This is a genomic window from Pseudomonas sp. PSE1(2024) (assembly GCF_050990555.1).
GTDB classification, from domain to species: Bacteria; Pseudomonadota; Gammaproteobacteria; order Pseudomonadales; family Pseudomonadaceae; genus Aquipseudomonas; species Aquipseudomonas aphyarum.
This window is the reverse complement of sequence record NZ_CP158967.1, coordinates 5,437,501-5,493,467: the sequence shown is the minus strand read 5'-3', so window position 1 is coordinate 5,493,467 and position 55,967 is coordinate 5,437,501. Positions and strand designations below refer to the sequence as shown.

Genomic DNA, 55,967 nt, shown 5'->3' with positions numbered 1-55,967 from the left:
ACTCCAGAGCCTTCAGCTTGGCTGTGGCGCTGGTGTAGCTGTTGTTGTCCAGGTCCTGTTGAGCCTGCTGGTACAGCTCGGCTTCACTCAGGTTTTCGTCTACGACTTCCTTCGATGAGCAAGCAGCGGTCAATGCGAGGATGGCGATCAGCAGCAGGTGTTTCACTTGCATGGCGGCTTGCGTCCCTATGACGGCCGCTGTCTTGGGCGGGGCCGTCCTGTTATGATGAGCGCCCCGTTGAAAAGCCCCGGGGCAAAAGACGCCGTATTTAACCACAAGCGCGCAGCCGAAACCAAAGGCTGTAGCCGACGCCCAGTCCGAGCATGTCCGATAAAATTGAACTTCGCGCAGAGGTGCCGTCCGAATTGGGCGGCCAACGCCTCGATCAAGTCGCCGCCCAACTCTTCGCCGAGCACTCGCGCTCGCGCCTTTCCGCCTGGATCAAAGAAGGTCGCCTGACTGTGGACGGGGCGGTCATCCGCCCGCGCGACATCGTTCATGGCGGTGCCATCCTTGAGCTCACTGCCGAGCAGGAGGCCCAGGGTGAATGGGTCGCTCAGGACATCGAACTCGACATCGTCTATGAAGATGACGACATTCTGGTGATCAACAAGCCTGCGGGCCTGGTGGTGCACCCGGCTGCCGGTCACGCTGATGGCACCTTACTCAACGCCTTGCTGCACCACGTGCCGGACATCATCAATGTCCCGCGCGCCGGTATCGTGCATCGTCTGGACAAGGACACCACCGGTCTGATGGTGGTGGCCAAGACCATTCAGGCGCAGACCAAGCTGGTCGCCCAGCTGCAAAGCCGCAGCGTCAGCCGGATCTACGAGTGCATCGTGATCGGCGTAGTGACCGCCGGTGGCAAGATCAATGCCCCGATCGGCCGCCACGGCCAGCAGCGTCAGCGCATGGCGGTGATGGAAGGCGGCAAGCCGGCCGTCAGCCACTACCGCGTGCTGGAGCGCTTCCGCTCCCACACCCACGTGCGGGTGAAGCTGGAAACCGGTCGTACCCACCAGATTCGCGTGCACATGTCGCACATCAACTTCCCGTTGGTCGGCGACCCGGCATACGGCGGTCGTTTCCGCATTCCGCCGGCCGCGAGCCAGACCATGGTCGAATCCCTCAAGCACTTCCCGCGTCAGGCCCTGCACGCGCGGTTCCTTGAGCTGGATCACCCGACCACCGGTGAGCGCATGAGCTGGGAGTCGCCGCTGCCGGAAGATCTGGTGTGGCTGCTGACTCTGCTCAAGCAGGATCGCGAGGCATTCATCGGATGAACTGGCTGACGCCGGACTGGCCCGCGCCGGCCAGCGTCAGGGCCTGTGTCACCACCCGCGAGGGCGGCGTCAGCGAGGCGCCGTTCGACAGCCTCAACCTGGGCGATCATGTCGATGACCGCCCGGAGGCCGTCGCCGAAAACCGTCGGCGCCTGACCGAACACTTCTCTATAAAGCCTGCCTGGTTGCAGCAAGTGCACGGGATTGCCGTGGCGCATGCTGATCCGTCCGTGGTGGCCACGGCGGATGCCAGCTGGACGGCAACACCCGGTATCGCGTGTGCGGCGATGACCGCCGATTGCCTGCCGGCGCTGTTCTGCGACCGTGCCGGTACTCGCGTGGCAGCGGCGCACGCCGGTTGGCGTGGGCTGGCGGCCGGCGTGCTGGAAGCCACACTCGACAGTCTGGACGTGCTCGCCGAAGACGTACTGGTCTGGCTCGGCCCGGCCATCGGCCCGCAAGCCTTTGAAGTCGGCCCGGAAGTCCGGGAAGTCTTCATCAATCAATTGCCCGAAGCCGAGACAGCCTTTGTCCCGAGCCACAATGACGGCAAGTTCATGGCCGACATCTATAAGCTGGCGCGACTGCGTTTGGCGGTTCGTGGTGTCACCGCTGTTTATGGTGGCGGTTTCTGTACCGTGACCGATCCGCGCTTCTTCTCCTATCGCCGTGCATCGCGCACTGGTCGCTTCGCCTCCCTAGTCTGGCTTGAGGCGCCCAGCCTCACAAATACTGTTTCTTTTTGACGGCGTCTGTTTACGTCATGCTGCGTTGCCGCTCCTCGCCATAGCGGGCTATGACTCGTCGCGGCGCCTTGCCTGACGAAAACAGCCACTCGCCAAAAGAGAAACGTATTTGCGAGGCTGGGCGCCCGCTAAGCTTGTCTGACCTGCATCAACTCCCTGACGCTTGAATCTTCCAGAATCGACCGCATCTATAGCGGTATCTGGCAGGTTTCTTTATTCAGGATGGTTTTTAGGTCCGGCCTGCTCAAAAGGAAGGTGACCCATGCGTATAGACCGTTTAACCAGCAAATTGCAGTTGGCGTTGTCCGATGCCCAATCCCTGGCTGTCGGCCACGATCATCCGGCCATCGAGCCGGCGCATTTGATGCAAGCCATGCTTGAACAGCAGGGTGGTTCGATCAAACCCCTGTTGATGCAGGTGGGCTTCGACGTCAACAGCTTGCGTAAAGAGCTGACCAAAGAGCTCGATCAATTACCGAAAATCCAGAACCCGACCGGCGACGTGAATATGTCGCAGGATCTGGCTCGTCTGCTCAACCAGGCCGACCGTCTGGCCCAGCAGAAGGGCGACCAGTTCATTTCCAGCGAGCTGGTGCTGCTTGCCGCGATGGACGAGAACAGCAAGCTCGGCAAGTTGCTGCTCGGCCAGGGTGTGAGCAAAAAGGCGCTGGAGAATGCGATCAACAACCTGCGCGGTGGCGAAGCCGTTAACGACGCCAACCACGAAGAGTCGCGTCAGGCACTGGATAAGTACACCGTCGACCTGACCAAGCGCGCCGAAGAAGGCAAGCTTGACCCGGTGATCGGCCGTGACGATGAAATCCGTCGCACCATTCAGGTTCTGCAACGCCGCACCAAGAACAACCCGGTGCTGATCGGCGAGCCAGGCGTGGGTAAAACCGCGATTGCCGAAGGTCTGGCCCAGCGCATCATCAACGGCGAAGTGCCGGATGGCCTGCGCGGCAAGCGTCTGCTGTCCCTCGATATGGGTGCGCTGATTGCCGGCGCCAAATATCGCGGCGAGTTCGAAGAGCGCCTGAAAGCGCTGCTCAACGAGCTGTCGAAGCAGGAAGGGCAGATCATTCTGTTCATCGACGAACTGCACACCATGGTCGGCGCCGGCAAGGGCGAGGGCTCGATGGACGCCGGCAACATGCTCAAACCGGCCCTGGCCCGTGGTGAACTGCATTGCGTCGGCGCCACCACGCTCAACGAGTACCGCCAATATATAGAGAAGGACGCGGCCCTCGAGCGGCGCTTCCAGAAAGTGCTGGTGGACGAACCGAGCGAAGAAGACACCATCGCGATCCTGCGTGGCCTCAAAGAGCGTTACGAGGTTCACCACAAGGTGGCGATCACTGACGGCGCGATCATCGCGGCGGCCAAGCTCAGCCATCGCTACATCACTGACCGGCAACTGCCGGACAAGGCGATCGACCTGATCGACGAAGCGGCCAGCCGCATCCGCATGGAGATCGACTCCAAGCCGGAAGTGCTGGATCGTCTGGAGCGGCGCCTGATTCAACTGAAAGTCGAATCCCAGGCGCTGAAGAAAGAAAGCGACGAAGCGGCGATCAAGCGCCTGGAAAAACTCCAGGAAGAAATCGTCCGTCACGAGCGTGAGTATTCGGATCTGGAAGAAATCTGGAACTCGGAAAAAGCCGAGGTGCAGGGTTCTGCGCAGATTCAGCAAAAGATCGAACAGTCCCGTCAGGAACTGGAAGCCGCGCGTCGTAAAGGCGACCTGAACCGCATGGCCGAGTTGCAGTACGGGGTGATCCCGGATCTGGAGCGCAGCCTGCAAATGGTCGACCAGCACGGCAAGAGCGAAAACCAGCTGCTGCGCAGCAAGGTGACTGAAGAGGAAATCGCCGAAGTCGTTTCGAAGTGGACCGGTATTCCGGTGTCGAAAATGCTCGAAGGCGAGCGCGACAAGCTGATGAAGATGGAAAGCCTGTTGCATCAACGCGTGATCGGCCAGGACGAAGCGGTGGTTGCAGTGGCCAACGCGGTGCGGCGTTCCCGTGCCGGGTTGTCCGACCCGAATCGCCCGAGCGGCTCGTTCATGTTCCTCGGCCCGACCGGTGTCGGTAAAACCGAGCTGTGCAAGGCGCTGGCCGAATTCCTCTTCGATACGGAAGAGGCGATGGTGCGGATCGACATGTCCGAGTTCATGGAGAAACATTCCGTGGCACGGCTGATCGGTGCGCCACCGGGCTACGTCGGCTATGAAGAGGGCGGTTATCTGACCGAAGCGGTACGGCGCAAGCCTTACTCGGTAATCCTGCTGGACGAAGTCGAGAAGGCGCACCCGGATGTGTTCAACATCCTGCTGCAGGTGCTGGAGGATGGACGCTTGACCGACAGCCACGGCCGTACGGTGGATTTCCGCAATACCGTGATCGTCATGACCTCCAACCTGGGTTCGATGCAGATCCAGGAACTGGTAGGCGATCGTGAAGCGCAACGGGCAGCGGTGATGGATGCGATTTCCACCCACTTCCGTCCGGAGTTCATCAACCGGGTCGACGAAGTGGTGATCTTCGAGCCATTGGCGCGGGATCAGATCGCGGGCATTACCGAGATCCAGCTGGGCCGTCTGCGCAGCCGTCTGGCCGAGCGCGAGCTGAAGCTGGAGCTGAGCCCGGAAGCGATGGACAAGCTGATTGCCGTCGGCTACGACCCGGTCTATGGCGCACGGCCGCTGAAGCGGGCGATCCAGCGCTGGATTGAGAACCCGTTGGCGCAGTTGATCCTGTCGGGACGTTTCCTGCCGGGCGAGACCGCGACCGGCGTCGTGGAGAACGACGAGATCACGTTCAACTGACGCTCGACGGTGATGAAGTAATGAAGGCCTCGCACTGCGAGGCCTTTTTTTTCGCCAGGCTGTTGAACTCAAAGGAAAAGGCTTGTAAAGTGCGCCCCGCAGTCAGTCACCAACACGGTTTCAGCTTACTGGGCAGAAATCTGAAATAAGTTGCAAATCATTAACTTGAAAGCAATTTAGGGGGTTGACAGAGGTGTTCTAGGTTGTAGAATAGCGCGCCTCAGGCACACGAACGCAGCGATGCGAAAACGATGTCGAGAAGCTGCAAGTTTCACCGTTGTAAATTGAAATATGTAGTTCCGTGATAGCTCAGTCGGTAGAGCAAATGACTGTTAATCATTGGGTCCCAGGTTCGAGTCCTGGTCACGGAGCCAATTTCAAACCGGGGTATAGCGCAGTCCGGTAGCGCGCCTGCTTTGGGAGCAGGATGTCAGGAGTTCGAATCCCCTTACCCCGACCATTTTTGGGTCGTTAGCTCAGTTGGTAGAGCAGTTGGCTTTTAACCAATTGGTCGTAGGTTCGAATCCCACACGACCCACCATTTTTGAAACCAGGTAACACTGGGATCGAATCTTAAGATCAGAGGCCAAAAGCGCTGATCGAAGAAGGCGATCTTTGAAAGATCGCCTTTTTTTTACCGGGGTATAGCGCAGTCCGGTAGCGCGCCTGCTTTGGGAGCAGGATGTCAGGAGTTCGAATCCCCTTACCCCGACCATATTAAAAATCCTCGTATCGAAAGATACGGGGATTTTTTTTGCCCTCCGGAAATGTTTCATTCAAGTCGTCATACAACTTGCCGATAGCCCGCTAACTAAAGGGGCCTGCCATCGATCGCCCCTTGCATCCGGCCAATACAAGAAAAAGGGCGTTCGTCATGTTGCTTCGTCAGTTGAATATTGCTCCCCGTGCCGCCCTGGGCTTTGCCCTGATCGCGGTGCTGGTGGCGTTGCTCGGGGTGTTTGCGCTGGGGCAGATGTCGAGCATCCGCGACAGTGAAGTGGCGGTGGAGACACAGTGGCTGCCGAGCATTCGCGGCGGCGACGAGATTCGCGAGATCATGTTGCGCATCCGCACCATTTCCCTGCGCATGGCGCTGGATCAGGATCCGGCCAACATCGCCACGTACCGCAGCCAGATGGACACCCGCGACAAGGAGCTGAGCGAAAAAATCGCCGCCTACGACCGGCTGGTAACAACCCCGGAAGGGCAGCAGTTGTACGATCAGTTCAAGAAAACCTTTGCTGCCTACCGCACCGGCATCGCCCAGTCGTTCACCCTCGCCGAACAAGGCAAGCGCGATGAGCTGACCAAGCTGCTGCTGGTCGACATGAAAACCGTGGTCGACGGCTCCGGCAAACAACTCAATGACCTGGCCGACCTGTTCGCCCGCCAGGTCGCCGCCGAAAGCCAGAACTCTGCCGCCCACTACGAAACCTCGCGCACCATCGTGACCCTGTTCATCGCGCTGGCGGCGCTGGCCACTGTGGCTTTGGCCATGTTGCTGACCCGCAGCATCGTTCGCCCCTTGAGCGCCGCCGTCGACGCTGCTGAACACGTTGCCAGAGGCGATCTGACCCGTCCGATCGAAACCCACGGCAACGATGAAGTCAGCCGCTTGCTCAAGGCGTTGGCGACCATGCAGCAGAACCTGCGCGAAACCCTGCAGGGCATCAGCGGCTCGGCCACGCAACTGGCGACCGCTTCCGACGAACTCAGCGCGGTCACCCACGACAGCACGCAAGGGCTGCAACAGCAGAACAACGAAATCGAACAGGCCGCCACCGCCGTCAACGAGATGACCACGGCGGTCGAAGAAGTCGCCCGCAACGCGGTGTCGACGTCCGACGCCACCCGCCAGTCCAGCGAGTCGGCACAGTTGGGCCAAGAGCGGGTCAGCGAAACCGCCGGCGCCATCAACGCTCTGGCCAGCGAAGTCGAACACACCGGCGAGCTGGTGCAATCACTGGCCAATCAGTCGCAGGACATCGGCAAAGTGCTGGACGTGATCCGGGCGATTGCCGAACAGACCAACCTGCTGGCGCTCAACGCTGCCATCGAAGCGGCCCGGGCCGGGGAGAGTGGACGCGGGTTTGCCGTGGTCGCCGACGAAGTCCGGGCACTGGCTTATCGCACGCAGCAATCGACCCAGGAAATCGAGCAGATGGTGCAGGGCATGCGCAGCGGGTCGAGCCTGGCGCTGGAGTCGATGCAGGCCAGTGCCTCGCGGGCGGCCACCACGTTGGTGCTGGCCGAGCGGGCCGGTGAAGCGTTGCAGACGATCACGGCCTCGGTCCACGAAATCCACGAACGCAATCTGGTGATCGCCAGCGCCGCCGAAGAACAGGCGCAGGTGGCGCGGGAAGTGGACCGCAATTTGGTGAACATTCGCGATCTGTCGGTGCGCTCGGCGGCGGGTGCCGATCAAACCAACGCGTCGAGCCATGAGCTGTCGCAACTGGCCAACGCCCTGCAAGGCATGGTGCGGCGCTTCCAGCTGTAATCATGCAGGCGTGAAAAAGCCGCGCTTCTCATCAGGGAAAGCGCGGCTTTGTTTTGTCGGGCGTCTGAAAAATCAGGCACCGTCCTGGTCTTTCAGGTGTTCGAACAGGCCTTTCGGCATTTTCTTGCCATTGGCTTCGAAGTTGGCTTTGACGTTGTTGTACGCCTCTTGCTCGTCGATGAAGCCGTCGTGGTTGGTGTCGATCTTGTCGAAGTCGGACTTCGGCGCGACCTTCAGAAATTCGGCGCGCGAGACCTTGCCGTCGCCATCGGTGTCGGTCTTGGCCATCGACGCATCGCCGCATTTGCCTTCACCGCATTTGCCTTCCGGGGTTTTCACCGAGGTCTCGGCCGAAGCGACCATATAACCCTGGGCCAGCGGTTGTGCGGCGAACACCGAGCCGGACAGCATCAGGCCGCCGGCCAGTACGGCACCGACCAGGCCAAGGGAGTTTTTGCCGATTTTCGAAGTACGGGACATTGCATTCTCCTTCGGTTGCACAGCGCAACCACACGTTAAGGGCGATCAAGCCGGAGCAGGTGTGCTCGGGTGTGGCCATTAAGCGGTGGCGGTGTATCGCGTCTGTGTCGAGGAGCGGGGCGTTTGTAAGCGAAGGTGGGGAAAGCGGGGGGCAGATACAGTAGGAAACAGATCTTTCGATAAACACAAAACATTGTGGGAGCGAGCTTGCTCGCGAATGAGGCGGGTCAGCCGATGCATTTATCGACTGATCCACCGTCTTCGTGAGCAAGCTCACTCCCACAGGGTGTTACATCAGTGCAGCTTCAGGCGCGGCTCGGTGCCGCGTCCGATCTTGCTGCCCAGCATCAGCATCGCCGTGCGGAACGGCCCGTACAGCGCCATCTGGTGCATGCGGTACAGCGACACGTAAAACATCCGCGCCAGCCAGCCTTCGAGCATCACGCTGCCGGTCAGGTTGCCCATCAGGTTACCCACCGCCGAAAAACGCGACAGCGAAATCAGCGAGCCGTAGTCGGTGTACTTGTACTCCGGCAGGGTCTTGCCTTCGATCCGCAGTTTCAGCGATTTGGCCAGCAGCGACGCCTGCTGGTGCGCAGCCTGGGCTCGTGGCGGAACGTTGCGATCCGAGCCCGGTTGCGGGCAGGCGGCGCAGTCACCGAAGGCGAAGATGTTTTCGTCGCGGGTGGTCTGCAGCGTCGGCAGCACTTGCAGCTGATTGATGCGGTTGGTTTCCAGACCGTCGATGTCCTTGAGGAAACCCGGTGCGCGGATCCCGGCGGCCCAGACTTTCAGACTGGCCTTGATCTCGTTGCCATCGGCGGTGATCAGGCTGTCGGCGGTGACCTGGCTGACCGAGGCGTTGGTCATTACATTGACCCCGAGTTTCTCCAGAGTCTTGTGTACCGGCCCGCTGATCCGTTCCGGCAGGGCTGGCAGCACCCGTGGCCCGGCTTCGATCAGGGTGATGTGCATGTTTTCCGGTTTGATCCGGTCCAGACCGTAAGCCGCGAGTTCGTGGGCGGCATTGTGCAGCTCGGCCGCGAGCTCAACACCCGTGGCGCCGGCGCCAACGATGGCCACACTGATCTGCTGGACCACATCGGTTTGCCCGGCGTGAGCACGCAGGTAGTGGTTGAGCAGTTGCTGGTGGAAACGCTCGGCCTGTTTGCGGGTGTCGAGGAACAGGCAGTGTTGCGCGGCGCCCTGGGTGCCGAAATCGTTGGTGGTGCTGCCGACCGCGATCACCAGCGAGTCGTAGGGCACTTCCCGTGCGGGGACCAGCTCGACGCCGTTTTCGTCGTAGGTGGCGGCCAGCTGGATCTTCTTCTGCTCACGATCGAGCCCGCTCATGCGTCCCAGCTGGAACTCGAAGTGGTTCCATTTGGCCTGGGCGACATAGTTGAGTTCGTCTTCGGAAGAGTTCAGCGATCCGGCGGCCACTTCGTGCAGCAGCGGTTTCCAGATGTGCGTGAGGTTCGCGTCGACCAGCATGATGCTGGCGGTGCCGCGTTTGCCCAGAGTCTTACCCAGACGGGTAGCCAACTCCAGACCGCCGGCGCCGCCGCCGACAATGACAATACGATGGGACATAGGGATAGCTCGCAAGGTTTTGAAAGGAAATCGGTACGGCTACCCGAGCGAGCGCGATGCAGCTCATAGCGTCAGGTAACTGATAAATCGGCTCAACAGGCCCAGACCAATGGTCACTGCCAGCACCAGCACCAGGAGCATCCACGGCCGGAATGGCCGGCGCTCGACACGGTGTTGGGACAACTGCAGGTACTCTTCGACATGCTTCTGGTCTTCGGGGTTCAGGCGGCTGGTCATAAAGGCCTCGTCAGGTAGACGTTACTGAATGAGAACACGCTACAGCGGTTTTCAACCGGGATTGAACGCAGCATAGCCACTGTCCGGGACCGGTTCGACAGACACTCTGTCCCCGAGGCGAATGATCCCGCTTTGTAACACTCGCGCGGTGATTCCGCCATGCCCTCGCACAGCCTGGAACGTTCCGGGGCCAAGGTTGTTTTGCAGACGCGCACACGGCTGGCACCAGCCTGTGGTTTCGAAAATCGCTTGACCAATGCGAAAGCGCCGCCCCTTGAGGCTGAACAGGTTGATCCCGCTTATAACGAGATTGCGTCGCAGATCTTCAGGTGTGACCGGTTGTTCGGCCGACCGGCCCATCAGGGCGCTGATCACAGCCAGGTGTTCCCACTGAATCAGCGTCACCTGCCGCGCATTGCGCACACCGGGCCGAGCGTGGTCGCCGGTGAGCCCGGCTTCAAGCCGCGCCTCCACCGCATCGAGCGCGAGCATCGGCCCCCGTGATTCGGGGCGCACGCCAATCCAGCGCACGCATCCGGTCTGCGGGACATCAGCAATCAATTGTTGAAGCGGCGTCACAGGCTGATCCCGACATCGAACACGATGCTGCGCCCCAGGTTGCCGCGTAGAAAATCCGGGGCATCGGGATGGGCGAACAGCACCCGGGCAAAGGTCGGCCCGACCAGCGACAGCGAGCGCCAGCCCTGACGCAAATATTCGGTGGGCGGCGGAAAATGGCTGTTCAGGTCGAGCACTTCGCGTTTGAGGCTGGCGAAGGCAATGATGTCCAGCTCGCCGAGATCCATGCCGCGTTCCTTGTAGTTGTGCGCTTTCTTGCGCAAGGTCGGCGCCAGTCTCAGCAGAAATTCATTGGCCGGAATCCGCCGTGGCTTGGCTTCACGCCGCACCAGTTGGCTGAGGGAAAACGCACTGCGCCGCCGTTGCAGCTCATCGCGCCATTCGTCGTTGAGCCGACGGCCCTCGTCGAGGACGAAAAACACCTCGAAATTGGCGTCGCGAAACAACACGTCCGGCGGCTCACCGGCGGGCGCGAATTCGTCGGCGCGATAAGGAATATTCAAGCCTTGCAGCAGGCGCTGGCAGACCCAACGCTCACGCTCCCATTTGCGGGCATTGGACAGGAAGGCGTTGGCTTGCTCGGCCGCGATGGTCAGCAGGCGTAAATAATCTGAGTCATCCATAGGCCCAAGCTTAGCGTTCAATTGCGACAAGCAGAAAGCTTTGCATCGGCAGATGTCCCGCCGCGCAGGTGTAGACTTCGCCGCAGGAGCGCCAATCAAAGGAGTCTGCGGTGCGAATGAAGGTGATGGGATCATGATCGGTGCAGAACTGCTGTCATCGACAAGTCTGACTTTCGGATGGCTGATTTACCTGCCGGTGCTGCTCTGGGCGATTGTCCGCGCACCGTGGGTCGAGCTGTTCAGCGACAACCGTCGTCAGCATTTGCTGTTCGGCACAGTGTTCGCGTTGTTTCTGCTGTGGCTGGTGCGCAGGGATTTCGACACCGGGGTGTCTTACCACTTCATCGGCATGACAGCGGTGACGCTGCTGCTGGACTGGCCGCTGGCGATCGTCGGCGGACTGGTGGCGCAACTGGGACTGGTGCTGTTGGGACGTCAGGATCTGGTGGCCGTCGGGGTCAACGGCGCCTTGCTGATCCTGCTCCCGGTGCTGATCACCGAATGCGTGGCGATCCTGGTCGAGCGTGCGCAGCCGCGCAATCCGTTCGTGTACATCTTCTGTTCCGGCTTTTTTGCCGCCGCGCTGTCGGCGTTGTTCTGCCTGACGCTGAGCCTGACGTTGCTCTGGTACGACGGCCTGTTTGCCATGCCGGAATGGCTGGAGGATTTCATCGGTTACCTGTGGTTGCTGATTTTTCCCGAAGCCTTCATCAACGGCATGGTGGTCAGTGCCTTGGTGGTGTTCTGCCCGGAATGGCTGGAGACCTTCAACCGCACACGCTACCTTTCGGCGCCGTGGAAGGACGACGATCCCAAGTCTTGATCCACATCAAATCCACCCAGCGCGCCGCATTTCATGCTCGGCCAAATTCCTTCAGGAGCAGCGGTATGAGCGTGTACGAGTGGGCGAGGCAGGAAACCCGGCAGAGTCTGGAGATGGCACAGGAGGTGGGGTTCGATCCGGGCCTGAGCCTGCGCGCCTTGCTCAGTGCAGTGGTGCAGCAGAGCAAGGCGGTGCGCAACGCCGAAGACCTGGCCGACGAGTTGCGCTTCCTGGCGGAAAACCTCGACGACGATCAGGACTACGGCTTCATGCGGCCCTGAACGGGATCAGTGACGCGGATCGAAATCGCCGGAAAACAGTTCGTCCTCGGCATCCGAGGCCACGGGAATCTTGTGTTCTTCCGACGCCCAGGCGCCGAGGTCGATCAGTTTGCAGCGGTCCGAGCAGAACGGCCGGAATTTGTTCTCGGGGGTGAATTCCACGGGGGCGCCACAGGTTGGGCATTCTACGGTTGGGATCTGGCTCATGACTGGCCTCCGGATAAAGTCAGGTAAAAGTGATGCAGGCGCTCGACCTCGCTGTGCAGCCAGGCGAGGTCGCGGTCGTTGACCACCACGTCGTCGGCACGGCTGACGCGGTCTTCGCGGCTGGACTGGGCCTTGAGGATCGCCTGAACCTGCTGTTCGCTGGTCTGGTCACGCTGCAAGGTGCGTTCGATCTGCAGTTGTTGCGGGGCGTCGATCACCAGGATTCGCTGGGTCATCGCGTATTGCCCGGATTCGATCAAAAGCGGCGAGACCAGAATCGCGTAAGGCGATTGTGCCAGCGCCAGGTGATGGGCGATTTCCTCGGCGATCAGCGGATGCAGCAGCGCTTCGAGCCAGCGCCGTTGCTCCGGCACCTCAAAGATCAGTTTGCGCAGGGCCGCACGATCCAGCGTGCCGTCGGCCTGCAACACATCAGGGCCGAAGTGTTCGGCGATCTTCGCCAGCGCCGGGCGGCCCGGTTCGACCACCCAGCGCGCCGCGTGATCGGCGTCCACCACATGGATGCCGAGGTCGATGAAGTGCTGGGCGGCGGCGCTTTTGCCGCTGCCGATGCCGCCGGTCAGGCCGAGAATCCAGGGTTTTTCCACAGGGGTATTCATTTCAAACCGACAAACTGCCAATAGAAGCCGGTTATTTGACCACCCCAGAGCAAGGCAATCCAGCCGGCAATTGCCAGATACGGGCCGAAGGGGATCGGCGTCGAGGTTTTCTGGTCACGCAGCTTGAGCAAAATCACCCCGAGCACGGCGCCCACCAGCGAGGAAAGCAGGATGGTCAGCGGCAAAATCTGCCAGCCGCCCCAGGCCCCGAGCAGCGCCAGCAGCTTGAAATCGCCGTGGCCGATGCCGTCCTTGCCGGTGATCAGTTTGAACAGCCAGAACACCGACCACAGCGCCATGTAACCCAGCACCGCGCCCCAAAGGGCATCGTGCAGCGGCACGAACAGCTCGAAGCTGTTGACGATCAATCCCAGCCACAGCAGTGGCAGCACCAGCACATCGGGCAGCAACTGATGCTCGGTGTCGATCAGGCTCATGGCCAACAGGCCCCAGGTCAGCACGATCAGCAGGCACGCCGGCCAGCCGAACCCCAGGTGCCAGGCGATGAACGCCGAGAGCAGGCCGCAGGCCAGCTCGGTCAGCGGGTAACGCTTGCTGATCGGTGTGCTGCAACTTGAGCAGCGCCCGCGCAGGAACACGTAACTCAACACGGGAATGTTTTCCCACGCGCGAATCCGGTGGCCACAGTGCGGGCATTGCGAGTGCGGCAGCATCAGGTTGTAGGTGGGCAACGGCGCTTCACCGGGCAGCCCCAGCACATCGTGAGCCTGCTGGCGCCATTCGCGCTCGAGCATTTTCGGCAGGCGCCAGATCAACACGTTGAGGAAACTGCCGACCACCAGCCCCAGCAGCAGGGCGGTGATGACAAAGGCCAGCGGATAGAGACTGAAGAGTTCGTCGATAGGCATGTCAGATCGCTGAGCCGAGTTGGAAGATCGGCAGGTACATCGCCACCACCAGACCGCCGACGATCACCCCGAGCACCACCATGATGAACGGCTCCATCAGGCTGGTGAGGTTGTCGACCATGTTGTCCACTTCGTCCTCGTAGAAACCCGCGACCTTGTCGAGCATCTCGTCCAGTGCGCCGGACTCTTCGCCGATGGCGGTCATCTGCACCGCCATGTTCGGAAAGATGCCGGTGGAGCGCATCGAGAAATTCAGCTGCATACCGGTGGAAACGTCCTGACGGATACGCAGCACGGCGCGCTTGAACACCACGTTGCCGGTGGCCCCGGCCACCGAGTCCAGCGCTTCCACCAGCGGCACGCCGGCTGCGAAGGTGGTCGACAGGGTACGGGCAAACCGCGCCACGGCGGACTTGTACATCAGCGTGCCCACCAGCGGCAGCTTGAGAAACCAGGCGTCGCGTCGGTCGCGCAGAGCCTGGGATTTTTTCAGGGCATGGCGGGTGCCGAAAAAGCCGGCCACCAGCAAACCGAGAATCGCCCACCACCATTGCTGCATGAACTCGGACAGGCTGATCACCATCAATGTGAAGGCTGGCAGTTCGGCACCGAAGCCAGAGAACACCGACTGAAACTGCGGCACCACCTTGACCAGCAGAATCCCGGTAACCACCGCCGCCACCAGCACCACGGCGGACGGGTAGGTCATGGCCTTCTTGATCTTGGCCTTGAGGCTTTCGCTCTTTTCCTTGTAGGTCGCGACCCGCTCCAGCAGGGTGTCGAGCGCGCCGGACTGCTCGCCGGCATCCACCAGGTTGCAGTACAACTCGTCAAAATACTGAGGCTTCTTGCGCAACGCGGCGGCGAAGCTGTTGCCGGCGGCGACTTCCTGTTTCACCTCGTCGACCAGCTTGCGCATGGCCGGGTTCTCGAAGCCTTCGCCAATGATGTCGAACGACTGCAACAGCGGCACGCCGGCCTTCATCATGGTCGCCATCTGCCGGGTGAACAGGGCAATGTCCTGGGCCTTGATGCGCTTGCCGAAGCTCAGCAACGAGGCGGATTTCTTGCGTACCTTGCCCGGGCTGATGCCCTGCTTGCGCAATTGGGCCTTGACCAGTGCGGGGTTCTGGCCGCTCAGCTCGCCGGTCACCTTGCTGCCTTTGCGGTCCGTGCCTTCCCAGGCGTAGACACTGATTTTCGCTGCCTTGACCGCCATGTTCAGTCCTTGGTGACCCGGTTGATTTCTTCAAGGCCGGTGATGCCTTGCATGGCCTTGATCAGGCCCGAGGTGCGCAGGTCGTTGAAGCCGTCCCGGCGCATCTGGGTATCGATTTCCAGTGAGTTGCCCTCGGCCATGATCAGCCGTTGCAGCTCGGGGGTGTTCTTCACCACTTCATAAATCCCCACGCGACCCTTGTACCCGCCGTTGCAGTGATCGCAACCAGAGGGCTCATAGATCGTGAAATGGCCGATGCGTTCCTCGGGGAAACCTTCCTTGATCAGGGTTTCGCGAGGGATTTCGATGGGTTTCTTGCAGTGGCTGCAGAGTTTTCGCGCCAGGCGCTGGGCAATGATCAGGCTCACCGAGGTCGCGATGTTGAAGCCGGGAATGCCCATGTTGTGCAGGCGGGTCAGAGTTTCCGCTGCGCTGTTGGTGTGCAGGGTAGACAACACGAGGTGCCCGGTCTGGGCGGCCTTGATCGCGATTTCGGCGGTTTCGAGGTCGCGGATCTCGCCGACCATGATCACGTCCGGGTCCTGACGCAGGAACGAGCGCAGGGCCTGGGCAAAGTCCAACCCTTGGCGTGGATTGACGTTGACCTGGTTGATGCCTTCCATGTTGATCTCCACCGGGTCTTCGGCGGTAGAAATGTTGATGTCGACGGTATTGAGGATGTTCAGCCCGGTGTACAGCGACACGGTCTTGCCCGAGCCGGTGGGGCCGGTCACCAGAATCATGCCTTGCGGCTGCTTGAGGGCGGCCATGTACAGGTCTTTCTGCTCCGGCTCGTAGCCGAGGGCATCGATGCCGATCTGGGCGCTGGACGGGTCGAGGATCCGCATCACCACTTTCTCGCCCCAGAGCGTGGGCAGAGTGTTGACCCGGAAATCGATCGACTTGCTCTTCGACAGACGCATCTTGATCCGCCCGTCCTGGGGTTTGCGCCGCTCCGAAATGTCGAGGCTGGCCATGACCTTCAGGCGCGCGGCAATGCGCCCGGCGAGCTGAATCGGCGGCTTGGCCACTTCCCGCAGAATGCCGTCGGTGCGCACCCGCACCCGGTAATTCTTTTCGTAAGGCTCGAAGTGCAGGTCGGACGAGCCGCTCTTGATCGCGTCCAGCAGCATCTTGTGCACGAAGCGCACCACCGGGGCATCGTCCGCATCGATCCCGCCGAGCGTGTCCTGCTTGCTGTCGTCGACCGATTCGATATCCAGCCCGTCGAGGTCGACATCGGCCATCTCCTCCAGGCCGGTGGCGTGGGTGTCGAAGAATTTTTCAATGGCGTCGGTGAGTTTGTCGTCCTCGACCAGAATGGCTTCGGTGCTCAGCCCGGTGCTGAACTGAATGTCATTGATCGCCTGATGATTGCTCGGGTCGGAAATCCCCACGAACAGTTTGTTGCCGCGCCGCCAGAGGGGCAGGGCGTGGTGCTGACGCACCAGTTTTTCACTGACCAGGCCCTTGGGCTGGGTTTCCTTGTCGAGACAGTTGAGGTCGAGAAATGCCATGCCGAAATGCTCCGAGGCTATTTCGGCGACCTGCCAGCTCTTCACCAGTTTGTTCTGCACCAGGTAACTGACCAGCGACAGGCGATTGCGCTGCGCCTGTTGCCAGGCTTGCTGGGCACTCTTTTCCGTGAGCAATTCGGCCTGGACCAGTTGTTTGGCCAGACCGCTCAGAGCGATGTCATTCATGGGGTTTCCACATGCTTGCCGTTCATGACTTATAGCCTAGTCAAGTGACAGCGCCAAACACCCGGGGTGCAGGTGACAAAAAGTGTCAGATAGTGCGGTTACGGGTTGTAGGAATCGGCACGACGTCCGGTTCACGCCCAGCAGGCCGGGGCTGCGAGCGCTTGGCACGGGCTGTGCTGAGTCCTTTTCAGATCATGAGATTCCGACTCATGCATGGAGCGTGTCTATGAAGAAACAACAAGGTTTCACTCTGATCGAGCTGCTGATCGTTGTGGCGATCATCGGTATTCTCGCGACTGTGGCGCTGCCGCAGTACTCCAAATATCAGGCGCGGTCGAAGGTGACGGCGGGGCTGGCCGAGATCTCGGCGATGAAAGTGCCGTATGAGGATGTCATCAATGCCGGTACTGCACCCACTACTGCCAACACCGGACCTGGCGGTGCTGCCGCTACCAGTAACTGCACGCTGGCCGTTACTGGTACTGCATCCACTGGTGCCGGGACAATTGTGTGCACATTAGTCAACGCGCCGGCACCGGTGCTGAGCAAAACCATTACCTTGACCCGTGACGCGACCAATGGCTGGAGCTGCACCAGTACCGCCGCGCAGGAGTATCTGCCCAAACAATGCACTGGCGCTTGATCCAAGCCGAGTGACACAAAGCCCCGCCGAACCGGCGGGGCTTTTTTTGCGCCGTTTTATGCGAAAAAAACTCTGTGAATCATGGCCTTAAGCCGCCAGCTTCAGTCTGCAAGTTGCATGCAGTTAAATCACCGGTCATGCAATTTGCATGATTCCGAGAAATTACTATTTTCTTAACTTATTGATTTATATAGATTTATTCCGTGTTTCAAAGTTGGCACAGCGTTCGCAATATCTCCGGTAACCCTGCTGACAAGATACGCAGCAGACTTTCCAGAAAAACAGGAGTTACTCGTATGAAGAAGTTCGCTATCACTGCCGCTGCTGCTACCGCGCTGACCCTGACCATGGCTTCCGGTGCATTTGCTCAATCGACTCAGGCCACTCAGGCGCCAATGACCTTGGCTGCCGGTGAAGTCACCAAGGCTAAAGAAGCTACTTCCGATACCTGGATCACTACCAAAGTCAAAAGCGACCTGGTAACCGAAAAAGGCATTCCTGGTACCGACATCAAAGTCGAAACCAACAAAGGTGTGGTTTCCCTGTCCTCTGAGGTCGCCATCACCGAAGCCCAGAAAACCACCGCAGTGAACATCACCAAGAAAATCAAAGGCGTGAAAGCGGTCTCCGCTGACGGCCTGAAAGCCGAGTAAGGCAAGACTTCTCGCCTGAACCGGGAGAAGACGCGACAGGCGGGCCGAGCAATACGTCTGCCGCACTTTAGAGTTCATGCGACCGGCCACAAGGATTGTGGCCATTACAGGCCCCGGCACATGTGTCGGGGCCTGTTCTATTTCACGGGCAGGAAAAGTACGGAGGTCAGTTGCCGCGCTTGCTGTTGATCTGCTTCAGGCGATTGCCTTCGAAGCGCAGGTATTGATACATGCCGTTGCTCGGGCCGTAGGTCCATTCCTCGACCTGAAACTCTTCACGACGGTTGGCGCTGCGCTTGTAACCGAGCAGATCGCGGCTGACCGGCTCACCGCATTTTTGCAACACTTCGCTGGCGCGGTCGCCAAGGCTCACCAGTTGGCTGCCGCAGCGCAGGGTATCGGACGCCGCAGCCTGGCTGGCGATCAACGCCAGCCCCAGTGCAGCCAGCCATTTGCAGTTCATCACTCGGCATCCAGATGCATTTGTGTCACCACTCGACCGTCGCTTTCCGCTTCTCCGAGATTGGCGTCGATGAAGTACACGCGATCGTCGGCCAGTTGGCCCTTGTCCACCAGGTAATCCTTGATGCTGCTGGCCCGGTCCTGACCGAGCTGGCGCAGCAGCACGTCGCTGGAGCTCCAGAACTTGATCACATCGGCGCGCATTTTCGCGGTGCGTTCTTCCTTGCCCAGATCCTTCCATTCGGCCGGGGGCTGGGTTTTCAGACGGGTGCGGTAGATGCCTTCGAGCAATGGACCTTTTTCGTTGTCCGGTACCTGGATCAGCGAAGCCTGAGCCGGCACCTTGTCGCCCCGGCGCTGGAGCATCTTGTAGTAGTTGTACTGGTATTCGCGTTCCAGGCGCTGTTCGGCGAGCAACGGACCGTCACTGCTTTTTGCCGCGGTGCCTTCGATTTCCAGACGCAGGGCCGGCCGCTCCTTCAGCGCTTGCGACAGTTTCACCAGCGCCGCTTCGGCATCTTTGCTCAGATCGCTGGAACCCGGTGCGAAGGACACGGTGCCGAGGTCTTCCGAGCCACCACCACTGACCAGTCCGCCAATCAGCTTGAACGGTGCGGCGGCGGCCTTGACGATCAGGTTGCGCAGGGTCTGCCAGACAATCGGCATCACGCTGAATTGCGGGTTGTTCAGGTCACCGGTCACTGGCAGCTCGATGGAGATCTTGCCGTCGACGTCCTTGAGCAGGGCGATCGCCAGTTTCAGCGGCAGGCTCACGGCATCCGGGCTGTCGACTTTCTCACCCAGTTGCAGTTGCTCGACCACCACTTTGTTCTCGGCCTTGAGCTGGCCCTTGGTGATCAGGTAATGCAGGTCGAGATTGAGTCGGCCCTTGCGGATCCGGTAGCCGGCGAACTTGCCGGAGTAGGGGGTCAGGGTGGTCAGTTCGACGCGTTTGAAACTGGTGGCGATGTCGAGGCTGGCCATCGGGTCGAACGGGTTGACCGCGCCTTTGATGGTTACTGGCGCATAGCGGTCGACCTTGCCTTTGACGTCGACGCTGGCGGGCTTCGCCTGACGGCTGTCGATGGTGCCGATCTGGCCGTTGAGCTGCTGGATCGCGGTGGCAAAGTTCGGGGTCAGGCTGAAGTCGGCGAAGTTGGCCGAGCCGTCGTTGATCGCGATGCCGCCGATGTGAATGCCCAGCGGTTTGTCATTGCTCGCCGGTTTCGCCACAGCGGTCTTCGCCCCGGAATCGGCCGGTTGCGGGATCAACAGGTCGTCGATGTTGGTGGTGCGGTCATCGTTGATCATGAACCGCGCGTACGGCTGGAACAGGTTGACCTTGTCGATCGACAGGCTGTCGCCGTGCTGATAGTTCAGGCCTTCGACCACCACTTGCTGCCACTTGAGGAAGTCGCGGGTTTTCAGGGTGTCGAGGGTGTGCAACTGATCGACCTGAGCGCGACCGGTGACGCTGAGGGCCAGCGGGTCAGTGCTTTTCAGGTTCACTTTCAGGTCGCTGCCGAGCATGCCGCTGCGCAGTTCGAGGCGAATGAACGGGTTGATGTAGGACTGCGCGACCCGCAGGTCGATGTCCTGGGTTTTCACGTTGAGCTGCGCGGTGACCGGGGCCAGATTGACCACACCGTCGGCGCTGATTTTCCCTTGCCTGCCAAGGCCAGTGTCGAGTTTGAGGTTGAAAGGCGAGCCGTTGAGGCTGTCGAAATTCTGCAGATCGACGTTCAGCGGGGTGACATCCAGAGTGACTTCGGGCTTCGCCGAGCGGTCGGCCAGATGCACTTTGTAGTCACGCAGTTGCACGTCCTTGAGCAGCACCTGCCATGGCTTGCTCGGCGCGGTCGGCTCGGGTTTCGGCGAATCGGCGGCGGCCGGGGTGCTTTTCGGTTCCGCCGCCGCTTTGGCGGCGGGTTTGGACGGTTGGCTGGCAAACAGTTTCTGCCAGTCCAGTTGTCCATCCGCTTCAAGCGCAGCCCAGGTTTCCAGTTTCTGGCTGCGGATCTTGCCAACCACCACTTGCTGTTTGGCCAGGTCCACGGTGGTGTCGCTGACGTCGAGACGCTCGAGTTTTGCCAGCTGACGTCCGTCCGGCGCCTTGATCGCGAACGGCGCGATGTTGACCGCCACGTTGCTCAGCAGCAGTTCGGTTTCCTTGGACAGGTTGAGCTTGTAGTCGGTGCTCAGGCTGACGACACCCTCTTCCAGCACCAGTGGCACGGCGTCGCGCACGTAAGGCCAGAAGGCTTTCATCTTGCCGTCGGTGATCTTGAGGGTGCCTTCGGAGGCGATCGGAACCAGGCTGAAATTGCCTTTCCAGTCGATCTGCCCACCGGCCGGGCCGATCGCGACGAGGGTCATGTCGGCATTGTCTTCGGGCAGCGTGCTGAGGTTTTTCAGTTCGAAATCGAGTTTGTCGTAAACGAACTCGATGGGTTCGCTGGGGCGTGCATCCACGAAATGCAGGTTGCCGCCGGCCAGCTGGATCCGGTCGATGCGCAGCGGAAACGGTTTGGCGTCGGGATCGGCCGGGGTGGGCTCGCTGGCCGGGAGCTTGAACAGACCGAGAAGATTGAGCTGGCCGTCCTTGGCGAACAGGATCTCGGTTTTGGATTTTTCCAGTTCGATATCGGACAGATGCAGGGCTTTGGTCCACAGGCTGTCGAGTTGCAGGTTGGCGTACAGACGTTCGAAGCCGACCTGTTCTTTGCCCGGCTCGCCGATCACCAGGCCCCACAGCGTGAGTTCAAGGCTGAACGGGTTGAGTTCGATGCGCTGCAGATGCGCCGGCACCGTGGCGTAGTTGGCCAGTTGCTGATTTATCACCCTGAGCGCAATGCCCGGCAAAATCAGGAACCCCAGCAGGCTGTAGAGGGCCAGGGCAGTCAACAGGGCGCCAATCGCGCGAATCAATCCTTTGGGCATGTGCGGCTTCATCTGTCTGAATCGGAGTGCCTTGGAGTATGGCACGCGATTCCGGTTCCGAAGTACATCGCACGAGACAGGATTGTTCAGATTTGTCTGCAATTTCTGTAGGAGCTTCCGAAGGCTGCTCCTGCTGGGGTAAAGATCAGAGCTGCAGAATCAGTGTCTTCAACGGCGGTTGTTGATCCCGCGAAGGGAAGTCGGCACCTGGCGTCATCACGCTCCATTCACGCACCGGCCGCCCGGCTTTTTCGGCGCAGCGCAGCACCTGTTCGCGCCAGTCGTCCATGCTGACTTTCGCCAGATTGTTGCAGCAGATCAGCACGCCATTCTCGGCGGTGGTCAGCAGGGCTGGCTTGAGCAGGCTTTGATAATCGCGCAGCAGGTCGACGGTGCCGAACGCACTCTTGGCCCACGCGGGCGGGTCTAGCAGCACCAGATCGTACTGGCGCTGTTCGAGGCGTTGATAGCTTGGCAGTTTCTGCCCGCGACGCTGACTGATCGGCAGGCCGGCCAGTTGGCGGATCGCCGGGAAGTAGTCGGACTGGATGAATTCCATGGTCGGTAGTTGCGGATTGAGCTGACCGTTCTCGCGCCCCACTGCCAGATTGCCCTCGGCGAAATCCAGGTTGCACACTTCGCGCGCCCCGCCGGCCGCTGCGCTCAGACCGACGCCGCAGGTGTAGGCAAACAGGTTGAGCACGCTTTTGCCCTTGGCGTGATCCTTGACCCAGCCGCGGGTGTTGCGCAGGTCGAGGAACAGCAGCGGATCCTGCCCGGCGTGGCGTCCGCGCACACGATAATTCAGGCCCCATTCGTGGCCGACCAGATCGACCAGCGCTGCATCTTCGGCGCGGTAGACGCTGTCCTCGCGATCGATCCGCGAGTTGCCACGGGAGCGGTCGTTGTAGACCAGCAGGGTTTCAAGGCCCAGGGTCTGGTTGACCATGGCGTGCAGTTGCAGCAGGTCTTCGCGCGCCAGGGTCTGGTGGAAACTTTGCACCATCAGTTGCGGGCCGTAGCGGTCGATGGTCAGGCCGCCGGCGCCTTCCTGGCTGCCGTGGAACAGCCGATAGCAGTCGGTGCCCTGACTGTGCAGCTCGGCGAGCAGATCCTGGCGTTGGTCGAGGGCGGCGCGCAGCGCCAGGTTCAAGGAAGACATGCGGGCGCCTTGCTGGAGGGAATCGGGGCGCGGGAGTTTAGCAGTTTGGCAGGCAATCGAGGGGTTCCCATCGCGAGCAGGCTCGCTCCCACAGACGATCATAAGTCCTTGTGGGAGCGAGCCTGCTCGCGATGCTTTTGCGGCCTTACTGGTTCAGGCGTTTATCGATCAAGCCCTGCACCACGCTCGGATCCGCCAGCGTCGAGGTGTCGCCAAGACTGTCGAGTTCGTTGCAGGCGATCTTGCGCAGGATCCGCCGCATGATCTTGCCCGAGCGGGTTTTCGGCAGGGCCGGGGCCCACTGAATCAGGTCCGGTTTGGCGAAGCTGCCGATTTCCTTGCTGACGTGGGCCAGCAGTTCTTTCTTCAGTTCATCGTTGGGCTCGGTGCCGTTCATCGGTGTGACGAACGCATAAATCCCCTGACCTTTGACATCGTGGGGATAACCGACAACGGCGGCCTCAGCGATGCTGTCGTGCAGCACCAGCGCGCTCTCCACTTCGGCGGTACCGATGCGATGGCCGGAGACATTGATCACGTCGTCGATGCGCCCGGTGATCCAGTAATCGCCGTCCTCGTCGCGGCGGGCGCCGTCGCCGGTGAAGTAGTAACCGGGATAGGGCTTGAAGTAGGTGTCGACCATGCGCTGCGGATCGCCGTAGACGCTGCGGATCTGTGCCGGCCAGCTCGACTTGATCGCCAGCACGCCGCTGCCGGCGCCCTTGATTTCCTTGCCGTGCTCATCGAGCAGCACCGGTTGCACGCCGAACATCGGCTGGGTGGCGCAGCCCGGTTTGATCCGCTGAGCACTGACCAGCGGGCTGAGCATGATGCCGCCGGTTTCGGTCTGCCACCACGTATCGACTATCGGGCAGCGTTGTTCGCCGACCACGTTGAAATACCATTCCCACGCTTCCGGGTTGATCGGCTCACCGACACTGCCGAGCAATCTGAGGCTTTGTCGCGAAGTTTCCTGCAAGGGCCCGGCGCCTTCACGCATCAATGCGCGCAGGGCGGTGGGGGCGGTGTAGAAGATGTTGACCTTGTGTTTGTCGATCACCTGCCAGAAACGCGAAGTGCTCGGGTAGCTCGGCACGCCTTCGAAAATCAGGGTGGTGGCGCCGTTGGCCAGCGGGCCGTAGACGATATAGCTGTGGCCGGTAACCCAGCCGACGTCGGCGGTGCACCAGAACACTTCGCCGTCGCGGTAGTCGAGGACGTACTTGAAGGTCATCGCCGCCTGCAGCAGGTAACCGCCGGTGGTGTGCAACACGCCCTTGGGTTTGCCGGTGCTGCCGGAGGTGTAGAGGATGAACAGCGGGTCTTCGGCGTCCATCGGTTCCGGCGGGCAATCGTCGCTGACGTCGCGCACGGCCTGGTGATACCAGAGGTCGCGGCCTTCGACCCAGTCGACTTTGTTCTGGGTACGCTCGACCACCACGACGGTGCTGACATTCGGACAACTCTGCAGGGCTCTGTCGACGTTCTGTTTCAGCGGCACGAATTTGCCACCGCGCACGCCCTCGTCGGCGGTGATTACGGTGCGGCAGTCAGCGTCGAGAATGCGGTCGCGCAATGAGTCCGGGGAGAAACCGCCAAACACTACCGAGTGAATCGCGCCGATCCGTGCGCAGGCGAGCATGGCGTAGGCGGCTTCGGGGATCATCGGCATGTAAATGCACACCCGGTCGCCTTTTTTCACGCCACGGCTTTTCAGCACGTTGGCCAGGCGGCAGACGTGGTGATGGAGTTTGCTGTAGGTGATTTGCGTCGACTCGGCCGGGTCGTCGCCTTCCCAGAGGATGGCGGTCTGATCGCCGCGCGTTTCCAGATGGCGGTCGATGCAGTTGTAGCTGACGTTCAGCTTGCCACCGGCAAACCAGGCGGCTTCGCCGGTCTTCAGGTCATAGCGCTGGACGGTCTGCCACGGCGTGCTCCAGTCGAGGAAGCGGGTGGCCTGCTCGGCCCAGAAGGTGCTGGGGTGTTCAATGGATTCGCGGTACAGGCGCTGGTAGTCGTCCTGACTCAACTGTGCAGCCCGGCGGACGGCATCGGCTTTGGGGAACGTGCTGATATCGAACATGACGGTTCCTTATTCTTGTTGTGCGACAAGGATAAAGATGCGCCGAGAGCGGAGAGGGTTCAATACCTGTAAACAAACACCCCCTCATGGCGAGGGGGTGTGTTCAGGGCAGGATCAGCCGCGGTGACGGCCGCGGAAGTAGTTGATCAGGCCTTGGGTGGACGGGTCTTCAGCGGCGGTTTCTTCGCTGCCGACCAGACGGTTGTACACGCCCTTGCCCAGTTCCTTGCCCAGTTCCACGCCCCACTGGTCGAAGGCGTTGATGCCCCAGACCACGCTTTGCACGAAGACTTTGTGTTCGTACATCGCCACCAGTGCGCCGAGACGACGCGGGCTGATTCGCTCGACCACGATGGTGTTGCTCGGACGGTTGCCCGGGATCACCTTGTGCGGTGCGATTTTTTGCACCTGGTCTTCGCTCATGCCCTTGTCGCGCAATTCCGCTTCGGCTTCCGGCAGGGTCTTGCCGAGCATCAGCGCCTGGCTCTGCGAGAGGCAGTTGGCGTACAGCCACTGGTGGTGGTCGGAGACCGGGTTGAAGCTGACGATCGGCACAATGAAGTCGGCCGGAATCAGTTGGGTGCCTTGGTGCAGCAACTGGTGGTAAGCATGCTGACCGTTGCAGCCGACGCCGCCCCAGATCACCGGACCAGTGTCGGTCGACACCGGGGTGCCGTCCTGACGCACGCTCTTGCCGTTGGATTCCATGTCCAGCTGTTGCAAGTGCTTGGTGATGTTACGCAGGTAGTGGTCGTACGGCAGGATCGCGTGACTCTGCGCGCCCCAGAAGTTGCCGTACCACACGCCGAGCAGGGCCAGCAGTACCGGCATGTTCTGTTCGAACGGCGCGCTCTGGAAATGCTGGTCCATGGTGTAGGCACCGGACAGCAGTTCCTTGAAGTTGGACATGCCGATGGCCAGCGCGATTGGCAGGCCGATGGCGGACCACAGCGAGTAACGACCGCCGACCCAGTCCCACATCGGGAAGATGTTCTCTTCGCGGATACCGAAGGCCACGGCTGCCGCGTTGTTGCTCGATACGGCGATGAAGTGGCGATACAGCTCGGCTTCCGAGCCACCCTGAGCCAGGTACCAGGCACGGGCGGCCTGGGCGTTTTTCAGGGTTTCGAGGGTGTTGAACGATTTCGACGAAACGATGAACAGCGTGGTCTCGGCGCGCAGTTTTTGCGTCAGCTCGTGGAATTCGCTGCCGTCGATGTTCGCCAGGTAATGGCAACGCACGCCTTTCTGGGCGTAGGACAGCAGGGCTTCGGAGACCAGCTCGGGGCCGAGGAACGAGCCACCGATGCCGATGTTCACAACGTCAGTGATCGGCTTCTCGGTGTAACCACGCCACAGACCGTCGTGGATGCGGCCCACGAGATCGGTGATCTGGTTCAGCACCTTGTGTACTTCAGGCATCACGTTGACGCCGTTGACCGACAGCTTGTCGCCGACCGGGCGACGCAGGGCGGTGTGCAGCGCCGGGCGGCCTTCGGAGGAGTTGACGATTTCGCCGTCGAACAGCGCCTTGATCGCGCCTTTGAGATCGACTTCATTGGCCAGACCCACCAGCAGGTTGCGGGTCTCGGCGTTGATCAGATTCTTCGAATAGTCGAGAAACAGTCCGCAGCTGCTGAGAGTGAACTGATTGAAGCGCTGCGGATCGGCGTTGAAGGCTTCGCGCATGCTGAAATCCTGCATGGCTTGGCGGTGGTCTTTCAACGCTTGCCAGGCAGGCAGAGCGGTAACGTCATGAGGAGTGCGGTAGTACGCCATCGCTGCGGTTTTCCTTTTTACTTGAACGGCCTTTTGAACTCTGAAAAGACCTCCCCGCCATGTTTGGGCGAGGGGGCAACTGCGTCGACACGATTACTTTGGCGCAGGGCGAATACAGTAAACCCAGCGCCGCGATCTGTCTTGGCTTTGTCTGACCTGTTTTCGGTACTTTTTTAACATTGATAACAGACGGGGCCGACAGACGGCGAGTAATGCGAGCAAGTCCCTGCTTATCGCGTGGCGTCGAACGGCAGGAAGTTTGCCCGATGGGCAGGTGCTCAGCAATACGGTCTGGAAGTGCGTGCAAACGCTGTGGGAGCGGGGTTGCTCCTACAGCGTTTGCCGGTGTTCAGGCGGGGGTATCGAGATTCAGGTGCAGGTTGTCGATCAACCGGGTGGTGCCAAGGAAGGCCGCGACCAGAATCACCAGATCACGATCGTCCGCCGTTGCCGGACGCAGGGTCAGGGCGTGGCGGATTTCCAGGTAGTCCGGACGCAGGCCGGCGGCTTCCAGTTGCTGGCGTTGCGCCTGGATCAGGGCAGGGAAGTCGCGCTCGCCTTGCTTGATCGACTCGGCAATGCTGCTCAGGGTGCGATAGACCACCGGCGCCACGGCGTGCTGTTCTTCACTGAGGAATCCGTTGCGCGACGACAGCGCCAGACCGTCGGCGGCGCGTACGGTCGGCTCGCCAATGATCTGGATCGGCATGTTCAGGTCGTGCACCAGCGCGCGGATCACTGCCAGTTGCTGGAAGTCTTTCTGGCCGAAGATCGCCAGGTCCGGCTGGACCATGTTGAACAGCTTGCTGACTACCGTCGCCACGCCTTCGAAGTGCCCCGGACGGCTGGCGCCGCACAGGCCTTCGGACAGTTGCGGCACGCTGACCCGGGTCTGACCGGCCATGCCGTCGGGGTACATTTCCTCGACGGTCGGGGCGAACAGCAGATCGCATCCGGCTTCCAGCAGTTTTTCCTGATCCGCCGCCAGGGTGCGCGGGTACTTGTCGAGGTCTTCGCCGGCGCCGAACTGCAGCGGGTTGACGAAAATGCTCGCGACCACGAAGTCCACGCGCTGGGTGGCTTTGGTGATCAGCGCGATGTGGCCGCTGTGCAGGTTGCCCATGGTCGGCACGAAGCCGATGCGCTTGCCTTCACTGCGGGCGCGCGCCACGGCGGCGCGCAGTTCACGTACGGTTTTGACGGTGTTCATGCAGAGAATCCGTGTTCGATTCCGGGGAAAGTGGTGGCTTTGACTTCACTGACGTAAGCCTTCAGCGCGGACTGGATGCTGTCCTGACCCTGCATGAAGTTCTTCACGAACTTCGGCACGCGGCCGCTGATCGACAGGCCGAGCATGTCGTGCAGTACCAGCACCTGACCGTCGGTATCCGAACCGGCGCCAATGCCGATCACCGGAATTTTCACGGCCTGGCTGATTTCAGCCGCCAGTTCGCTCGGCACGCATTCGAGCAGCAGCATGGCTGCACCGGCCTGCTCCAGCGAGATCGCGTCGGCGCGCATCTGGCGTGCCTGGTTCTCGTTGCGACCTTGCACTTTATAGCCACCGAGAATGTTCACGGCTTGCGGGGTCAGGCCCATGTGGGCGCAGACCGGCACGCCGCGTTCGGCCAGCAGGCGGATCGAGTCCGCCAACCACAGCGCGCCTTCGACTTTGACCATGTGTGCGCCGGCCTGCATCAGCAGGGCGCTGTTGGTCATGGTTTGTTCGAGGGTCGCGTTGGCCATGAACGGCAGGTCGGCCAGGATCAGGGCATCAGAGTTGCCGCGTTTGACGCTGGCAACGTGGTAGGCCATTTCTGCGGTGGTCACCGGCAGGGTGCTGTCGTGACCCTGCAGAACCATGCCGAGGGAGTCGCCCACCAGCAGCACTTCGACACCGGCCTCGTTGCAGGCGTGGGCGAAGGTCGCGTCATAGCAGGTCAGCATGGTGATCTTTTCACCTTTCTGCTTGAGGCTCTGGAGCGTGGTCAGGGTGATGGCTGGCATGTAAGAAATCCTCGTTCAGGCGCTTTGGAAACTACTGCGAGTAACGCGCGTGATTCGTCATCTATTCAGGCGCACGCTCTTTTGTCGTGCTTATAAGGCCTGGATTGCGCCCTTGTATGCCGGGTTGGCGGCAGCGGGACGCCTATAGTCGTGATGAGGCCTCAGGAAGTCAATTGCATGTGTTACCGCATTGTTACGAGGGGAGTGTTACCGGCGTTACTGATGCGATTCAGCGGGCCGGCGGGCCTGATCTGCGGGGTTTTTGTCCTACAAGAAAGCAAAATGCGGGAGCCGATGGGCTCCCGCATCAGCGGTTTGTATCAGGCGTGGGAGAGGCGTTCGAGGCCGACGAACGGGCAGGCTGCAAGAAGATCGGCAAGGGTGCGGCCATCGGCCAGACGCAGATCTTCGGGCGCCAGTTCGGCCAGGGGATAGAGAACGAACGCGCGTTCCTGCATGTGGTAATGCGGGACTTTCAGGCGCGGCTCTTCGATCAGGCGATCACCGAACAGCAGAATGTCCAGATCCAGCGTGCGTGGGCCCCAACGCTCCAGTCGTTCGCGGCCTTGACCGTTTTCGATGGCTTGCAGGGCGTCGAGCAGTTCCAGCGGGGCAAGTGTGCTGTCGAGTGCGGCAACCGCGTTGGTGTAACGCGGTTGGCCCGGCAGTAGCGAGTCGCTCTGGTAGAAGGCAGACACGCCGACCAGTTCGGTGTCGGGCAATTGCCCCAGCGCGTCGACCGCGCTGCGCAGTTGTTCAGCCGGGTCAGCCAGGTTGCTGCCCATGCCGATGTAGATGCGTTCCATGCCTTATTCGCCCGTGGCGCTCGGTGCGCCAGCGCGTTTGCGTTTGGAACCGCTGCTGCGGCGACGCTTGCGCGGTGCGCCACTGGCGTCATCACCCTTGCCGCTGAGGTCGCGGATCATGTCGCGACGTTCGCTGTCGTTGGCGTCCTGATAATCGGTCCACCATTCGCCCAAGCCATCGGTCTGCTCACCGGCGCTCTCACGCAGCAGCAGGAAATCGTAGCCGGCGCGGAAGCGCGGATTGTCCAGCAGCAGGTCGGCGCGTTTGCCGCTGCGGCGTGGCAGGCGTTCCTGCATGTCCCAGATCTCGCGGATCGGCATGGTGAAGCGTTTCGGAATCGCAATACGCTGGCACTGTTCGGCGATCAGTTCGTGAGCGCCTTCCTGCATGGCCGGAATCGGCGGCATGCCGCGCTCTTGCAGACGCAACACGCGGGCCGGCAGGGCAGGCCACAGCAGCGCGGCGAACAGGAACGCCGGGGTCACCGGTTTGTTCTGTTTGATCCGCAGGTCGGTGTTGGTCAGTGCTTCGCTGATCAGCGTGTGGGTGTATTCCGGGTTGTGTTCCAGCGCATCGGCACTGGCCGGGAACAGCGGCGCGAACAGTTGCAGGTCGACCAGCATCTCGAAGGTGATGGCACCGTGACCGGAGAGGAACAGCTTGAGCACTTCCTCGAACAGACGGGCCGACGGAATCTCGCGCAGCATCGGCGCCAGTTCTCGGATCGGCTGGACGGTGTGCTTCTCGATACCGAAATTGAGCTTGGCGGCGAAACGCACGGCCCGCAGCATCCGCACCGGGTCTTCCTGGTAACGCTGCTTCGGGTCGCCGATCAGGCGGATCAGGTGATTGCGGATGTCGTGTACGCCGTTGGCGTAGTCGAGGATGCGCTCGCTGACCGGATCGTAATACAAGGCGTTGATGGTGAAGTCGCGGCGTTGCGCGTCTTCTTCCAGGGTGCCGTAGACGTTGTCACGCAGAATGCGCCCGCTCTCGTTGCGCGAAGACTGGTTGCTGTCTTCGTCGTCTTCGTTTTGCGGGTGATTGGCGCGGAAGGTCGCGACTTCAATGATTTCGCGACCGAAATGGATATGTACCAGCTTGAAGCGGCGGCCGATGATCCGCGCATTGCGGAATTCGGCGCGAACCTGCTCGGGGGTGGCGCTGGTGGCGACGTCGAAGTCTTTGGGCGTGATGCCCAGCAGCATGTCTCGCACACAACCGCCAACCAGGTAGGCCTGGTAGCCGGCGCCCTGCAGACGTTCGACGATGTTGACCGCGTAACGGCTGAATTGCGCCTTCTGCAGCGAATGTTGGCCGCTGTTGAGGACTTCAGGCGTGCTACGGATGTGTTGCGTACGACGCAGGGGAGTTCGGAATGACTGGAACAGCTTCTTCAGCATGGGATGCACTGTTTGAAGGAATGTTCGGCCATACCAGAGAATGACCGCATGATGGGCCGGGATTCTAGCATTTAGTCGAGGGATGGTGTAGGACGCTGCCGTTTTGCGCTGCAAGCCGCAGGCTAGAGGGGGTGAAGATGCGTCAGAAGGGGGGATTTGCCGTAAAGGAGAAACTACAAGGGGAGCCGAAGCTCCCCAAGAAGTAGTTGCGTGCTCTTTTTATTATTGATTCGGGCTTCTTGTTTTTGTTGAGTGCCCTCGCCATGAAGCTTTTCCTTCATGGCCCTCCCAATCGGGAGCCAAGAGCAAACGGATTGCTTTGGTCGCTGTGTTGCAGTGATCTTGCGATCCAACCAGTACAGGCTCTGTCTTAAGACAGTTTTTGTTGTTCTCGGCCTGGTCGTGGGGCTAGCCCCAAATACAACGCCTCTCCAAAAGAATCAGTTAGCTGCGCCTCTCGCCGTCTTGTTTTTATTGTGCGTGAGTCGATTCGTCTTATTTTTATTGTCTTGTGCATTGCTTGTTATTGTTCTTGTACCAAACATATAGCAGGTGCCGTGCCAACTTTTGCGAAACCCAATAAAACAAGGGGTTAGGTCGATATAACCGTTTTCGCAAGGCGAAAAAAAGCCGGGGTTTCGTTACCGATAACCCCGGCTTCTGTTACGTGAAAAGACTGAGGTAACAGTTTTTTCACATCCTCAACCGTTACCCGCCCACTCGACAGGTAACGTTCAGCTCTCGCTGGCGACCCCGGTCTTGCGCCGTGGAATGCCCAGACGCTGACGACGCTCCCACAGGCATTTGCGGCTGACGCCCAGTTTGCGCGCCAGTTCGGTCTCGGTCATGTGGTCCTGATGCTCGAGTACGAAATGCTGGAAGTAGTCTTCCAGTGACAGGTCTTCGGTCGGCTCGTGGCTGCTGTTGCTGGCGTTACCGGCCGTTTGCGCCGGCAGGCCGATGAATTCGTCGTCCTCCAGGTTGCCCAGCTCGATGTCGATGCCCAGCAGGTCGGCAGAGATTTCCGGGCTTTCGCTCAGAATCACGGCGCGCTCGACGGCGTTTTCCAGCTCCCGCACGTTACCCGGCCAGGAATAGTGCCGGATCGCCTGTTCGGCATCGGCGGCAAATTTCAGGTCGGTGCGGTTGATGCGGGCGCTCTGGCGAGCAAGGAACGCATTGGCGATTTCGTTGACGTCGGCGCCACGCTCGCGCAGGGCCGGCAGTTTCAACGCGATCACATGAAGGCGATAGTACAAGTCTTCACGGAACTGACCGATTTTCGCCAGGCTCTTGAGGTCCCGGTGGGTTGCAGCAATCAACCGGACATCGACCTTCTGCGACTGCACGGAACCAACCCGGCGAATTTCGCCTTCCTGCAATACGCGCAACAGGCGAGCCTGGGCTTCCAGTGGCAATTCGCCTATCTCGTCGAGGAACAGCGTGCCGCCGTCCGCCGCTTCCACCAGACCGGCGCGACCGGCGCTGGCACCGGTGAACGCACCTTTCTCGTGACCGAACAGTTCGGACTCGATCAGGCTTTCCGGGATGGCTGCGCAGTTCACCGAGATCATCGGTGCCTTGGCCCGTTTCGACAGGTTGTGCAGGGCGCGGGCCACCAGTTCTTTACCGGTACCGGATTCGCCCTGGATCAGCACATTGGAATCGGTCGGCGCGACTTTACGGATCTTGCCGTAAAGGTCCTGCATCGGCGGACACGAGCCGATGATGCCGATTTCGCCATTGCTGTTGTCGATGGCGGATTTGCCGCTGCCATTGGCCGATTTCGCGGGAGCCGCTTCGCCAGCGGCAGGCGCCGACTGGCGATCGCGCAGGATCCGCGCGACAGCCTGAAGCATTTCATCGTGGTCGAAAGGCTTGGCGATGTAATCCACCGCGCCCATCTTCATCGAGTCGACCGCCGAGCGCAGGCTGGCGTAGCTGGTCATGATCAGCACCGGCGTGCCCTGGCCGAGCTTGATGAGCTCGGTGCCCGGAGCGCCCGGCAGTCGCAGGTCGCTGACGATCAGATCGAATGTGGGAATACTGAAGCGTTCTTGTGCTTCCTGCACTGAACCGGCTTCGCTGACCTGATACTGGTTGCGTTCCAGCAGGCGGCGCAAGGCGGAGCGGATAATGGTTTCGTCTTCGACGATCAAAATGTGCGGCATTGATTCGATACTCTCGACGGTCTCAGTTCACAGCGGACGTCGCTTCGACATGGCGCGGCAATGTCACCCGGATACGGGTGCCGCGCTGGCTCTGAACATCAGCCGGGCTGTCGATGGTGATTTGTCCATAATGCTCTTCAACGATGGAATAGACCAGTGCAAGGCCCAGACCGGTGCCTTCGCCAGGATCCTTGGTGGTGAAGAAGGGTTCGAACAATCGGTCCATGATGCTCGACGGAATACCGCTGCCTTCGTCTTCGACGATCAGATCGACCGTGTGTTCGCCGGCTTCACTCTTCACGCGTACCGCACTGCCGGCAGGCGAGGCGTCACGGGCGTTGGAGAGCAGATTGATCAAAACCTGGGCGAGCCGCTGCGGATCGCCTTCGACCCAGTGATCGGGATCGCACAGGTTGTAGAACTGGACTTCGAAATTGCGCCGGTTCAGGGCCAGCAGGCCGATGGCGTCCTGGGCGACTTCCGCCAGACAGACGGGCTCGTCGCTGTGCTGATGGCTGCCGGCGTGGGCGAAGCTCATCAACGACTGGACGATGCGTGAAACGCGCTTGGTCTGCTCGAGGATCTGGCCGCTGATTTCCGTCAGCTCACCGTCCTCTTCGCGCTCTTCCCGCAGGTTTTGCGCGAGGCAGGCGATGCCGGTGATCGGATTGCCGATTTCGTGAGCAACACCCGCTGCGAGTCGACCGATGCTGGCCAGACGCTCGGAATGAACCAGTTTGTCTTCGAGCATCTGGGTTTCGGTCAGGTCTTCCACCAACAGCACCAGGCCGCTGTTGCCCGGTGCCAGCGGCTCGTCGATGGCCGCTTTGTGCAGGTTCAGCCAGCGGGTCTGGCCGTCGAGAGCCAGGTGCTGCTTGTGCAAGTGCTCGTCGGGCAGGTGGATGAAGCCTTGCAACAGATCTTTCCACGGATTGGCGATGGTGCTCAGGCGCGAGCCGACCACCCGTTGCGCGGCAATCCCGGTCAGTTCTTCCATGGCCTTGTTCCACATCAGGATCTCCTGATCCTTGGCCAGCGAGCAGACGCCCATCGGCAGTTCCTGCAGGGTCTGGCGGTGGTAGCGGCGCAAGGCGTCGAGTTCGGCGGCCAGCCCGGTCAGACGCGAGTGGTAATCCTCGAGGCGGCTTTCAATGAAGTGGATGTCTTCGGTGACGTAGTTTTCGCCGCCGGCCTTGTAGGGCAAGAAGGTTTCCACCATGTCCTGGGCGACGCTCGGGCCCATCAGGCCGGAGAGGTTGGCTTCGATCCGGTCACGCAGGCGGCGCAACGCATAAGGGCGGCGCTCGTCGAAGGGCAGATAAAGGTCGCGCAGGGCCTGTTCGACTTCTTTCTGCGCAGCCTTGGCGCCCAGCGGTTTGGCCAGTTGCGTGGCGAATTCCTGCGGCGAGGCGGCGTGCAATTCGCGGCGCTGCGGGCGACGTACGTTGTCCACCGCGCAGGCTTCGGCGGCGCTGGCCTCTTCCGGGCTGGCATTGGTGAACAGCGAAATCAGCGTGAACATCAGGACGTTGGCTGCGAGCGAGGCGATGGCCGCCATGTGCCAACTGGTGTCGTCCAGCACGTAGATCATGTTCAGCAGCGGAATATAGAAACCCTGCAGATTGCCGACCAGCGGCAACAGCATGGTCACGACCCACACCACAATCCCCGCAAGCAGACCGGCGATAAAGCCGCGGCGATTGGCGGTCGGCCAGTACAGCACCGACAGCACACCCGGCAGGAATTGCAGGGTCGCAACGAAGGCGACGATGCCGAGGTTGGCCAGATCCTGCTCGGCGCCGAGCATCAGATAGAAGCAGAAGCCGGCCATGATGATCGCGACGATCAGTGCCCGGCGGGTCCATTTCAACCAGCGATAGATATTGCCCTCGGCCGGTGGCTGGTAGAGCGGCAGCACCAGATGGTTCAGGGCCATGCCCGACAGTGCCAGCGTGGTGACGATGATCAGGCCGCTGGCCGCCGACAGACCGCCGACATAGGCCAGCAACGCCAGCGACTTGCTGTTGGCGGCGATGCCGATGCCGAGGGTGAAGTATTCCGGATTGGTGGTGGCGCCGAGTTTCAGGCCGGCCCAGAGAATCAGCGGCACGGCCAGGCTCATCAGCAGCAGGAACAGCGGCAGGCCCCAGCTCGCGCTGACCAGCGAGCGCGGATTGAGGTTTTCGGTGAAGGTCATGTGATACATGTGCGGCATCACGATCGCCGAGGCGAAAAACACCAGCAGCAACGTGCGCCACGGGCCTTCCTGCAACGGTGTGTGCAGGGCGGCGAGGGCGGTCTGGTTCTGCAGCAGCCACAGTTCGAGCTGTTGCGGGCCGTCGAACACGCCGTACAGCGCGTAGAGGCCGACGCCGCCGAGGGCGGCCAGTTTGATCACCGATTCGAAAGCAATCGCGAACACCAGCCCTTCGTGCTTTTCACGGGTGGCGATATGACGGGAGCCGAAGAAGATCGTGAACAGGATGATCAATGCGCAGAACGCCAGGGCCACGCGATTCTGCACCGGTTCGCCGGTGAGGATGCCGATGGAATCGGCCACGGCCTGGATCTGCAACGCCAGCAACGGCAATACGCCGATCAGCATGAAAATCGTGGTCAGCGCACCGGCCCAGGTGCTGCGGAAGCGGAAGGCGAACAGGTCTGCCAGCGACGACAGTTGATAAGTGCGGGTGATCTTCAGAATCGGATACAGCAGCACCGGCGCCAGCAGAAACGCGCCGGATACCCCGAGATAACTGGACAGAAAACCGTAGCCGTACTGATAGGCCAGACCGACCGTGCCATAGAATGCCCACGCACTGGCGTAGACCCCCAGCGACAGGGTGTAGGTCAACGGATGGCGAATGATCGCCCGCGGGATCATGCCCCGTTCACTGATCCACGCCACCCCGAACAGCGCGGCCAGGTAGGCGGCGCTGATCAGCAGCATCTGGGTCAGGCTAAAGCTCATCGGCATCTTTTTGGCTCTGCAGGATGAAGGTCACGACAATCAGGATCAGCCAGAGCAGATAAGGGCGATACCAGGCGCCCGTAGCGTCGATCCACCAATCCATGATGGCGGGAGAAAACAGGTAGATCCCCACGACCAGAAGCAGGACCAAGCGATAGATGTACATCCCGGCCTCTCTTTTTTATGCGCGTGCCCGAAAACGTGCGGCGATGGTAACGGATGGGCGCGCCACTGCAAGTGTCGTCACAGCAGTTGCGCTTCGGGCAGGGTCAGTGTGCGCGGGATTTTCAAGGCATCCCAGTGGGCGCTGCCCCAGTTCAACAGTTCCTGCGGCGAGGCGTGGGCCAGTTCGAGCCCCGGGTTTTGCCCCAGTGCGCGCAAGGCCCGCAGCAACAATGGTGTGGCCTGATCGGCTTCCAGCGGTGGCGAGCGATAGGACTTGCCGAGCTTGTTGCCGTCCGGCTGGGTAATCAGTGGCAGATGCAGATAGCGCGGCTGGCGCAGGCCCAGCAATTCCTGCAGATAGAGCTGGCGTGGCGTGGAGTCGAGCAGATCGGCACCGCGCACGATGTCGGTGATGCCCTGCCACGCGTCGTCCAGTACCACCGCCAGTTGGTAGGCGTAGAGGCCGTCGCGGCGGCGGATCACGAAATCTCCCACGTCACGGCCCAGGTGCTGGCGGTATTCGCCCTGCACCCGGTCGATGAAGTGGTATTCCAGCTCTGGCACGCGCAGGCGGATCGCGGCGTCTTCCTGACCATGGCCGGCATTGCGGCACAGTCCCGGATAAATGCCGTGGTACGGCTCCAGTTGTTTGCGCGAGCAGGTGCAGGCGTAGGCCAGGCCGTGATTGAACAGGCTGTCGAGGACTTGAGCATAGGCTTCGTGCCGGTCGCTCTGGCGGACCATTTCGCCGTCCCATTCGAAGCCATAGCTTTCCAGTGCCTTGAGAATCGCCGCTTGCGCGCCCGGCTCTTCGCGAGGCGGATCGAGATCTTCCATGCGCACCAGCCAGCGGCCATTCACCGAGCGGGCATCCAGATAAGAAGCGAGCGCCGCTACCAGCGAGCCAAAGTGCAGGTGTCCACTGGGGGTCGGGGCAAAGCGGCCAATGTAGGCGGGGGAGGTGTTGGCAGTCATGAGGGCGATGTTACTTGAGAGTCAAAGAACAGCAGAAACAAAAACGGAGCGTTCGCACGCTCCGTTTTTCGTTCAGGCCGGGATTATTTGCCGACCTGCTTTTCCTTGATTTCCGCCAGGTTCTTGCAGTCCACGCACATGTCGGCAGTCGGACGGGCCTCGAGGCGCTTGACGCCGATCTCGATGCCGCAAGAGTCGCACCAGCCGTACTCTTCGTCTTCGATCAGTTGCAGGGTCTTGTCGATCTTCTTGATCAGTTTGCGCTCGCGGTCGCGGGCGCGCAGCTCGAGGGCGAACTCTTCTTCCTGACTGGCACGGTCGGCCGGATCAGGAAAGTTGGCCGCTTCGTCTTTCATGTGATCAACAGTGCGGTCGACTTCCTGCATCAAGTCCAGTTTCCACTTGGTCAGGATCTTGGTGAAGTGCGCGCGCATTGGAGCGCCCATGTACTCTTCGCCCGCTTTCGGGACGTAGGGTTCGAAACCGCTGAGTGTCTGACTTGCCTGTTGCTTTGCTTGGGTGGGCATGAAATGGACCGCCTCTACTCTTGTAATCCATTGCGCAGGATTGCTCCATCACCGACACCTGCCGGCCCTGCGGCTGCAAGCGGGCGAACTTACCAGATCAATTCGGCCCGCGCTACTCCCGGATGTCGAGCGCGCGGCCGGTGGGGCTTGCAAATGTTTGCCAAGCCATGTCCGGTGATGTTGCAGACCTGCTCAATCACTGATTTTAGTCAATCCTGGAGCGTACGCTCGGGTCGTTACAGTCCAGTGTTCTTGTGGCTGTGACCGCTGCGGGTTCTCGCTCGTTCCGGCAGATGGGTAGAATCGTTTCTTTTCCCTCGTTGAAGGAAGGCCAATGGCTCAGCCCTACAGTGCGCGCAGTCGTGCGATCGAACCGTTCCATGTGATGGCGTTGCTGGCGCGGGCCAATGAATTGCAGGCCGCCGGCCACGACGTGATCCACCTGGAAATCGGCGAACCGGACTTCACCACCGCCGAACCGATCATCCGCGCCGGCCAGCAAGCCCTGACGGACGGGAAAACCCGCTACACCGCGGCCCGTGGCATTCCCGAGCTGCGCGAGGCGATTTCCGGTTTCTATCAAACGCGCTACGGCCTGAACATCGATCCTCGACGGATTCTCATCACGCCCGGCGGTTCCGGCGCGTTGCTGCTGGCCAGTGCGCTGCTGGTGGATCCGGGCAAACACTGGCTGCTGGCCGACCCCGGTTATCCTTGCAACCGGCACTTTCTACGATTGGTCGAGGGCGCGGCGCAGCTTGTGCCGGTCGGCCCGGACGTTCGCTATCAACTGACGCCGGACCTGGTGGCGCGCCACTGGGATCACGACAGCGTCGGCGCGCTGGTCGCTTCGCCAGCCAACCCGACCGGTACGATTCTGACACGCGATGAGCTGGCCGGTTTATCCACAGCCATCAAGGCGCGTCACGGGCATCTGGTGGTGGACGAGATCTATCACGGCCTGACTTACGGCACCGACGCAGCCAGTGTGCTGGAAGTCGATGACAGTGCATTTGTCCTCAACAGTTTCTCCAAATATTTCGGCATGACCGGATGGCGCCTCGGCTGGCTGGTGGCGCCGGATGCGGCGGTCAGTGAGCTGGAAAAGCTCGCGCAGAACCTCTACATCAGCGCGCCAAGCATGGCCCAACACGCAGCGCTGGCCTGTTTCGAGCCGGACACCATCGCGATTCTCGAAGAGCGCCGCGCCGAGTTCGGCCGTCGTCGCGACTTCCTGCTGCCGGCATTGCGTGAACTGGGTTTCAACATTGCCGTGGAGCCGGAAGGCGCGTTCTATTTGTATGCCGATATCAGCCAGTTCGGCGGCGATGCCTTCGCGTTCTGCCGTCATTTCCTCGAAACCGAACATGTAGCGTTTACTCCAGGGCTGGATTTCGGTCGCTATCAGGCCGGTCATCATGTGCGTTTTGCCTACACGCAAAACCTCCCTCGGCTACACGAAGCGGTGGAACGCATAGCTCGTGGCTTGAAGAGCTGGCAAGGCTGATGCGCTTTCATCCTCCTCTTGAAGAAGGCCGGTTGATCCGCCGTTACAAGCGTTTTCTCGCCGATATCGAAACCGTTGGCGGCGAGTTGCTGACCATTCATTGCCCGAACACCGGCTCGATGCTCAATTGCCAGGTTGAGGGCGGGCAGGTCTGGTTCAGCCGCTCCAATGACCCGAAGCGCAAGCTGCCCGGTACCTGGGAAGTCGGCGAAACACCGCAGGGCCGGCTGTTTTGCGTGAACACCGGGCGCGCCAACGCACTGGTCGAAGAGGCCTTGCAGGCGGGCGTAATCAGTGAACTGAACGGCTTTACCGGGCTCAAGCGCGAAGTGGCGTACGGGCAGGAAAAGAGCCGGATCGATTTTCGCCTCGACTATCCGACGGGCCCGGCCTACGTGGAAGTGAAAAGTGTCACGCTGGGTTTCGACGGCACGGCAGTGGCAGCGTTTCCCGATGCGGTGACAGAACGCGGCGCCAAGCATTTGCGTGAGCTGGCGCATCTGGCCAGGGACGGGATTCGCGCGGTGCAGTTGTACTGCGTCAATCTCACCGGCATCGAAGCGGTGCGTCCTGCCGAGGAAATCGACTCGGCCTACGCCGCTGCGCTGCGTGAGGCGGTGGCGTGCGGGGTCGAAGTCCTGGCGTACGGCGTGCGTTTGAGCCATGAAGAGATGGTGATCCACCGGCGCCTGGACGTGCTGCTCAACGGTTAAACATCGATCCATAGCCCTTGCGCGTCTTCACGGCAAGGGATGGCCGTCAGCGATTGCCCGGCGCACGGGCCGGCGACGCATTCACCGTCCTCGATCAGAAACAGTGCGCCGTGGGTTGCGCACTGGATCAGGCTGTTGCTCGGGTCGAGAAACTGGTCGGGGTGCCATTCCAGACCAACGCCCCGATGCGGGCAGCGATTGAGATAGACGTAAGCCCGCCCCGCGCGGCGCACGGCAAACAGTTTTTTCCCGTCGATATCGAAACCGCGACTGCCGTCCTCAACCAGATCGGCGCCCGCGCAAAGAAACTTCATGGCTATCCTCAAATGTCGGCTCGTGTCTGGATATGTCCGAGCTTGACGTTCAAATGCAAACAATTATCAAATGGCCGCCTTCACCCGTGGCGAGGTGACCGCAGCCGAGGATACTTGGCCTGCCGTTCCGATGCCCGGGAAAACCTTTCAAGGAAGCTGTCTATGCGCCTGAGTACCCGCGTTGCCGTGCTGTGTGTCGGACTGTTGGTCAGCCACCAGGCTGCAGCGACCGAGTTGCCGCAACGTTGGGTCAGCGCCGGCGGTGCGTTGTCGGAGTGGGTGAGTGCGCTGGGTGGCGAGGCCAAACTGGTAGGCGTCGACACCACCAGCCAGCATCCCGAGTCTCTCAAGTCGCTACCGAGCATCGGCTATCAGCGCAGCCTGTCGGCCGAAGGCATTCTCAGCCTGCGCCCGGACATCCTGATCGGCACCGAAGAAATGGGCCCGCCCCTGGTGATCTCGCAGGTTCGCAGTGCCAAGGTGCAGGTGGAATTGTTCTCGGCTCAGCCGGATCTGCCGACGCTGGAAAAAAACGTTACTCATCTGGGGCAGTTGCTGGGCGCCGAAAGTCAGGCGACTCAGCTGCTGCAAAGTTATCAACAGCAACTCGATGCTCAGAAGGCGCGTGTAGCTGAAGCTCAGACCCGGCAGAAAGCGCCGGGCGTGTTGTTGCTGCTCGGGCATGCTGGCGGCAAACCGCTGATCGCCGGCAAGGACACCGCCGCCGATTGGCTGCTGCAACAGGCGGGCGGGCATAACCTTGCGACCCACACCGGGTACAAGCCGTTTTCTGTGGAATCCCTGGCCAGCCTCGATCCTGAAGTGCTGGTATTCGCTGACCGTGCGCTGACCGGCGAGGCGGCGAAAACGGCGCTGTTCAAGGAAAACCCGATCCTCAATTCCAGCCGTGCGGCCAAGACCGGACGCGTGCTGGAGCTGGATCCGACGCTGCTGGTGGGCGGGCTCGGGCCGCGTTTGCCGGCTGCGCTCAAGACCCTGTCTGACGGTTTCTACCCGGCCCAGAGCGGCCAATGACCACGCTGGTCAAACCCCGTGGCTTGTTCATCGGCCTGATCTTGCTGTGCCTGCTGGCGATCTGGCTGTCGCTGGCGTTGGGGCCGGTCAGTCTGCCGTTGTTCGATACCTTGCGCGCTGCGCTGCGCTTGATCGGTGTGCCGCTGGCGCCGGACGGGCTGGAACAGGCTGAACTGATTCTCGGGCAGATTCGTCTGCCGCGTACGTTGCTCGGGCTGGCAGTCGGCGGTGTGCTGGCGCTGTCCGGGGTGGCGATGCAGGGGTTGTTTCGTAATCCGCTGGCCGATCCTGGGCTGGTCGGCGTCTCGAGCGGTGCGGCGTTGGGCGCGGCGGTGGCGATTGTCGGCGGTTCGTTTTTTGGCGGATTGCCGGAGTGGTTCGGGCCTTATCTGCTGTCGGTTTGCGCGTTTCTCGGTGGCCTCGGCGTAACGGCGTTGGTCTATCGACTCGGTCGCCGTAACGGGCAGACGAATGTTGCGACCATGTTGCTGGCGGGTATCGCTCTGACGGCGCTGGCCAGTTCGGCGGTGGGGCTGTTTACCTATCTGGCCGACGACGCCACATTGCGCACGTTGACGTTCTGGAACCTGGGCAGCCTTAACGGCGCGAGCTATGCGCGGTTGTGGCCGCTGCTGATCATCACCGCCGGTGTTGCACTTTGGCTTCCACGGCGGGCGAAGGCGCTCAATGCGTTGCTGCTCGGCGAATCGGAAGCCGGGCATCTGGGGATCGATGTAGAACGGCTCAAGCGCGAGCTGGTGTTCTGCACGGCGCTGGGTGTCGGTGCGGCGGTGGCAGCGGCGGGCATGATCGGTTTTGTCGGGCTGGTGGTGCCGCATCTGGTGCGCTTGCTCGCGGGGCCTGATCATCGGGTGTTGCTGCCGGCATCGGTGCTGGCCGGGGCGAGTCTGTTGCTGCTGGCGGATCTGGTGGCGCGGCTGGCGCTGGCGCCGGCGGAACTGCCGATCGGCATCGTCACGGCGTTCATCGGTGCGCCGTTCTTCCTTTATCTGTTGCTGCGAGGGCGTGCCTGATGCTGCGTGCGCACAATCTGCACATCCGCCGTGGCCGCAAGACCGTTCTGGCCGATGTCAGCCTGCAACTCGAACCGGGCGAAGTGCTTGGCGTGTTGGGGCCGAATGGCGCCGGCAAAAGCACCTTGCTCGGCGCGCTGTGCGGTGAGCTGAGCGCGCACGAGGGGGAAGTGCTGCTGGACGGTGAGGCCTTGAGTCATTGGAGTGGCACTCAGCGCGCGCAGCGGCTGGCGGTGTTGCCGCAGGTATCGACCCTGGATTTCGCCTTTCGTGTTGAAGAAGTGGTCGGCATGGGGCGTCTGCCTTATCAGAGCGGGCGGGTGCGCGATGACGAGATCGTCGCTGCCGCATTGCGGGCGGCCGATGCCGGGCACCTGAGTGGCCGCAGTTATCTGGCGTTGTCCGGCGGCGAGCGTCAGCGCGTGCATCTGGCGCGGGTGCTGGCGCAGCTCTGGCCAGGACAGGCGGGGCAGACGTTGCTGCTCGATGAGCCGACCTCGATGCTCGATCCATTGCATCAACATACGACGCTGCAGGCAGTGCGCGAATTTGCCGATCGCGGCGCGGCAGTTCTGGTGATCCTGCATGATCTGAATCTGGCGGCGCGCTATTGTGATCGCATCCTGCTGCTTGAAGGCGGTCTCCCGGTCGCACTGGATACGCCGCAACAGGTGTTGCGCCCTGAATCGCTGAAGGCGGTTTTCGGTCTGGAAGTATTGGTGCAGCCGCACCCGGAGCGCGGGCATCCGCTGATCATCGCCCGCTGATGTCGTCATCGAGGTGAGGGTATGCGCGGGATTCTGCTGTTGGCGGTGTTGTGGCTTGCGGGTTGCCAGCATGTTGCGGAGCCGCCGGTCGTGGGCGAGATCCGTGATCTGCGTAGCGGCGAGAGTCTGACGGCGCAGCAATTACTGACGCAACTGAGCAGACCGTCACGGCTGATCATTGGCGAACAGCATGACAACGCCGATCACCATGCCCTTCAATTGTGGTTGTTGCAGAACCTCGAAAAAACGCGACCCCAGGGCAGTCTCCTGCTGGAAATGCTGACGCCCGATCAACAGTCGCGCGTCGATGACGTGCGCCATGCCGCAACGCCACCGGTTGATCTTCCCGCTGCATTAGCCTGGCAGGACGGTTGGGACTGGAATCTCTACGGCCCGATTGTGCGGTTTGCCCTGACACAATCCTGGCCAGTGCTGGCGGCCAATCTCGATAACATCGAAATTCGTGCGTTCTATCGCGATCCTCCGGTTCTGAGCGGCGAGCGCAGCAACGCCAAATCTGTGAAAGAAACGCTGTTGGAGCAGATCGGCGATTCTCACTGCGGCTTGCTGCCGTCATCACAAATGCCGGCGATGCTGGCCGTTCAACAACAACGGGATCGGCGCATGGCCTCGCGTTTGTTGGCGGCGCCCGCGCCGGCATTATTGTTGGCGGGTGCTTATCACGCGCGCAAGGATGTGGGTGTGCCGCTGCATGTGCTGGATCTGGGCGCGTCCGAAGCGCCGACGGTGCTGATGCTGGCGGAGCAGGGCAGTCGGATTACGGCGGCGATGGCTGATTATGTCTGGTACACACCCGCCACGCCGAAACCGGATTATTGCGCCGAGATGCGTAAACAGTTCGGCAAGAAATGACTTTTCCACAGGCAAAAAAAGACCCGGTAAAAACCGGGTCAAATAACCGTGATTAGCCTGATGAGGAGATAATCTGAGAGTCCGAACCAAGGGCTTTTCAGAATATCGACTGATCTCGCGACCAGTTGTGATAATCATAGCGATTCTCATTACCAAGTCAACTGCTGTTTTTTCATTTCTGTCGTTTTGTCCCGGCAATGGCGTAAACGCCCGGTGAATCCGGGCGTCAGATCTGGGCTGTGAGCTGCTTGTTGAGCTGGTCGATACGCCTCGCCATGCTTTCGATCAGGCTGTGGGCGATTTTCGGATTGGTGCGGGTCATGCTCAGAAACTGATCGCCGGGAATCAGCATTACGGTGCTCGCCTCCCGGGCAATGACCGTCGCGTTGCGCGGCTCGCCAGTAAACACCGCCATTGCGCCGAATATTTCATCCCTGGGCACGTCGCCTACCTTGTGCCCGTTAACAAACGCTTCGGCGTGTCCTTCGATAATCACGAACACATGGTCGGCGACATCGCCCTCGCGGATCAGAACGTCCCCGGCTTCAACCCGCTTGAAACCGTTGGTGCTGCGAAACTCGCGCGGCTTGAACTCGGCGACTGCGTGCGCCAGCAACGCCATCTGCCCGAGCAGGTAGCGCAGAAACTGCTCCGATCGCGACGTTTCGCCGTACACATGTTGAAACAAATCGCTTCGGCGATAGGGCAGTAATGTCAGCGGGCTGTCCGAGTACAGCGTGCAATCCGCCCATTCCGGACCCTGTTGCAGGCCGATCAAATCGCCCTCATGCCAATAGAACAGACCACGTCCACCCAGCCGGCCGGTGACGACACCTTGAGTGAGCAAGAACAACTGGTCGTCCGGCAAACGTGCCAACAGATCATCCGTGGCTTCAAGTTCCAGCGCTGGCCCGCACGGCGGCAGGCCTTCAAGCCATTGCGCAGGCAAGCTCTGCAAGTGGTTGATCAATGCATCGGCCTGGGCCGATTGTTCCCCGAGCAGGTACATGGCGTTCAGTGCCCGTTAGTTCTTGTTGCGAGAGGAAATGGCTTCCAGCTGCTTGTTCAGCGCATCCTTGCGTTCGGCGGGAATGTCGTTCCAGTGCACATCCATCAACGCCCCTTCGATCGCGTACAACAACACCTTCGACGCCCGGAACCCGCGAGTGCGCACGGCCCGGTAGGCATCCACCGCACCGAGGCGACGCAAGTCGGAGGCGCTATGGATGCCCACGGCATGCAGCCATTGCGCCGACGTCTTGCCAAGATTCTTCAGGTGTTGCAGTTCATCATTCATCAAGCCTCCTTGCGACGGCCGAATGGTGCGTGGGCGAGCTTCTCAGGAGTGTAGCCATCAGTAGGAAAAGCGTGGTTGTTTGGTCGGATTCAACGCAAACGCTTCTAAGAAACGTCAGTTTTCACTGATGAATCAGGACGGGGAGGGCGAGGGAGAATTACCAATAGCACGCAGTCCAGCGCAAAGCGGGGGCGCTGGACGGTTCAGGTTTTTAAAAGCTTCAGCGGGTGCGATAACGCAGGCGTGTACCGAAATTCATCGACATCAGGATTTCGTCGGCACTCAGCTCCGGCGGGAAGTAGGCCCCGGAAATCTGCGCGTGAGCCAGACTCGCGCCTTCCAGCGAGGCGTTGCGAAAGTCGATGCCGCGCAGGTCGGCGGAACGGAAGTAGGCGTCCCGGAAATCCACGCCATCGGCGTTCAGTTCGCGCAGGTCGAGACCACGAAAGTCACCGCCGACCATGTCGATCGGGCCGTCTTTCGGGCGTTCATTGTTGAAACCTGTGATGTCGTCTTTGTGCAGCAAGGCATAAAGCAGGGTGTCGAGAAGTTTCGGCTGGCTCATGTCAAATCACCTGTTGGTTTTATGACGCCAGTATAGTGCCACTATTTGACGGCCGTGAAGCGAGCGAGGGCTTCACGGCCGAAATAGTTTCTTACAGACCTGGCAGGCGCTGGCGAATCTGCGCCACGACGGTGTCCAGGGTGCCGGATTCATTGGTCTGCACGCGTTTGCTACGCAGGATTTCTTCCGGCGTCAGGGCTTCGCGGTTGGCCTGTTGTGCTTCGATCACGGCGAGGGTCGCGTCGGACGGATCCTTCTTGTCCGCCTGACGAATCGCCAGCCAGCTCTCGATCACTGCCTGCGGAGCATTGCAGTCGAGGATCAGGAATGGCGCGCCAGTGGCTTCGGCGACCTTGGCGGCGTTGTCGCGTTGTTCGCGCTTGAGGTAAGTGGCGTCGATCACCACCGGGAAACCGGCGTGCAGGATCACTTCGGCGATTTCATGCAGACGAGCATAAGTCGCAGTGCTGGCATCGGCGCTGTAGATCCCGGCCTGAACATCATTGGCAACGGTTTGCTCGCCGAACAGACGTTTGCGCTCGACATCGGAGCGCAGACGGATCGCGCCCAGCGCTTCGACCAGGCGCATGGCCACATGGCTTTTGCCTACAGCGGACACGCCGTGGGTAATCGCCATGAAGCGCGAAGGAATGGTGCTGTAGCTTTCCGCCAGGTTGGCGTAGTTGCGGTACTGGCGCAGGGTGGTGGCGCGCTGCACCGGAGTGGCGTCGGCCGGCATGCTGAACAGTGCAACCTTTGCACGTACCAGCGCACGGTAAGCCTTGTAGAAGTTCAGCACTTCCAGGCCTTGGTAGTCGCCGGTCAGTTCCAGATACTGGCTGATGAAACGACGGGCCAGGGATTTCAGGCCACGGTCTTCCAGGTCCATCGCCAGGAAACCGGTGTCAGCCCAGACGTCGGTGAAACGGAACGGTTCGTTGAATTCGATGCAGTCGAAGATCACGACTTTGCCGTCGATCAGCGTGGCGTTGCCCAGGTGAATGTCACCGTGGCATTCGCGAGTTAAACCGTCTGCCTTGCGTTGGGCGAACAGTGGTTTCAGGCGATCGAAGCTGCTTTCGGCCCACGCTTGCAGGGCGTCGAGTTGCAGCAGGTCGTTCTTGTCGCTGAGGAACGGCAGGATCTGTTCGAAGTTCTGGCGCACCGGCGCCATCACGCTGTCAGGCGTACCGGCGTCGTGTTCGGCCGGGACTTTCGGCGCGTTGAGGTGGAAGCGGGCGATCTGCTCGGCCATCGCGTCGACGTGCGCGGCGGTCAGCTCGCCGTTGGCTTGCAGGGTGCTGAGCAGGCCGGTCTGCGGGAACTGGCGCATTTTCAGCAGGTATTCGATGGCCGGGCCTTCGCCACCCAGTTGCGGGGCTTCGGCGCTGCCGGTCACTGGAATCACTTCCAGATACAAATCTTCGGTCAGGCGCTGGTTCAGACGCAGCTCTTCGCCGCAGAAGTGTTCACGGGAATCGAGAGCGGTAAAATCAAGGAAGCCGAAATTCACCGGCTTCTTCACTTTATAGGCGTAGGGGCCGGTGAGCAGTACCCACGAGATATGGGTTTCGATGACCTGGAACCCTTCGACGGGGTGCGGGTAGAGGGCCGGGTTTTGCAGGGCAGCGATCAGGGACTGGCTCACGGACGATCCTTCAGAGACTGGGGGAAATTCAAGGCGCTCATTATGGCCGCTCGCCAGCCCGACGCAAACCTCGGAGCGCTCCTGTTGAGTATGAATAAAGTGCGTATAATCCGCCGCCATGACTCGTACTCGATCCCCCCGTACCCCTAAAAAACCAGCTTCCCGGGGCCTGCGCCCATGGTTGGGCTGGGCCCTTAAACTCAGTCTGGTCGGCCTTGTGGTGCTGGCCGGCTTCGCCGTTTACCTCGATGCCGTGGTGCAGGAGAAGTTCTCCGGCAAGCGCTGGACCATCCCGGCCAAGGTGTACGCGCGTCCGCTCGAGCTGTTCGTCGGACAGAAGCTGAGCAAGGACGATTTCCTCACCGAACTCGATGCCCTGGGCTATCGCCGCGAAGCCGTGAGCAACGGTCCCGGCGCGGCGGCGGTCAACGGCAACACGGTTGATCTGAATACCCGTGGCTTCCAGTTCTACGAAGGCCTTGAGAAACCGCAGCCGGTGCGCGTGCGTTTCTCCGGCGATTACGTGGCCGAACTCTCGGCGACCAACGGTTCGAAGCTCTCCGTGGTACGCCTGGAGCCGCTGATGATCGGCGGTATCTACCCGAAAAACCTCGAAGACCGGATTCTGATCAAGCTCGATCAGGTGCCGCCGTATCTGCTGGAAACCCTGGTCGCCGTGGAAGACCGGGATTTCTACAGCCACTGGGGCGTGTCGCCGAAATCGATTGCCCGTGCCGTTTGGGTCAACACTTCGGGCGGCAAGATGACCCAAGGCGGCAGTACGCTGACCCAGCAACTGGTCAAGAACTTCTACCTCACCAACGAACGCAGCCTGACCCGCAAGCTCACCGAAGCGATGATGGCGATGCTGCTTGAGCTGCATTACGACAAAAAGGAAATCCTTGAGGCTTACCTCAACGAAGTCTTTGTCGGTCAGGACGGCCAGCGTGCGGTGCACGGTTTCGGTCTGGCCAGCCAGTTCTTCTTTGCTCAGCCTTTGTCTGAGCTGAAGCTGCACCAGGTAGCGTTGTTGGTCGGCATGGTCAAAGGTCCGTCCTATTACAACCCGCGTCGCAACCCGGAGCGGGCGCTGGAGCGACGTAATCTGGTGCTCGACGTGCTTGAGCAGCAGGGCGTTGCTTCCGCCGAACAAGTGGCCGCCGCGAAGAAAATGCCGCTGGGCGTGACCACGCGCGGCAAGCTGGCCGACAGTTCTTTCCCGGGCTTCATCGATCTGGTCAAACGCCAGTTGCGTGAAGACTACCGCGACGAAGACTTGACCGAAGAGGGCCTGCGGATCTTCACCAGTTTCGATCCGATCCTGCAGATGAAAGCCGAAGCGTCGGTCAACGACACCTTCAAGCGCCTGTCCGGTCGCAAGGGTTCCGACGACGTGGAAGCGGCGATGGTCGTGACCAACCCGGAAACCGGTGAAGTCCAGGCCATGATCGGCAGCCGTCAGGCGAGTTTTGCCGGCTTCAACCGCGCATTGGATGCCGTGCGGCCGATCGGCTCGCTGATCAAGCCGGCGGTTTATCTGACGGCGCTGGAGAAACCGAGCCAGTACACGCTGACCAGTTGGCTGTCGGACGACCCGCTTTCGATCAAAGGCGCGGACGGTCAGGTCTGGAAACCACAGAACTATGACCGCCGCTCCCACGGCACAGTGTTCCTATATCAGGGGCTGGCGCATTCCTACAACCTGTCGACCTCGCGTCTCGGTCTGGCGGTCGGTGTTCCGAATGTCCTCAAGACGCTCGCGCGACTGGGCGTGACCCGTGAGTTTCCGGCGTTCCCGTCGATGTTGCTCGGCGCTGGCGGCATGACCCCGATCGAAGTCGCGACCATGTACCAGACCCTGGCCAACGGTGGGTTCAATACGCCTATGCGCGGGATCCGCAGCGTGCTGACTGCCGATGGCGAGCCGCTCAAACGTTATCCGTTCCAGATCGAGCAACGGTTCGATCCGGCCTCTATCTATCTGATCCAGAACGCCATGCAGCGGGTTATGCGTGAAGGTACCGGCAGTTCGGTTTATAACGTGTTGCCAAGAACCCTGACACTGGCGGGCAAGACCGGTACCAGTAACGATTCGCGCGACAGCTGGTTCGCCGGCTTCAGCCAGGATCTGCTGGCGGTGGTCTGGCTCGGCCGTGACGACAACGGCAAGACGCCGTTCACCGGGGCCACTGGTGCGTTGCAGGTCTGGACCAGTTTCATGCGCAAAGCCGATCCGCTGCCGCTGGACATGCCGCAGCCGGATAACGTGGTGCAGGCCTGGGTCGATTCGCGTACCGGCCAGGGCTCCGATGCCAACTGTCCGGGCGCCGTGCAGATGCCGTATATTCGCGGCAGCGAACCGCCACCCGGCGCCTCCTGCGCGGGCGAAAGCCCGGCATCGGGCGAGTCGGTGATGGATTGGGTCAAGGGCTGGATGAATTAAGCAAAGAGGGTTTCAAGTGAACAAGTGGTTGATTCCAGCGGTGACCGCCGTGGCTTTGCTCAGCGGCTGCTCCACCGTACAGCGTGGTTCGATTCCGGTTGTGGACTCCGGCACTGCCGTATCCAACAGCGAGCGCATTTCGGCCAATGGCGGTTTCCGTCAAACGACGGTGAAACGTCCTGCACAGGCCCAGACCCAGGCGATCCCGCAAGGTGATACCGGTGTGGTAGTGATGGTGCCGGGCGGCGCAGCGGCTTCGGCACCGATCAGCTCTTCGCCGATCGTTCCGGGCCCGGCGTCCGGCGGCATCACGCCGGGGCCGTACAACCCTTCGGCGGTCGAGTCGGCGCCGATCAGCTCCGGCAGCTACAGCATGCCTTCGACGCCCAGCGGCATTCCTTCGGCCAGCAGTGGCGGCGGTCTGTCTGCCGATGAACAACTGGACGGCCCGGTTCTCGCACTGTTGAGTACTGCGCAACAGCAGCAGGCCGGTGGCGACCTCAACGGCGCATCTTCCAGCCTGGAGCGTGCACAGCGTGTAGCGCCGCGCGAGCCGCAAGTGCTTTACCGTCTGGCGCAGGTGCGCATGGCCCAGGGCGATGCGCCGCAAGCCGAGCAGACCGCTCGCCGTGCACTGACCATGGCCAATGGTCGTCCGGACTTGCAGGCCAGTCTGTGGGAATTGATCGCTCAGGCACGTGAGAAGCAAGGTGATTCCGCCGGCGCCACTCTGGCCCGTCAGAAGGCCAAGGTTTCGCTGTGATGGACAGTCGTTTCTCCAAGGTCGCCGATCAATTGCTCTTGATCGAGCGTGAACTGCGCGCCCAGGGCTGGTGGGATGACGTCCAGCCCTCGGTCGAAGCCTTGAGCAGTGTCGAGCCGTTTTCGGTCGACACCCTCGATTTCGAGCAGTGGCTGCAATGGATCTTCCTGCCGCGGATGAAGATGATCCTCGAACAGGATCTGCCATTGCCCAATGCCTCGGGCATTCAGGAAATGGCCGAGATGGTTTTTGCCCAGCGCAATCTGCAGGGCAAGGATCGGCAGCTTCAGATATTGCTCAAAGAGTTCGACCTGCTGATCACCGCTTCGCGCTGAACCGGAAACTGCCAGTGGTTACTGGCAGTTTTCCGCAATCTGTTTTTGTGCCTCCGCAGTACGTTGCTGGCGCTGGTCGTCGCTCAGCCGCCGCAATTCTCCCTCTACCTCCTCCCTCAAACGCGGATTGTTCTGCAGTTGCGCGAGATTCGTGCGCGCCTGTTCGCAAAATGCCGTGAGCTGATTCTGTTGCTCGGCCACTTGCTTCTTGACCTTGTCATCGATGGCTTTCTGGTCGCCCAGCGCGCCGCTGCCAGGTAATGCGGCAGGTATTGGTGCGGTAGAGGAGGGCGTCTTCACGGCGGTGGATGACTGCCCTTGTGGTGGCTGCTGATCGAAATGGGTGACGCCCTGGGCATCGACCCATTTGTAGATCTGACCGGCCATACACCATGGGCTGGCGCCGATTAGCAGAGTTAAGAGAAGCGTTCGCATGCTGATTCCTTGGTAAAACTGCGCAATTGAAGCTAACAGAGTAGCGGTTTCCAGGTTTTTTCTTGCGTTCTCATGTGCTTACCCACAATTAAGCACATAGACGACTTGACTTGCAGAGGGCGAAACAGAAGAATCCAAAGTCCGCTGTACAGGGACTGCCAGAAGCAGACCCTCTCGGCAGATCATGAGGCGCATATCCGCGTCGACCTGTTACACCCGCAACGCGTTACCTCGCGCTGGGTGGGAAAGGCCCGCAACACTTGGGACGATCCCAATACTTGCTCAGTCAGTGCTGACGTAGTCGGCGACCACCGTCGCTCATGCTCTGCCGAGAAGTAAACCTATTAAGACCCGTTCGCTTTTTTGTGGACGGTATTCTGGCGTTTTAGAGGTGAACAACGTGGAGCTTTTATCTGGCGGTGAGATGCTCGTCCGCTTTTTGCGTGACGAAGGCGTCAAATATATCTACGGGTACCCGGGTGGTGCTCTCCTTCATGTTTACGATGCCCTGTTCAAAGAACCGGAAGTGACCCACATCCTGGTTCGTCACGAACAAGCGGCTACCCATATGGCTGACGGCTACGCCCGTGCCACCGGTAAAGCCGGCGTGGTATTGGTGACTTCCGGTCCAGGCGCCACAAACGCCATCACCGGTATCGCCACCGCTTATATGGATTCGATTCCAATGGTGATCATTTCCGGTCAGGTGCCAAGCACCATGGTCGGCACCGACGCGTTCCAGGAAACCGACATGATCGGTATCTCCCGGCCGATCGTGAAGCACAGCTTCATGATCAAGCACGCGTCCGAAATCCCGGAAGTCATGAAGAAGGCCTTCTACCTGGCGCAATCCGGTCGTCCGGGCCCGGTCGTGGTCGATATCCCGAAAGACATGACCAACCCGGCCGAGAAGTTCGAATACATCTTCCCGAAGAAAGCCAAACTGCGTTCCTACAGCCCGGCCGTTCGCGGTCACTCCGGGCAAATCCGCAAGGCGGCAGAAATGCTCCTGGCGGCCAAGCGTCCTGTGCTGTACTCCGGCGGTGGCGTGATCCTCGGCAACGGCTCCGCGCCGCTGACCGAGTTGGCGCAAATGCTCAACCTGCCGGTTACCAATACCTTGATGGGCCTGGGTGGCTACCCTGGCACTGATCGTCAGTTCATCGGCATGCTCGGCATGCACGGCAGCTACACCGCGAACCTGGCGATGCACCATGCCGATGTGATCCTGGCGGTCGGTGCGCGTTTCGACGATCGCGTGATCAACGGCGCGCCGAAGTTCTGCCCGAACGCCAAGATCATTCACATCGACATCGACCCGGCTTCGATTTCCAAGACCATCAAGGCCGACGTGCCAATTGTGGGTCCGGTGGAAAGCGTCCTGACCGAAATGGTCGCGATCCTCAAGGAAATCGGCGAAACCCCGAACAAGGAAGCCGTTGCCAGCTGGTGGAAGCAGGTTGATGAGTGGCGCGGTGATCGCGGCCTGTTCCCTTACGACAAGGGCGACGGCAGCAAGATCAAACCACAGACCGTGATCGAAACCCTGTGCGAAGTGACCAAGGGCGACGCCTTTGTGACCTCCGACGTGGGCCAGCACCAGATGTTTGCTGCGCAGTACTACAAGTTCAACAAGCCGAACCGCTGGATCAACTCCGGTGGCCTGGGCACGATGGGCTTCGGTCTGCCGGCCGCGATGGGTATCGCTCTGAGCTTCCCTGACACCGATGTTGCGTGCGTCACCGGTGAAGGCAGTATCCAGATGAACATCCAGGAATTGTCGACCTGCCTGCAATACGGTTTGCCGGTCAAGATCGTCATCCTGAACAACGGTGTTCTGGGCATGGTTCGTCAGTGGCAGGACATGAGTTACGGCAGCCGTCACTCGCACTCCTACATGGAATCCTTGCCTGACTTCGTCAAGCTGGCTGAAGCCTATGGCCACGTCGGCGTGCGCATCACCGAATCGAAAGATTTGAAGTCGAAGATGGAAGAGGCGTTCGCCATGAAAGATCGCCTGGTGGTGATCGATATTTCGGTCGACACCAGCGAGCACGTCTATCCGATGCAGATCAAAGACGGCTCCATGCGCGATATGTGGCTGAGCAAGACGGAGCGTACCTAATCATGCGGCACATTATTTCCTTGCTTCTGGAAAACGAACCCGGTGCTTTGTCTCGCGTAGTCGGCCTGTTCTCGCAGCGCAACTACAACATCGAAAGCCTGACCGTGGCGCCAACCGAAGACCCGACCCTGTCGCGTCTGACGCTGACCACTGTTGGCCACGATGAAGTCATCGAGCAGATCACCAAAAACCTGAACAAGCTGATCGAAGTGGTCAAGCTGGTGGACCTGTCGGAAAGCGCTCACATCGAGCGCGAGCTGATGCTGGTCAAGGTCAAGGCCACTGGCGCCCAGCGCGCCGAGATCAAACGCACCACCGATATTTACCGTGGACAGATCGTCGACGTCAGCGCCAGCGTGTATACCGTTCAACTGACCGGTACCAGCGACAAGCTCGACAGCTTCATTCAGTCCATCGGCACCGCATCGATTCTGGAGACCGTCCGCAGCGGCGTCACCGGTATTGCCCGCGGCGACAAAGTACTCAGCATCTAAACCAAATTAGCGAATGGCCTGAACGGCCTGGATATAAAGGGGAAATTCATGAAAGTTTTCTACGATAAAGACTGCGACCTGTCGATCATCCAGGGCAAGAAAGTTGCCATCATCGGTTACGGCTCCCAGGGCCACGCCCAAGCGTGCAACCTGAAAGATTCCGGTGTCGACGTTACCGTCGGTCTGCGTAAAGGTTCGGCCACCGTTGCCAAGGCTGAAGCCCACGGCCTGAAAGTGACCGACGTGGCTGCCGCAGTTGCTGGCGCCGACCTGGTCATGATCCTGACCCCGGACGAGTTCCAGTCCCAGCTGTACAAGAACGAAATCGAGCCGAACATCAAGAAAGGCGCCACTCTGGCCTTCTCCCACGGCTTCGCGATCCACTACAACCAGGTTGTTCCGCGTGCGGACCTCGACGTGATCATGATCGCGCCGAAAGCCCCGGGCCACACCGTACGTTCCGAATTCGTGAAGGGCGGCGGTATCCCTGACCTGATCGCGATCTACCAGGACGCTTCGGGCAATGCCAAGAACGTTGCACTGTCCTACGCCGCCGGCGTGGGTGGCGGTCGTACCGGCATCATCGAAACCACCTTCAAGGACGAGACCGAAACCGACCTGTTCGGCGAACAAGCCGTTCTGTGCGGCGGTACCGTCGAGCTGGTAAAAGCCGGTTTCGAAACCCTGGTTGAAGCTGGCTACGCGCCGGAAATGGCCTACTTCGAGTGCCTGCACGAACTGAAACTGATCGTTGACCTCATGTACGAAGGCGGTATCGCCAACATGAACTACTCGATCTCCAACAACGCTGAATACGGCGAGTACGTGACGGGTCCGGAAGTGATCAACGCCGAATCCCGTCAGGCCATGCGCAACGCCCTGAAACGTATTCAGGACGGCGAATACGCCAAAATGTTCATCAGCGAAGGCGCAACCGGCTACCCTTCGATGACCGCCAAGCGTCGTAACAACGCCGCTCACGGTATCGAAATCATCGGCGAGCAACTGCGCTCCATGATGCCGTGGATCGGTGCCAACAAGATCGTCGACAAAGCCAAAAACTAAGTCGTCGAACCTTGTATGAAAAAACGCGGCCTAGGCCGCGTTTTTTCGTATGGGCGGGCGGTTCTGGTATAAAGCTGCATCGTTTGTGGCCGAACCGTCGTCCCAGACACCTGTCGAAAATGTCCAATCCGTTGCAAGGTACTGTCCATGAGCGAACGTCCCGAAGAGCCGAACCAGGCTTCCGACGCCGAAAGCCTGCTGCCCATCGATGAGCACATCGAAGAAGGGCATGACGCAGAAGGCCGTAAAGTCCGGCATCGTGGTATCTATCTTCTGCCGAATCTGTTCACCACTGCGAACCTGTTCGCAGGGTTCTATTCCATCATCAACTCGATGAGTGCCCAGGCTGCGCTGAGCGCCGGTGACTCGGCGAATGCGAGCAAGTACTTTGCCTTTGCTGCCATCGCGATTTTTGTCGCCATGGTGCTCGACGGTCTTGATGGTCGCGTAGCGCGCATGACCAATACCCAAAGCGCCTTCGGCGCCGAGTACGACTCGCTGTCGGACATGGTCGCCTTTGGTGTCGCGCCGGCATTACTGGCATTCGGCTGGGCGCTGGGTGACATGGGCAAGGTCGGCTGGATGGTTGCCTTCATTTATGTGGCGGGTGCGGCATTGCGTCTGGCGCGCTTCAACACTCAGGTAGGTACCGCCGACAAGCGCTACTTCATCGGCCTGGCCAGCCCGGCTGCTGCTGGTGTGGTCGCGGGTATTGTCTGGGCGTTCAGTGATTACGGGATCCAGGGTTCGAAGATGTCATTCCTGGTTGCACTGATGGTGGCGGCTGCCGGCATGCTGATGGTCAGCAACATCAAGTACAACAGCTTCAAGGAGCTGGATTTGAAGGGGCGCGTGCCTTTCGTGGCGATCCTTGCGGTGGTGCTGGTCTTTGCCGTGGTGTTCAGCGATCCGCCTCGCATTCTGTTGCTGGTGTTCCTCGCCTATGCCGCTTCGGGCCCGGTGCAGTATCTGTTGCATCTTCGTCGTCACAAACACGCCGAGTGATGTAATTTCCCTCATACTCCGCAGTCTATGGTGCATCTGTCCTCCAGAGCTGCGGAGTTGCCATGTTGATCAAAGTCCCCAAAGCGTCCGACTGCCATGAGTCGGACGTAACGCCTGAATCCATTTATCTCTCTCGCCGACAATTGCTCGGAGCGACTGCGGCCGGTTTGGCCGTGAGCACTTTGCCGCGCTGGGCCAGTGCCGAAG

At 60.6% G+C, this 55,967-nt stretch carries 53 protein-coding genes and 4 tRNA genes (2 of these 57 only partly in view); 26 read left to right on the top strand and 31 right to left on the bottom strand.

The window, feature by feature from the left end:
• On the bottom strand, window positions 1-172 hold the beginning of the coding sequence (locus tag ABTV87_RS24990; protein WP_007959566.1) for an outer membrane protein assembly factor BamD. Its footprint begins 845 nt before the window's first position; the window shows 172 of its 1,017 coding nt (coding positions 1-172); its start codon is at window positions 170-172; the stop codon falls past the left edge of the window.
• A gap of 152 nt (window positions 173-324) precedes the next feature.
• Here ABTV87_RS24990 and rluD point away from each other — a divergent pair, with 152 nt between their 5' ends.
• The 8 genes from rluD to ABTV87_RS24950 all read left to right on the top strand — a co-directional run bounded on the left by rluD (window position 325) and on the right by ABTV87_RS24950 (window position 7,360).
• Window positions 325-1,287 (top strand): 23S rRNA pseudouridine(1911/1915/1917) synthase RluD, encoded by a 963-nt coding sequence (gene rluD / locus ABTV87_RS24985; protein ID WP_007959567.1) that lies wholly within the window; start codon window positions 325-327, stop codon window positions 1,285-1,287.
• Window positions 1,284-2,033 (top strand): peptidoglycan editing factor PgeF, encoded by a 750-nt coding sequence (gene pgeF, locus ABTV87_RS24980; RefSeq protein WP_433898526.1) that lies wholly within the window; start codon window positions 1,284-1,286, stop codon window positions 2,031-2,033. Before rluD ends, pgeF begins: the two co-directional genes overlap by 4 nt.
• Before the next feature lie 262 nt (window positions 2,034-2,295).
• Window positions 2,296-4,860, top strand: coding sequence for an ATP-dependent chaperone ClpB (clpB, locus tag ABTV87_RS24975; RefSeq protein ID WP_007959569.1), 2,565 nt, complete (start codon window positions 2,296-2,298; stop codon window positions 4,858-4,860).
• 298 nt (window positions 4,861-5,158) lie between these two features.
• Window positions 5,159-5,234 (top strand) — tRNA-Asn (locus ABTV87_RS24970).
• 9 nt (window positions 5,235-5,243) lie between these two features.
• A tRNA-Pro gene (locus tag ABTV87_RS24965) sits at window positions 5,244-5,320 on the top strand.
• A gap of 5 nt (window positions 5,321-5,325) precedes the next feature.
• Window positions 5,326-5,401 (top strand) — tRNA-Lys (locus ABTV87_RS24960).
• Between the two features lie 97 nt (window positions 5,402-5,498).
• A tRNA-Pro gene (locus ABTV87_RS24955) sits at window positions 5,499-5,575 on the top strand.
• Between the two features lie 159 nt (window positions 5,576-5,734).
• Window positions 5,735-7,360: a methyl-accepting chemotaxis protein gene (locus ABTV87_RS24950; RefSeq protein WP_085608689.1), complete on the top strand. Its 1,626-nt coding sequence runs from the start codon at window positions 5,735-5,737 to the stop codon at window positions 7,358-7,360.
• 72 nt (window positions 7,361-7,432) lie between these two features.
• On the opposite strand, the gene ABTV87_RS24945 is transcribed toward ABTV87_RS24950, so the two are convergent.
• From ABTV87_RS24945 to ABTV87_RS24925, 5 genes are all read right to left on the bottom strand, one after another.
• The gene (locus ABTV87_RS24945; RefSeq protein ID WP_007959573.1) at window positions 7,433-7,840 is read right to left on the bottom strand and encodes an HvfA family oxazolone/thioamide-modified RiPP metallophore; all 408 of its coding nucleotides are present in this window, start codon (window positions 7,838-7,840) and stop codon (window positions 7,433-7,435) included.
• A 294-nt stretch (window positions 7,841-8,134) separates the two neighbouring features.
• Window positions 8,135-9,433: an NAD(P)/FAD-dependent oxidoreductase gene (locus ABTV87_RS24940; protein ID WP_064599500.1), complete on the bottom strand. Its 1,299-nt coding sequence runs from the start codon at window positions 9,431-9,433 to the stop codon at window positions 8,135-8,137.
• 63 nt (window positions 9,434-9,496) lie between these two features.
• Entirely contained in the window at window positions 9,497-9,670 is a 174-nt protein-coding gene (locus ABTV87_RS24935; RefSeq protein WP_007909875.1) for a DUF3094 domain-containing protein, read from the bottom strand.
• A gap of 51 nt (window positions 9,671-9,721) precedes the next feature.
• Window positions 9,722-10,249, bottom strand: coding sequence for an MOSC domain-containing protein (locus ABTV87_RS24930; RefSeq protein ID WP_433898525.1), 528 nt, complete (start codon window positions 10,247-10,249; stop codon window positions 9,722-9,724).
• Entirely contained in the window at window positions 10,246-10,872 is a 627-nt protein-coding gene (locus ABTV87_RS24925; RefSeq protein WP_007959580.1) for a DUF1780 domain-containing protein, read from the bottom strand. Before ABTV87_RS24925 ends, ABTV87_RS24930 begins: the two co-directional genes overlap by 4 nt.
• 133 nt (window positions 10,873-11,005) lie before the next feature.
• On the opposite strand from ABTV87_RS24925, the gene ABTV87_RS24920 reads away from it, so the two are divergent.
• Both ABTV87_RS24920 and ABTV87_RS24915 read left to right on the top strand, forming a co-directional pair.
• A complete protein-coding gene (locus ABTV87_RS24920) occupies window positions 11,006-11,695 on the top strand; it encodes an energy-coupling factor ABC transporter permease (protein WP_221535409.1) in 690 nt (229 codons plus the stop codon).
• 65 nt (window positions 11,696-11,760) lie between these two features.
• The gene (locus ABTV87_RS24915; protein WP_007959584.1) at window positions 11,761-11,976 is read left to right on the top strand and encodes a hypothetical protein; all 216 of its coding nucleotides are present in this window, start codon (window positions 11,761-11,763) and stop codon (window positions 11,974-11,976) included.
• A 6-nt stretch (window positions 11,977-11,982) separates the two neighbouring features.
• On the opposite strand, the gene yacG is transcribed toward ABTV87_RS24915, so the two are convergent.
• Genes yacG through pilB form a run of 5 tightly spaced genes read right to left on the bottom strand, consistent with a single transcriptional unit; the run spans window position 11,983 to window position 16,594 of the window.
• A complete protein-coding gene (gene yacG / locus ABTV87_RS24910) occupies window positions 11,983-12,183 on the bottom strand; it encodes a DNA gyrase inhibitor YacG (protein ID WP_433898524.1) in 201 nt (66 codons plus the stop codon).
• Entirely contained in the window at window positions 12,180-12,803 is a 624-nt protein-coding gene (gene coaE, locus ABTV87_RS24905; RefSeq protein WP_007959586.1) for a dephospho-CoA kinase, read from the bottom strand. Before coaE ends, yacG begins: the two co-directional genes overlap by 4 nt.
• Window positions 12,800-13,672: a prepilin peptidase gene (locus ABTV87_RS24900; protein ID WP_085608684.1), complete on the bottom strand. Its 873-nt coding sequence runs from the start codon at window positions 13,670-13,672 to the stop codon at window positions 12,800-12,802. The genes coaE and ABTV87_RS24900 overlap by 4 nt, the downstream gene beginning before the upstream one ends.
• A gap of 1 nt (window position 13,673) precedes the next feature.
• Window positions 13,674-14,891 (bottom strand): type II secretion system F family protein, encoded by a 1,218-nt coding sequence (locus ABTV87_RS24895; protein WP_221535411.1) that lies wholly within the window; start codon window positions 14,889-14,891, stop codon window positions 13,674-13,676.
• Between the two features lie 2 nt (window positions 14,892-14,893).
• Window positions 14,894-16,594: a type IV-A pilus assembly ATPase PilB gene (gene pilB, locus ABTV87_RS24890; RefSeq protein ID WP_221535412.1), complete on the bottom strand. Its 1,701-nt coding sequence runs from the start codon at window positions 16,592-16,594 to the stop codon at window positions 14,894-14,896.
• A 226-nt stretch (window positions 16,595-16,820) separates the two neighbouring features.
• On the opposite strand from pilB, the gene ABTV87_RS24885 reads away from it, so the two are divergent.
• Together ABTV87_RS24885 and ABTV87_RS24880 are read left to right on the top strand one after the other, a co-directional pair.
• On the top strand, window positions 16,821-17,237 hold the full coding sequence (locus tag ABTV87_RS24885; RefSeq protein WP_433898523.1) for a pilin: 417 nt from the start codon (window positions 16,821-16,823) through the stop codon (window positions 17,235-17,237).
• A gap of 296 nt (window positions 17,238-17,533) precedes the next feature.
• The gene (locus tag ABTV87_RS24880; RefSeq protein WP_007959598.1) at window positions 17,534-17,890 is read left to right on the top strand and encodes a BON domain-containing protein; all 357 of its coding nucleotides are present in this window, start codon (window positions 17,534-17,536) and stop codon (window positions 17,888-17,890) included.
• 166 nt (window positions 17,891-18,056) lie between these two features.
• Here the strand turns inward: ABTV87_RS24880 and ABTV87_RS24875 are convergent, their stop codons facing one another.
• The 14 genes from ABTV87_RS24875 to dksA all read right to left on the bottom strand — a co-directional run bounded on the left by ABTV87_RS24875 (window position 18,057) and on the right by dksA (window position 37,342).
• Entirely contained in the window at window positions 18,057-18,353 is a 297-nt protein-coding gene (locus ABTV87_RS24875) for a DUF2845 domain-containing protein (protein WP_007959599.1), read from the bottom strand.
• The gene (locus ABTV87_RS24870) at window positions 18,353-21,304 is read right to left on the bottom strand and encodes a DUF748 domain-containing protein (protein WP_433898522.1); all 2,952 of its coding nucleotides are present in this window, start codon (window positions 21,302-21,304) and stop codon (window positions 18,353-18,355) included. The genes ABTV87_RS24875 and ABTV87_RS24870 overlap by 1 nt, the downstream gene beginning before the upstream one ends.
• A gap of 133 nt (window positions 21,305-21,437) precedes the next feature.
• Window positions 21,438-22,454 (bottom strand): class I SAM-dependent rRNA methyltransferase, encoded by a 1,017-nt coding sequence (locus ABTV87_RS24865; protein ID WP_433898521.1) that lies wholly within the window; start codon window positions 22,452-22,454, stop codon window positions 21,438-21,440.
• 145 nt (window positions 22,455-22,599) lie between these two features.
• Complete coding sequence (gene acs, locus ABTV87_RS24860; RefSeq protein WP_433898520.1) at window positions 22,600-24,537, bottom strand: acetate--CoA ligase; 1,938 nt, start codon at window positions 24,535-24,537, stop codon at window positions 22,600-22,602.
• 114 nt (window positions 24,538-24,651) lie between these two features.
• A complete protein-coding gene (gene pgi, locus ABTV87_RS24855) occupies window positions 24,652-26,316 on the bottom strand; it encodes a glucose-6-phosphate isomerase (protein WP_375747895.1) in 1,665 nt (554 codons plus the stop codon).
• 349 nt (window positions 26,317-26,665) lie between these two features.
• A complete protein-coding gene (gene panC / locus ABTV87_RS24850; RefSeq protein ID WP_433898519.1) occupies window positions 26,666-27,526 on the bottom strand; it encodes a pantoate--beta-alanine ligase in 861 nt (286 codons plus the stop codon).
• A complete protein-coding gene (gene panB / locus ABTV87_RS24845) occupies window positions 27,523-28,323 on the bottom strand; it encodes a 3-methyl-2-oxobutanoate hydroxymethyltransferase (RefSeq protein ID WP_039771642.1) in 801 nt (266 codons plus the stop codon). Before panB ends, panC begins: the two co-directional genes overlap by 4 nt.
• A 320-nt stretch (window positions 28,324-28,643) precedes the next feature.
• Complete coding sequence (folK, locus tag ABTV87_RS24840) at window positions 28,644-29,129, bottom strand: 2-amino-4-hydroxy-6-hydroxymethyldihydropteridine diphosphokinase (protein ID WP_433898518.1); 486 nt, start codon at window positions 29,127-29,129, stop codon at window positions 28,644-28,646.
• A gap of 3 nt (window positions 29,130-29,132) precedes the next feature.
• Window positions 29,133-30,533: a polynucleotide adenylyltransferase PcnB gene (locus ABTV87_RS24835; protein WP_007959609.1), complete on the bottom strand. Its 1,401-nt coding sequence runs from the start codon at window positions 30,531-30,533 to the stop codon at window positions 29,133-29,135.
• Between the two features lie 734 nt (window positions 30,534-31,267).
• Window positions 31,268-32,704 (bottom strand): sigma-54-dependent transcriptional regulator, encoded by a 1,437-nt coding sequence (locus ABTV87_RS24830; protein WP_433898517.1) that lies wholly within the window; start codon window positions 32,702-32,704, stop codon window positions 31,268-31,270.
• 22 nt (window positions 32,705-32,726) lie between these two features.
• Window positions 32,727-35,681, bottom strand: coding sequence for a sensor histidine kinase (locus ABTV87_RS24825; RefSeq protein WP_007959612.1), 2,955 nt, complete (start codon window positions 35,679-35,681; stop codon window positions 32,727-32,729).
• On the bottom strand, window positions 35,665-35,841 hold the full coding sequence (locus ABTV87_RS24820; RefSeq protein WP_003176118.1) for a hypothetical protein: 177 nt from the start codon (window positions 35,839-35,841) through the stop codon (window positions 35,665-35,667). Before ABTV87_RS24820 ends, ABTV87_RS24825 begins: the two co-directional genes overlap by 17 nt.
• 77 nt (window positions 35,842-35,918) lie before the next feature.
• Window positions 35,919-36,815, bottom strand: a complete 897-nt coding sequence (gene gluQRS / locus ABTV87_RS24815) for a tRNA glutamyl-Q(34) synthetase GluQRS (RefSeq protein ID WP_085608673.1) — start codon at window positions 36,813-36,815, stop codon at window positions 35,919-35,921.
• Between the two features lie 83 nt (window positions 36,816-36,898).
• Window positions 36,899-37,342, bottom strand: a complete 444-nt coding sequence (dksA, locus tag ABTV87_RS24810) for an RNA polymerase-binding protein DksA (RefSeq protein WP_007959616.1) — start codon at window positions 37,340-37,342, stop codon at window positions 36,899-36,901.
• A 334-nt stretch (window positions 37,343-37,676) separates the two neighbouring features.
• On the opposite strand from dksA, the gene ABTV87_RS24805 reads away from it, so the two are divergent.
• Window positions 37,677-38,849, top strand: a complete 1,173-nt coding sequence (locus ABTV87_RS24805) for a pyridoxal phosphate-dependent aminotransferase (protein ID WP_433898516.1) — start codon at window positions 37,677-37,679, stop codon at window positions 38,847-38,849.
• On the top strand, window positions 38,849-39,562 hold the full coding sequence (gene sfsA, locus ABTV87_RS24800) for a DNA/RNA nuclease SfsA (protein WP_433898515.1): 714 nt from the start codon (window positions 38,849-38,851) through the stop codon (window positions 39,560-39,562). Before ABTV87_RS24805 ends, sfsA begins: the two co-directional genes overlap by 1 nt.
• Here the strand turns inward: sfsA and ABTV87_RS24795 are convergent.
• Window positions 39,559-39,876: a Rieske (2Fe-2S) protein gene (locus tag ABTV87_RS24795; protein WP_085608670.1), complete on the bottom strand. Its 318-nt coding sequence runs from the start codon at window positions 39,874-39,876 to the stop codon at window positions 39,559-39,561. The two genes, sfsA and ABTV87_RS24795, sit on opposite strands and share 4 nt — an antisense overlap.
• 162 nt (window positions 39,877-40,038) lie before the next feature.
• Between ABTV87_RS24795 and ABTV87_RS24790 the strand changes: the two genes are divergently transcribed.
• Genes ABTV87_RS24790 through ABTV87_RS24775 form a run of 4 tightly spaced genes read left to right on the top strand, consistent with a single transcriptional unit; the run spans window position 40,039 to window position 43,585 of the window.
• Window positions 40,039-40,911 (top strand): heme/hemin ABC transporter substrate-binding protein, encoded by an 873-nt coding sequence (locus ABTV87_RS24790; protein ID WP_433898514.1) that lies wholly within the window; start codon window positions 40,039-40,041, stop codon window positions 40,909-40,911.
• Window positions 40,912-40,961: 50 nt separating this feature from the next.
• On the top strand, window positions 40,962-41,945 hold the full coding sequence (locus tag ABTV87_RS24785; RefSeq protein WP_176247740.1) for a FecCD family ABC transporter permease: 984 nt from the start codon (window positions 40,962-40,964) through the stop codon (window positions 41,943-41,945).
• Window positions 41,945-42,712, top strand: coding sequence for a heme ABC transporter ATP-binding protein (locus tag ABTV87_RS24780; RefSeq protein ID WP_085608668.1), 768 nt, complete (start codon window positions 41,945-41,947; stop codon window positions 42,710-42,712). The genes ABTV87_RS24785 and ABTV87_RS24780 overlap by 1 nt, the downstream gene beginning before the upstream one ends.
• Before the next feature lie 21 nt (window positions 42,713-42,733).
• Complete coding sequence (locus ABTV87_RS24775) at window positions 42,734-43,585, top strand: ChaN family lipoprotein (RefSeq protein ID WP_433898513.1); 852 nt, start codon at window positions 42,734-42,736, stop codon at window positions 43,583-43,585.
• Between the two features lie 226 nt (window positions 43,586-43,811).
• Here the strand turns inward: ABTV87_RS24775 and ABTV87_RS24770 are convergent, their stop codons facing one another.
• The 4 genes from ABTV87_RS24770 to ABTV87_RS24755 all read right to left on the bottom strand — a co-directional run bounded on the left by ABTV87_RS24770 (window position 43,812) and on the right by ABTV87_RS24755 (window position 47,095).
• The gene (locus tag ABTV87_RS24770; protein ID WP_433898512.1) at window positions 43,812-44,594 is read right to left on the bottom strand and encodes a Crp/Fnr family transcriptional regulator; all 783 of its coding nucleotides are present in this window, start codon (window positions 44,592-44,594) and stop codon (window positions 43,812-43,814) included.
• 15 nt (window positions 44,595-44,609) lie between these two features.
• On the bottom strand, window positions 44,610-44,882 hold the full coding sequence (locus tag ABTV87_RS24765; protein ID WP_433898511.1) for a TfoX/Sxy family protein: 273 nt from the start codon (window positions 44,880-44,882) through the stop codon (window positions 44,610-44,612).
• Between the two features lie 220 nt (window positions 44,883-45,102).
• Window positions 45,103-45,447 (bottom strand): pentapeptide repeat-containing protein, encoded by a 345-nt coding sequence (locus tag ABTV87_RS24760; RefSeq protein ID WP_433898510.1) that lies wholly within the window; start codon window positions 45,445-45,447, stop codon window positions 45,103-45,105.
• Between the two features lie 91 nt (window positions 45,448-45,538).
• Complete coding sequence (locus ABTV87_RS24755) at window positions 45,539-47,095, bottom strand: AAA family ATPase (RefSeq protein WP_221535425.1); 1,557 nt, start codon at window positions 47,093-47,095, stop codon at window positions 45,539-45,541.
• A gap of 118 nt (window positions 47,096-47,213) precedes the next feature.
• Here ABTV87_RS24755 and mrcB point away from each other — a divergent pair, with 118 nt between their 5' ends.
• The 3 genes from mrcB to ABTV87_RS24740 are packed head-to-tail and all read left to right on the top strand — an operon-like array spanning window position 47,214 to window position 50,636.
• A complete protein-coding gene (mrcB, locus tag ABTV87_RS24750; protein ID WP_007959641.1) occupies window positions 47,214-49,538 on the top strand; it encodes a penicillin-binding protein 1B in 2,325 nt (774 codons plus the stop codon).
• 16 nt (window positions 49,539-49,554) lie between these two features.
• On the top strand, window positions 49,555-50,301 hold the full coding sequence (locus ABTV87_RS24745; protein WP_007959642.1) for a hypothetical protein: 747 nt from the start codon (window positions 49,555-49,557) through the stop codon (window positions 50,299-50,301).
• Entirely contained in the window at window positions 50,301-50,636 is a 336-nt protein-coding gene (locus tag ABTV87_RS24740) for a YqcC family protein (RefSeq protein ID WP_433898509.1), read from the top strand. Before ABTV87_RS24745 ends, ABTV87_RS24740 begins: the two co-directional genes overlap by 1 nt.
• Window positions 50,637-50,654: 18 nt before the next feature.
• Here the strand turns inward: ABTV87_RS24740 and ABTV87_RS24735 are convergent, their stop codons facing one another.
• Window positions 50,655-51,071, bottom strand: a complete 417-nt coding sequence (locus ABTV87_RS24735) for a DUF4124 domain-containing protein (protein WP_007959651.1) — start codon at window positions 51,069-51,071, stop codon at window positions 50,655-50,657.
• Between the two features lie 400 nt (window positions 51,072-51,471).
• On the opposite strand from ABTV87_RS24735, the gene ABTV87_RS24730 reads away from it, so the two are divergent.
• The 5 genes from ABTV87_RS24730 to msrP all read left to right on the top strand — a co-directional run.
• Window positions 51,472-53,196, top strand: a complete 1,725-nt coding sequence (locus ABTV87_RS24730; RefSeq protein ID WP_085608788.1) for an acetolactate synthase 3 large subunit — start codon at window positions 51,472-51,474, stop codon at window positions 53,194-53,196.
• A 2-nt stretch (window positions 53,197-53,198) separates the two neighbouring features.
• On the top strand, window positions 53,199-53,690 hold the full coding sequence (gene ilvN / locus ABTV87_RS24725) for an acetolactate synthase small subunit (RefSeq protein WP_003176102.1): 492 nt from the start codon (window positions 53,199-53,201) through the stop codon (window positions 53,688-53,690).
• 48 nt (window positions 53,691-53,738) lie between these two features.
• Window positions 53,739-54,755 (top strand): ketol-acid reductoisomerase, encoded by a 1,017-nt coding sequence (gene ilvC / locus ABTV87_RS24720; protein ID WP_007959661.1) that lies wholly within the window; start codon window positions 53,739-53,741, stop codon window positions 54,753-54,755.
• Between the two features lie 147 nt (window positions 54,756-54,902).
• Entirely contained in the window at window positions 54,903-55,760 is an 858-nt protein-coding gene (pssA, locus tag ABTV87_RS24715) for a CDP-diacylglycerol--serine O-phosphatidyltransferase (protein WP_007959662.1), read from the top strand.
• Between the two features lie 62 nt (window positions 55,761-55,822).
• On the top strand, window positions 55,823-55,967 hold the start of the coding sequence (msrP, locus tag ABTV87_RS24710; protein WP_085608663.1) for a protein-methionine-sulfoxide reductase catalytic subunit MsrP. 869 nt of this gene lie beyond the right edge of the window; 145 of the gene's 1,014 nt are visible here — the first part of the coding sequence; its start codon is at window positions 55,823-55,825; the stop codon falls past the right edge of the window.

Excerpts from the sequence above, each read along its gene's own strand:
- ABTV87_RS24875 (WP_007959599.1), bottom strand. The coding sequence starts at position 18,353 with ATGAACTGCAAATGGCTGGCTGCACTGGGGCTGGCGTTGATCGCCAGC.
- clpB (WP_007959569.1), top strand. The coding sequence starts at position 2,296 with ATGCGTATAGACCGTTTAACCAGCAAATTGCAGTTGGCGTTGTCCGAT.
- ABTV87_RS24795 (WP_085608670.1), bottom strand. The coding sequence starts at position 39,876 with ATGAAGTTTCTTTGCGCGGGCGCCGATCTGGTTGAGGACGGCAGTCGC.
- ABTV87_RS24880 (WP_007959598.1), top strand. The coding sequence starts at position 17,534 with ATGAAGAAGTTCGCTATCACTGCCGCTGCTGCTACCGCGCTGACCCTG.
- panB (WP_039771642.1), bottom strand. The coding sequence starts at position 28,323 with ATGCCAGCCATCACCCTGACCACGCTCCAGAGCCTCAAGCAGAAAGGT.
- ABTV87_RS24925 (WP_007959580.1), bottom strand. The coding sequence starts at position 10,872 with ATGGATGACTCAGATTATTTACGCCTGCTGACCATCGCGGCCGAGCAA.
- ABTV87_RS24835 (WP_007959609.1), bottom strand. The coding sequence starts at position 30,533 with ATGCTGAAGAAGCTGTTCCAGTCATTCCGAACTCCCCTGCGTCGTACG.
- ABTV87_RS24870 (WP_433898522.1), bottom strand. The coding sequence starts at position 21,304 with ATGAAGCCGCACATGCCCAAAGGATTGATTCGCGCGATTGGCGCCCTG.
- pgeF (WP_433898526.1), top strand. The coding sequence starts at position 1,284 with ATGAACTGGCTGACGCCGGACTGGCCCGCGCCGGCCAGCGTCAGGGCC.
- ilvN (WP_003176102.1), top strand. The coding sequence starts at position 53,199 with ATGCGGCACATTATTTCCTTGCTTCTGGAAAACGAACCCGGTGCTTTG.
- folK (WP_433898518.1), bottom strand. The coding sequence starts at position 29,129 with ATGGAACGCATCTACATCGGCATGGGCAGCAACCTGGCTGACCCGGCT.
- panC (WP_433898519.1), bottom strand. The coding sequence starts at position 27,526 with ATGAACACCGTCAAAACCGTACGTGAACTGCGCGCCGCCGTGGCGCGC.
- ABTV87_RS24865 (WP_433898521.1), bottom strand. The coding sequence starts at position 22,454 with ATGTCTTCCTTGAACCTGGCGCTGCGCGCCGCCCTCGACCAACGCCAG.
- pilB (WP_221535412.1), bottom strand. The coding sequence starts at position 16,594 with ATGAATGACATCGCTCTGAGCGGTCTGGCCAAACAACTGGTCCAGGCC.
- sfsA (WP_433898515.1), top strand. The coding sequence starts at position 38,849 with ATGCGCTTTCATCCTCCTCTTGAAGAAGGCCGGTTGATCCGCCGTTAC.
- ABTV87_RS24770 (WP_433898512.1), bottom strand. The coding sequence starts at position 44,594 with ATGTACCTGCTCGGGGAACAATCGGCCCAGGCCGATGCATTGATCAAC.
- rluD (WP_007959567.1), top strand. The coding sequence starts at position 325 with ATGTCCGATAAAATTGAACTTCGCGCAGAGGTGCCGTCCGAATTGGGC.
- ABTV87_RS24940 (WP_064599500.1), bottom strand. The coding sequence starts at position 9,433 with ATGTCCCATCGTATTGTCATTGTCGGCGGCGGCGCCGGCGGTCTGGAG.
- ABTV87_RS24935 (WP_007909875.1), bottom strand. The coding sequence starts at position 9,670 with ATGACCAGCCGCCTGAACCCCGAAGACCAGAAGCATGTCGAAGAGTAC.
- yacG (WP_433898524.1), bottom strand. The coding sequence starts at position 12,183 with ATGAGCCAGATCCCAACCGTAGAATGCCCAACCTGTGGCGCCCCCGTG.
- pgi (WP_375747895.1), bottom strand. The coding sequence starts at position 26,316 with ATGGCGTACTACCGCACTCCTCATGACGTTACCGCTCTGCCTGCCTGG.
- ABTV87_RS24950 (WP_085608689.1), top strand. The coding sequence starts at position 5,735 with ATGTTGCTTCGTCAGTTGAATATTGCTCCCCGTGCCGCCCTGGGCTTT.
- mrcB (WP_007959641.1), top strand. The coding sequence starts at position 47,214 with ATGACTCGTACTCGATCCCCCCGTACCCCTAAAAAACCAGCTTCCCGG.
- ABTV87_RS24945 (WP_007959573.1), bottom strand. The coding sequence starts at position 7,840 with ATGTCCCGTACTTCGAAAATCGGCAAAAACTCCCTTGGCCTGGTCGGT.
- ilvC (WP_007959661.1), top strand. The coding sequence starts at position 53,739 with ATGAAAGTTTTCTACGATAAAGACTGCGACCTGTCGATCATCCAGGGC.
- ABTV87_RS24765 (WP_433898511.1), bottom strand. The coding sequence starts at position 44,882 with ATGAATGATGAACTGCAACACCTGAAGAATCTTGGCAAGACGTCGGCG.
- dksA (WP_007959616.1), bottom strand. The coding sequence starts at position 37,342 with ATGCCCACCCAAGCAAAGCAACAGGCAAGTCAGACACTCAGCGGTTTC.
- gluQRS (WP_085608673.1), bottom strand. The coding sequence starts at position 36,815 with ATGACTGCCAACACCTCCCCCGCCTACATTGGCCGCTTTGCCCCGACC.
- ABTV87_RS24735 (WP_007959651.1), bottom strand. The coding sequence starts at position 51,071 with ATGCGAACGCTTCTCTTAACTCTGCTAATCGGCGCCAGCCCATGGTGT.
- ABTV87_RS24895 (WP_221535411.1), bottom strand. The coding sequence starts at position 14,891 with ATGGCGGTCAAGGCAGCGAAAATCAGTGTCTACGCCTGGGAAGGCACG.
- ABTV87_RS24915 (WP_007959584.1), top strand. The coding sequence starts at position 11,761 with ATGAGCGTGTACGAGTGGGCGAGGCAGGAAACCCGGCAGAGTCTGGAG.
- coaE (WP_007959586.1), bottom strand. The coding sequence starts at position 12,803 with ATGAATACCCCTGTGGAAAAACCCTGGATTCTCGGCCTGACCGGCGGC.
- ABTV87_RS24740 (WP_433898509.1), top strand. The coding sequence starts at position 50,301 with ATGGACAGTCGTTTCTCCAAGGTCGCCGATCAATTGCTCTTGATCGAG.
- ABTV87_RS24790 (WP_433898514.1), top strand. The coding sequence starts at position 40,039 with ATGCGCCTGAGTACCCGCGTTGCCGTGCTGTGTGTCGGACTGTTGGTC.
- ABTV87_RS24825 (WP_007959612.1), bottom strand. The coding sequence starts at position 35,681 with ATGCCGATGAGCTTTAGCCTGACCCAGATGCTGCTGATCAGCGCCGCC.
- ABTV87_RS24760 (WP_433898510.1), bottom strand. The coding sequence starts at position 45,447 with ATGAGCCAGCCGAAACTTCTCGACACCCTGCTTTATGCCTTGCTGCAC.
- ABTV87_RS24780 (WP_085608668.1), top strand. The coding sequence starts at position 41,945 with ATGCTGCGTGCGCACAATCTGCACATCCGCCGTGGCCGCAAGACCGTT.
- ABTV87_RS24805 (WP_433898516.1), top strand. The coding sequence starts at position 37,677 with ATGGCTCAGCCCTACAGTGCGCGCAGTCGTGCGATCGAACCGTTCCAT.
- pssA (WP_007959662.1), top strand. The coding sequence starts at position 54,903 with ATGAGCGAACGTCCCGAAGAGCCGAACCAGGCTTCCGACGCCGAAAGC.
- ABTV87_RS24885 (WP_433898523.1), top strand. The coding sequence starts at position 16,821 with ATGAAGAAACAACAAGGTTTCACTCTGATCGAGCTGCTGATCGTTGTG.
- ABTV87_RS24820 (WP_003176118.1), bottom strand. The coding sequence starts at position 35,841 with ATGTACATCTATCGCTTGGTCCTGCTTCTGGTCGTGGGGATCTACCTG.
- ABTV87_RS24900 (WP_085608684.1), bottom strand. The coding sequence starts at position 13,672 with ATGCCTATCGACGAACTCTTCAGTCTCTATCCGCTGGCCTTTGTCATC.
- acs (WP_433898520.1), bottom strand. The coding sequence starts at position 24,537 with ATGTTCGATATCAGCACGTTCCCCAAAGCCGATGCCGTCCGCCGGGCT.
- ABTV87_RS24775 (WP_433898513.1), top strand. The coding sequence starts at position 42,734 with ATGCGCGGGATTCTGCTGTTGGCGGTGTTGTGGCTTGCGGGTTGCCAG.
- ABTV87_RS24920 (WP_221535409.1), top strand. The coding sequence starts at position 11,006 with ATGATCGGTGCAGAACTGCTGTCATCGACAAGTCTGACTTTCGGATGG.
- ABTV87_RS24830 (WP_433898517.1), bottom strand. The coding sequence starts at position 32,704 with ATGCCGCACATTTTGATCGTCGAAGACGAAACCATTATCCGCTCCGCC.